The 57,671-nt window shown below is 34.4% G+C and carries 53 protein-coding genes, 3 pseudogenes and 1 riboswitch (1 of these 57 only partly in view); of the genes and pseudogenes, 37 read left to right on the top strand and 19 right to left on the bottom strand.

All coding sequences use genetic code 11. The annotated features are described in order from the left end of the window. Positions 1-138, top strand: the 3' end of a protein-coding gene (locus AC1Q8L_RS07960) for a nuclear transport factor 2 family protein (protein ID WP_001126708.1). It extends 264 nt beyond the left edge of the window; only the last 138 of its 402 coding nucleotides appear in the window; its start codon lies beyond the left edge, outside the window; it ends in the stop codon at positions 136-138. Next, positions 138-623 carry a PRK06770 family protein gene (locus tag AC1Q8L_RS07955; protein ID WP_000897994.1) on the top strand — a complete coding sequence of 162 codons (486 nt, stop codon included), beginning with the start codon at positions 138-140 and terminating at the stop codon, positions 621-623. Before AC1Q8L_RS07960 ends, AC1Q8L_RS07955 begins: the two co-directional genes overlap by 1 nt. Before the next feature lie 34 nt (positions 624-657). Here AC1Q8L_RS07955 and AC1Q8L_RS07950 read toward each other — a convergent pair whose 3' ends face one another. Next, entirely contained in the window at positions 658-1,569 is a 912-nt protein-coding gene (locus tag AC1Q8L_RS07950) for a DMT family transporter (protein WP_098311668.1), read from the bottom strand. 205 nt (positions 1,570-1,774) lie between these two features. Here AC1Q8L_RS07950 and AC1Q8L_RS07945 point away from each other — a divergent pair, with 205 nt between their 5' ends. Then, a complete protein-coding gene (locus tag AC1Q8L_RS07945) occupies positions 1,775-2,269 on the top strand; it encodes an Lrp/AsnC family transcriptional regulator (RefSeq protein WP_000446096.1) in 495 nt (164 codons plus the stop codon). A gap of 128 nt (positions 2,270-2,397) precedes the next feature. Then, the gene (locus AC1Q8L_RS07940) at positions 2,398-2,853 is read left to right on the top strand and encodes an N-acetyltransferase (RefSeq protein ID WP_000686663.1); all 456 of its coding nucleotides are present in this window, start codon (positions 2,398-2,400) and stop codon (positions 2,851-2,853) included. An 80-nt stretch (positions 2,854-2,933) separates the two neighbouring features. On the opposite strand, the gene AC1Q8L_RS07935 is transcribed toward AC1Q8L_RS07940, so the two are convergent. After that, positions 2,934-3,704, bottom strand: coding sequence for an SDR family NAD(P)-dependent oxidoreductase (locus AC1Q8L_RS07935; RefSeq protein ID WP_000878082.1), 771 nt, complete (start codon positions 3,702-3,704; stop codon positions 2,934-2,936). Between the two features lie 134 nt (positions 3,705-3,838). On the opposite strand from AC1Q8L_RS07935, the gene AC1Q8L_RS07930 reads away from it, so the two are divergent. The 5 genes from AC1Q8L_RS07930 to AC1Q8L_RS07910 all read left to right on the top strand — a co-directional run bounded on the left by AC1Q8L_RS07930 (position 3,839) and on the right by AC1Q8L_RS07910 (position 7,417). Continuing rightward, the gene (locus AC1Q8L_RS07930; RefSeq protein ID WP_000288074.1) at positions 3,839-4,198 is read left to right on the top strand and encodes a MerR family transcriptional regulator; all 360 of its coding nucleotides are present in this window, start codon (positions 3,839-3,841) and stop codon (positions 4,196-4,198) included. 411 nt (positions 4,199-4,609) lie between these two features. Beyond that, positions 4,610-4,954: a DMT family transporter gene (locus tag AC1Q8L_RS07925; protein WP_000796020.1), complete on the top strand. Its 345-nt coding sequence runs from the start codon at positions 4,610-4,612 to the stop codon at positions 4,952-4,954. A gap of 2 nt (positions 4,955-4,956) precedes the next feature. Further along, positions 4,957-5,271, top strand: coding sequence for a DMT family transporter (locus AC1Q8L_RS07920; RefSeq protein WP_000539671.1), 315 nt, complete (start codon positions 4,957-4,959; stop codon positions 5,269-5,271). A gap of 151 nt (positions 5,272-5,422) precedes the next feature. After that, positions 5,423-6,001 carry a TetR/AcrR family transcriptional regulator gene (locus AC1Q8L_RS07915; RefSeq protein ID WP_001999151.1) on the top strand — a complete coding sequence of 193 codons (579 nt, stop codon included), beginning with the start codon at positions 5,423-5,425 and terminating at the stop codon, positions 5,999-6,001. 213 nt (positions 6,002-6,214) lie between these two features. Then, positions 6,215-7,417, top strand: a complete 1,203-nt coding sequence (locus AC1Q8L_RS07910) for an MFS transporter (protein ID WP_000742945.1) — start codon at positions 6,215-6,217, stop codon at positions 7,415-7,417. A 108-nt stretch (positions 7,418-7,525) separates the two neighbouring features. Here AC1Q8L_RS07910 and AC1Q8L_RS07905 read toward each other — a convergent pair. After that, a pseudogene (locus tag AC1Q8L_RS07905) lies at positions 7,526-8,019 on the bottom strand (DDE-type integrase/transposase/recombinase); the annotation flags it as partial. 669 nt (positions 8,020-8,688) lie between these two features. Here AC1Q8L_RS07905 and AC1Q8L_RS07900 point away from each other — a divergent pair. From AC1Q8L_RS07900 to AC1Q8L_RS07860, 9 genes are all read left to right on the top strand, one after another. Further along, a complete protein-coding gene (locus AC1Q8L_RS07900; protein WP_000721368.1) occupies positions 8,689-9,069 on the top strand; it encodes a hypothetical protein in 381 nt (126 codons plus the stop codon). A gap of 487 nt (positions 9,070-9,556) precedes the next feature. Next, the gene (locus AC1Q8L_RS07895) at positions 9,557-10,255 is read left to right on the top strand and encodes a response regulator transcription factor (RefSeq protein WP_000802753.1); all 699 of its coding nucleotides are present in this window, start codon (positions 9,557-9,559) and stop codon (positions 10,253-10,255) included. Continuing rightward, a complete protein-coding gene (locus AC1Q8L_RS07890) occupies positions 10,248-11,333 on the top strand; it encodes a HAMP domain-containing sensor histidine kinase (protein ID WP_086387963.1) in 1,086 nt (361 codons plus the stop codon). Before AC1Q8L_RS07895 ends, AC1Q8L_RS07890 begins: the two co-directional genes overlap by 8 nt. Positions 11,334-11,609: 276 nt before the next feature. After that, positions 11,610-12,710, top strand: coding sequence for an efflux RND transporter periplasmic adaptor subunit (locus tag AC1Q8L_RS07885; protein WP_086387962.1), 1,101 nt, complete (start codon positions 11,610-11,612; stop codon positions 12,708-12,710). After that, the gene (locus AC1Q8L_RS07880; protein ID WP_000609180.1) at positions 12,707-13,381 is read left to right on the top strand and encodes an ABC transporter ATP-binding protein; all 675 of its coding nucleotides are present in this window, start codon (positions 12,707-12,709) and stop codon (positions 13,379-13,381) included. The genes AC1Q8L_RS07885 and AC1Q8L_RS07880 overlap by 4 nt, the downstream gene beginning before the upstream one ends. Positions 13,382-13,383: 2 nt before the next feature. Then, the gene (locus tag AC1Q8L_RS07875; RefSeq protein ID WP_001020777.1) at positions 13,384-14,562 is read left to right on the top strand and encodes an ABC transporter permease; all 1,179 of its coding nucleotides are present in this window, start codon (positions 13,384-13,386) and stop codon (positions 14,560-14,562) included. Positions 14,563-14,733: 171 nt separating this feature from the next. After that, positions 14,734-15,504, top strand: coding sequence for an ABC transporter ATP-binding protein (locus AC1Q8L_RS07870; protein ID WP_000859666.1), 771 nt, complete (start codon positions 14,734-14,736; stop codon positions 15,502-15,504). 76 nt (positions 15,505-15,580) lie between these two features. Then, positions 15,581-16,948: an FtsX-like permease family protein gene (locus AC1Q8L_RS07865; RefSeq protein ID WP_000172532.1), complete on the top strand. Its 1,368-nt coding sequence runs from the start codon at positions 15,581-15,583 to the stop codon at positions 16,946-16,948. 312 nt (positions 16,949-17,260) lie between these two features. Further along, on the top strand, positions 17,261-18,268 hold the full coding sequence (locus AC1Q8L_RS07860; RefSeq protein WP_000875674.1) for an MBL fold metallo-hydrolase: 1,008 nt from the start codon (positions 17,261-17,263) through the stop codon (positions 18,266-18,268). Positions 18,269-18,406: 138 nt separating this feature from the next. Here AC1Q8L_RS07860 and AC1Q8L_RS07855 read toward each other — a convergent pair. Both AC1Q8L_RS07855 and AC1Q8L_RS07850 read right to left on the bottom strand, forming a co-directional pair. Further along, positions 18,407-18,851 (bottom strand): annotated as a pseudogene (locus AC1Q8L_RS07855) (IS3-like element ISBt2 family transposase); the annotation flags it as partial. Between the two features lie 48 nt (positions 18,852-18,899). Further along, a complete protein-coding gene (locus tag AC1Q8L_RS07850; protein WP_000997917.1) occupies positions 18,900-19,238 on the bottom strand; it encodes a winged helix-turn-helix transcriptional regulator in 339 nt (112 codons plus the stop codon). Positions 19,239-19,407: 169 nt separating this feature from the next. Here AC1Q8L_RS07850 and AC1Q8L_RS07845 point away from each other — a divergent pair, with 169 nt between their 5' ends. Together AC1Q8L_RS07845 and AC1Q8L_RS07840 are read left to right on the top strand one after the other, a co-directional pair. Further along, positions 19,408-19,947: an ester cyclase gene (locus AC1Q8L_RS07845; protein ID WP_086387960.1), complete on the top strand. Its 540-nt coding sequence runs from the start codon at positions 19,408-19,410 to the stop codon at positions 19,945-19,947. A gap of 23 nt (positions 19,948-19,970) precedes the next feature. Next, complete coding sequence (locus AC1Q8L_RS07840) at positions 19,971-20,519, top strand: NAD(P)H-dependent oxidoreductase (RefSeq protein ID WP_000789185.1); 549 nt, start codon at positions 19,971-19,973, stop codon at positions 20,517-20,519. A gap of 62 nt (positions 20,520-20,581) precedes the next feature. On the opposite strand, the gene AC1Q8L_RS07835 is transcribed toward AC1Q8L_RS07840, so the two are convergent. After that, a complete protein-coding gene (locus AC1Q8L_RS07835; protein WP_000569522.1) occupies positions 20,582-22,342 on the bottom strand; it encodes an SgrR family transcriptional regulator in 1,761 nt (586 codons plus the stop codon). Positions 22,343-22,425: 83 nt separating this feature from the next. On the opposite strand from AC1Q8L_RS07835, the gene AC1Q8L_RS07830 reads away from it, so the two are divergent. Then, positions 22,426-23,682, top strand: a complete 1,257-nt coding sequence (locus AC1Q8L_RS07830; RefSeq protein WP_098311669.1) for an MDR family MFS transporter — start codon at positions 22,426-22,428, stop codon at positions 23,680-23,682. Between the two features lie 44 nt (positions 23,683-23,726). Here the strand turns inward: AC1Q8L_RS07830 and AC1Q8L_RS07825 are convergent, their stop codons facing one another. The 5 genes from AC1Q8L_RS07825 to AC1Q8L_RS07805 all read right to left on the bottom strand — a co-directional run bounded on the left by AC1Q8L_RS07825 (position 23,727) and on the right by AC1Q8L_RS07805 (position 29,751). Further along, positions 23,727-23,930: a hypothetical protein gene (locus tag AC1Q8L_RS07825; RefSeq protein WP_001063872.1), complete on the bottom strand. Its 204-nt coding sequence runs from the start codon at positions 23,928-23,930 to the stop codon at positions 23,727-23,729. A gap of 326 nt (positions 23,931-24,256) precedes the next feature. Continuing rightward, a complete protein-coding gene (locus AC1Q8L_RS07820) occupies positions 24,257-24,772 on the bottom strand; it encodes a type 1 glutamine amidotransferase domain-containing protein (RefSeq protein WP_000037522.1) in 516 nt (171 codons plus the stop codon). 23 nt (positions 24,773-24,795) lie between these two features. Next, positions 24,796-26,793, bottom strand: a complete 1,998-nt coding sequence (locus AC1Q8L_RS07815; protein WP_098311670.1) for a catalase — start codon at positions 26,791-26,793, stop codon at positions 24,796-24,798. Between the two features lie 273 nt (positions 26,794-27,066). Further along, complete coding sequence (locus tag AC1Q8L_RS07810) at positions 27,067-28,266, bottom strand: ABC transporter permease (protein WP_000021390.1); 1,200 nt, start codon at positions 28,264-28,266, stop codon at positions 27,067-27,069. 60 nt (positions 28,267-28,326) lie between these two features. Beyond that, a complete protein-coding gene (locus tag AC1Q8L_RS07805) occupies positions 28,327-29,751 on the bottom strand; it encodes an amino acid permease (RefSeq protein ID WP_001186293.1) in 1,425 nt (474 codons plus the stop codon). 147 nt (positions 29,752-29,898) lie between these two features. Then, positions 29,899-30,080: riboswitch (Lysine riboswitch) on the bottom strand. Between the two features lie 109 nt (positions 30,081-30,189). Here AC1Q8L_RS07805 and AC1Q8L_RS07800 point away from each other — a divergent pair. Further along, positions 30,190-30,429, top strand: a pseudogene (locus tag AC1Q8L_RS07800) (glutamate racemase); the annotation flags it as partial. Positions 30,430-30,541: 112 nt separating this feature from the next. Next, entirely contained in the window at positions 30,542-31,627 is a 1,086-nt protein-coding gene (locus AC1Q8L_RS07795; protein ID WP_098311671.1) for a DUF3626 domain-containing protein, read from the top strand. Between the two features lie 79 nt (positions 31,628-31,706). Here AC1Q8L_RS07795 and gapN read toward each other — a convergent pair whose 3' ends face one another. After that, positions 31,707-33,146 (bottom strand): NADP-dependent glyceraldehyde-3-phosphate dehydrogenase, encoded by a 1,440-nt coding sequence (gene gapN, locus AC1Q8L_RS07790; RefSeq protein WP_000213615.1) that lies wholly within the window; start codon positions 33,144-33,146, stop codon positions 31,707-31,709. Between the two features lie 613 nt (positions 33,147-33,759). On the opposite strand from gapN, the gene AC1Q8L_RS07785 reads away from it, so the two are divergent. From AC1Q8L_RS07785 to AC1Q8L_RS07765, 5 genes are all read left to right on the top strand, one after another. Continuing rightward, complete coding sequence (locus AC1Q8L_RS07785; RefSeq protein ID WP_492339421.1) at positions 33,760-35,532, top strand: ABC transporter ATP-binding protein; 1,773 nt, start codon at positions 33,760-33,762, stop codon at positions 35,530-35,532. Further along, the gene (locus AC1Q8L_RS07780; RefSeq protein WP_065228362.1) at positions 35,529-37,529 is read left to right on the top strand and encodes an ABC transporter ATP-binding protein; all 2,001 of its coding nucleotides are present in this window, start codon (positions 35,529-35,531) and stop codon (positions 37,527-37,529) included. The genes AC1Q8L_RS07785 and AC1Q8L_RS07780 overlap by 4 nt, the downstream gene beginning before the upstream one ends. Positions 37,530-37,808: 279 nt before the next feature. After that, positions 37,809-38,606: an amino acid ABC transporter substrate-binding protein gene (locus AC1Q8L_RS07775; protein WP_000732856.1), complete on the top strand. Its 798-nt coding sequence runs from the start codon at positions 37,809-37,811 to the stop codon at positions 38,604-38,606. Then, positions 38,593-39,291: an amino acid ABC transporter permease gene (locus AC1Q8L_RS07770; RefSeq protein ID WP_000281499.1), complete on the top strand. Its 699-nt coding sequence runs from the start codon at positions 38,593-38,595 to the stop codon at positions 39,289-39,291. The genes AC1Q8L_RS07775 and AC1Q8L_RS07770 overlap by 14 nt, the downstream gene beginning before the upstream one ends. Positions 39,292-39,319: 28 nt before the next feature. Beyond that, positions 39,320-40,054, top strand: coding sequence for an amino acid ABC transporter ATP-binding protein (locus AC1Q8L_RS07765; RefSeq protein WP_000623591.1), 735 nt, complete (start codon positions 39,320-39,322; stop codon positions 40,052-40,054). A gap of 51 nt (positions 40,055-40,105) precedes the next feature. Here the strand turns inward: AC1Q8L_RS07765 and sasP are convergent, their stop codons facing one another. Continuing rightward, positions 40,106-40,309: a small acid-soluble spore protein, SasP family gene (gene sasP / locus AC1Q8L_RS07760; protein WP_000013338.1), complete on the bottom strand. Its 204-nt coding sequence runs from the start codon at positions 40,307-40,309 to the stop codon at positions 40,106-40,108. A 451-nt stretch (positions 40,310-40,760) separates the two neighbouring features. Here sasP and AC1Q8L_RS07755 point away from each other — a divergent pair, with 451 nt between their 5' ends. Next, entirely contained in the window at positions 40,761-41,006 is a 246-nt protein-coding gene (locus tag AC1Q8L_RS07755; protein WP_000510474.1) for a hypothetical protein, read from the top strand. Positions 41,007-41,025: 19 nt separating this feature from the next. On the opposite strand, the gene AC1Q8L_RS07750 is transcribed toward AC1Q8L_RS07755, so the two are convergent. Then, the gene (locus AC1Q8L_RS07750; protein WP_000658097.1) at positions 41,026-42,483 is read right to left on the bottom strand and encodes a YheC/YheD family endospore coat-associated protein; all 1,458 of its coding nucleotides are present in this window, start codon (positions 42,481-42,483) and stop codon (positions 41,026-41,028) included. A 20-nt stretch (positions 42,484-42,503) separates the two neighbouring features. Continuing rightward, positions 42,504-43,556: a YheC/YheD family endospore coat-associated protein gene (locus AC1Q8L_RS07745; RefSeq protein ID WP_016513646.1), complete on the bottom strand. Its 1,053-nt coding sequence runs from the start codon at positions 43,554-43,556 to the stop codon at positions 42,504-42,506. A 129-nt stretch (positions 43,557-43,685) separates the two neighbouring features. Between AC1Q8L_RS07745 and AC1Q8L_RS07740 the strand changes: the two genes are divergently transcribed. From AC1Q8L_RS07740 to AC1Q8L_RS07725, 4 genes are all read left to right on the top strand, one after another. Next, complete coding sequence (locus AC1Q8L_RS07740; RefSeq protein ID WP_029948477.1) at positions 43,686-44,822, top strand: DUF445 domain-containing protein; 1,137 nt, start codon at positions 43,686-43,688, stop codon at positions 44,820-44,822. A gap of 142 nt (positions 44,823-44,964) precedes the next feature. Then, positions 44,965-45,321, top strand: coding sequence for a YlbF/YmcA family competence regulator (locus AC1Q8L_RS07735; RefSeq protein ID WP_492339420.1), 357 nt, complete (start codon positions 44,965-44,967; stop codon positions 45,319-45,321). A 579-nt stretch (positions 45,322-45,900) separates the two neighbouring features. Further along, complete coding sequence (locus AC1Q8L_RS07730) at positions 45,901-48,204, top strand: ATP-binding protein (RefSeq protein ID WP_016513648.1); 2,304 nt, start codon at positions 45,901-45,903, stop codon at positions 48,202-48,204. Positions 48,205-48,239: 35 nt separating this feature from the next. Continuing rightward, positions 48,240-48,896, top strand: a complete 657-nt coding sequence (locus AC1Q8L_RS07725) for a response regulator transcription factor (protein WP_000626498.1) — start codon at positions 48,240-48,242, stop codon at positions 48,894-48,896. Positions 48,897-49,422: 526 nt separating this feature from the next. Here AC1Q8L_RS07725 and AC1Q8L_RS07720 read toward each other — a convergent pair. Together AC1Q8L_RS07720 and AC1Q8L_RS07715 are read right to left on the bottom strand one after the other, a co-directional pair. Further along, positions 49,423-50,019, bottom strand: coding sequence for an NDxxF motif lipoprotein (locus AC1Q8L_RS07720; RefSeq protein ID WP_016513649.1), 597 nt, complete (start codon positions 50,017-50,019; stop codon positions 49,423-49,425). A gap of 21 nt (positions 50,020-50,040) precedes the next feature. Beyond that, entirely contained in the window at positions 50,041-50,601 is a 561-nt protein-coding gene (locus AC1Q8L_RS07715) for an HAAS signaling domain-containing protein (RefSeq protein ID WP_492339419.1), read from the bottom strand. A 436-nt stretch (positions 50,602-51,037) separates the two neighbouring features. Here AC1Q8L_RS07715 and alsS point away from each other — a divergent pair, with 436 nt between their 5' ends. Continuing rightward, positions 51,038-52,726 carry an acetolactate synthase AlsS gene (alsS, locus tag AC1Q8L_RS07710; protein WP_000103523.1) on the top strand — a complete coding sequence of 563 codons (1,689 nt, stop codon included), beginning with the start codon at positions 51,038-51,040 and terminating at the stop codon, positions 52,724-52,726. A gap of 16 nt (positions 52,727-52,742) precedes the next feature. Then, positions 52,743-53,501: an alpha-acetolactate decarboxylase gene (gene alsD / locus AC1Q8L_RS07705; RefSeq protein WP_000215018.1), complete on the top strand. Its 759-nt coding sequence runs from the start codon at positions 52,743-52,745 to the stop codon at positions 53,499-53,501. A gap of 36 nt (positions 53,502-53,537) precedes the next feature. On the opposite strand, the gene AC1Q8L_RS07700 is transcribed toward alsD, so the two are convergent. Next, on the bottom strand, positions 53,538-53,894 hold the full coding sequence (locus AC1Q8L_RS07700) for a hypothetical protein (RefSeq protein WP_001214380.1): 357 nt from the start codon (positions 53,892-53,894) through the stop codon (positions 53,538-53,540). Between the two features lie 21 nt (positions 53,895-53,915). After that, positions 53,916-54,533 carry a DNA-3-methyladenine glycosylase gene (locus AC1Q8L_RS07695; RefSeq protein WP_001148794.1) on the bottom strand — a complete coding sequence of 206 codons (618 nt, stop codon included), beginning with the start codon at positions 54,531-54,533 and terminating at the stop codon, positions 53,916-53,918. Between the two features lie 134 nt (positions 54,534-54,667). On the opposite strand from AC1Q8L_RS07695, the gene AC1Q8L_RS07690 reads away from it, so the two are divergent. Next, entirely contained in the window at positions 54,668-55,540 is an 873-nt protein-coding gene (locus tag AC1Q8L_RS07690) for a Cof-type HAD-IIB family hydrolase (protein WP_000640419.1), read from the top strand. A gap of 394 nt (positions 55,541-55,934) precedes the next feature. After that, positions 55,935-57,671 (top strand): MSCRAMM family protein (locus AC1Q8L_RS07685; protein WP_492339418.1); only part of this gene is annotated, 1,737 nt, incomplete at its 3' end.

Below are 57,671 nucleotides of genomic sequence, written 5' to 3'. Positions count from 1 at the left end.
TATTCTGGAGTTTATAAAGAAACAGGAAAATCATTTGAAGCAGAATTTGTTCATATATGGCAGCTTGAAAATGGAAAAATTGTGAAGTTTAAGCAGTATGTAGATAGTCATATTGTTAGGGAAGCGATGAAGAGCTAATGCTTTTTAAATGGATTGTAGGTATATGTATTACCATTATGGTAATCATCTCTTCTATAGTTGGCGGAAAGAAATTGCTTGCATATGTGGAAAAAGAAAATACAAATATTCAAACCGAGCGAGCGGCAAACGAAAAAGAGAAAAAAGCTGCAGAAGAAGCTCCGCAAATTAGTGAAGGTGAAATTATTTCTACTATGCATAAAATGGTCCACCAAAAGGTAAAATCCTCTGAAAAATGGGGATTTGTAGAGATGACAAAAAAGGAAATTTCTAATGTAAAAAGAGATATTGAAAATAGTACAGGTTTTCAATATAAAATGAAGTTATTTTCTATTATAAATAGATGGGAAAAAGGAGATTTTTCTCAAACCGTTGAGGAACATAACTTTTTATGGAGCCTTCAAGGTGGAGATACTGGTAAGGCGACGGAACGTTTATTGCCAGAAGAGGAAAAGCAGTATATAAAAGAAATGAAGAGTAAATAAAAACATCGCCAACCCAGATGACGATGTTTTTTCATTAAGAATGTTTTCGCATTAAAGGTCTAACAGGCTGAACGGCAACAGTTTTGAAATGAGAAAATAAATAACATCCTGTTACAACGACAATTGTCCCTAAAATTTGTATCCACGTTAATTCTTCTCCGAGGAATATGAATGCTAAAATGGCTGTGAAAATTGGATTGAAGTTTAGAAAAATACCTGATGTAGTTGCACCTAATTTTTGTACACCAATATTCCAAAATACCATACAAAGAACTGTCGAAATAAGCCCGGTATATAAAAGTGATGTGATGAAAGAAGTATTTATATTTGAAACAGTGAAGCTACCTATGTTAAACGGTAGTAATAAAATAACGCCGAAAATACCAGAGTACAACGTTGCCATAAGTGGTGTAGTTGTTTTTGTTGCCCATTTACTACAAACAGAATAGATTCCCCAAATACAGACTGCTGCAATCATCCATAAATCACCGCTATTAAAATGTAGTGAAAATAAAAGCGAGAAATCACCTTTTAATAGGACGAGGATAACCCCGAAGAATGAAAGAATCATGGATAGGATTTGAAGTGTATTTACTTTTTCTTTTAGAAATAATACTGAAAATAATGCGATTGAAATTGCATTCAAAGTAGAGATAAGACCTACATTCGTAGCGGATGTTTTTTCTAATGCTAAAAATTGAAAGATGTTAAAAAGAGCGACCCCTGAAATTCCCATCAATATTAAAGGAAGTATTGCGGTACGTGGTGGAAGGATTTTCTTTTCTTTAAACCATACCATTGGTAATAAACAAACAATCGCAATCATCCATCTTAAATTTGTCAGTGTCATCGGCAATGCATGATCGACGAGTGATTTTCCAACGACAAAATTTCCTCCCCATAATAAGCTCGTTAGTAATAGTAAAAAGACGTAAAAATAAGGCATGCTAAAATCCCCTTTTTTATAATCAATACGAATTGTAAATAATTTTAGCATTTTTCTTTATTGTATAATATATTCTTTTGTATAATGGTAAAAACTCGATAAAATATTTATCTGTGAATGATATTTACGGAATGATATTCAGTTTTGGATAAATTATAAGGTGTTTTTTCGAATAATCATCGGTAAGAAAAAAGGGGGAATTGTAATGGAGTCGTCTGTTATTAAAGTGTTGGATGATTTGGATGTACAAATTTTAGATATATTGCAGAAGGAGTCACAAGTAAGTAATGCAGAGCTGGCACGTCGCGTTAATTTATCACCGGCTGCGATGCATGCAAGAATAAAAAGGTTAGATGGGGAAGGTTTCATCGATAAGCAAGTTGCGATTTTAAATCAAGAAAAGCTTGGGTTTGATTTATTATGTTTTATTTTTATGAGTACGAATATTCATCAATTTGACAAGTTAGAAGTGTTGGAGAAAGAATTAGAATCGATGCCGGAAGTGTTAGAATGTCACTGTTTAACAGGAGAATACGATTATTTATTAAAGGTTGCAAATCGTGATCGTAAAGAACTGGAGCAGTTTATTAGAAAGCTGAATAAGCTTGGTATTACAAGGATACAGACAAGTTTAGCACTTCGTGAAATTAAATATTCGACGGTATTGCCGATACGAGATGAGGAACCGAGCATCAATTAGATTGCTTGGTTTTTTGTTTGCATAAAGTGATTGACGAGGAGAAAAGAGAGCTGTATTATTATATAAAATTATGTATTAAAATTCATTTAAAGTTATAAATATTAATATCGAGGGCAAGGGGATGTAATATGAAAATCTGTAATGCGGTGACGAGTGATGTGAAAGAAATTTATAGTCTTATTGAGGTTTATGCAAAAGAGGGAGTGGTTTTACCACGTTCCCTTTTGTCTCTTTATCAATATTTGCAATGTTTATATGTTATGAAAGAAGACGAGAGAATTGTTGGAGTTGCTGGATTACATGTATTAGGGGAAGATCTTGCAGAAATACGATCGTTAGTAGTTTCGCATACATATGCAGGGAAAGGGATAGGGCGTATGCTCGTAAATCATGTAATGGAGGAAGCTACGAAAATAAATGTAAGAAGAGTAATTTCCTTAACATATGAAACAGTATTTTTTCAAAAGTGTGGATTTGATTTTATAAACAAAGAAGCGTTGCCAGAGAAAGTATGGATTGATTGTAGACATTGTCCAAAGGTGGATTATTGTGATGAAGTGGCGATGGTGCGGTATGTTGGATAAAAAATTTATAGGGAAAAAGTTCCCACTATTATTTACATATATAGTGGGAATATATATTTCCATAAGAAATGGACAGGTTATTAAGAATTTGAATTCTTTTGTCTCACGGCAAAATTATAAAGTGGATCTTTAAGTTCATAGTTATACGTTAAACCGTCGACAATTCCTACAACTTTATCATTATCATAAAGGTCGAGCATAAATTGTGCCATTTGTTTTGCAGTGTGGAATTTTGGTACAACATTATCGTATTGGAATTCATCAATATCAAATGAACGCTTCGCAAATTCTGTTTCAGTTGCAGCAGGAGCTAAAACTTTTGCTTGCAGTTTTGCGCCTTGTTCTTTCAGTTCGTGAGACAGCCCTTCTGTAAATGCACTTACATAGAATTTCGTAGCGCAATACGTAACAGCATCAGCAACAATCGTGTATCCGCCGCCCGATGAAACGTTAATAAGCTGTGTTCCATCAACCATTGAATAATCTCGAACGAAAAGAGAAGAGAGTATTGTTAGTGCTTCTATATTTACATGTAACATCGTTTCGATTTTATTTAAATTTTGTTCAGCAATTGAGGCGAAATTACCAAAACCTGCGTTGTTAATCCACGTTTCAATTTGAAAAGCTTGTAGGCTTTCATAAAGTTTATAAACATCTTCAGTAACAGATAAATCAGTTCTTCGAATGACAACATCCAACTCCGGATGCATTTCGTTAATTTTTAATTTTAATCCGTTTAATTCTTCTTGTCTTCGAGCTACAAGTACTAAATTTTTTCCGCGAGATGCAAATGCTAAAGCTGCTTCATAACCAATTCCGGAACTTGCGCCAGTAATAACAGTGTATTTCATATAAAATCCCCCTAAATTCAAATTCATTTATGGTTAGATTGTATTTGTTAGAGTATACTCTAAGTCAAATGTTTTTTATAAATTTGATACGGTCATAAAATATATGAGGGTAAGCATGTGGAGGGAGCTTTAGTATGTACACAATTAGTGAGGTAGCAAAATTATTAGGCGTGAGCACACATACACTACGTTATTATGAAAAGGAAAATATATTAATTGCAAATCGTGATACAAATGGAAATCGACTTTACGAAGAGTCACATATAAAGTGGTTGCAGTTTGTAATGAAATTAAAACAAACGCAAATGCCAATAGCGAAAATAAGAGAATACGCTAGATTATATACAGAAGGGGTGCATACAACAGAAGCTCGTTTACAGCTCCTAGAAGATCATAGGAAATCTATTCAGATTCAAAGAGAAAACTTAGAGGTTACAGAGAAGATGCTTGAGAATAAAATTCGTACATACAAAAGCTCATTGGAAAATAAATAGATGTTGTTATGTGATGAAAAATGGATTTGATCTATGAGTATTTCATCATAGTGTGCGGATAAATAAAAAAGAGCAGCTAGCAAAAGCTAACTGCTCCATTCAAGGGATCTCTCCAAGGGGGAGTGGAGAAAATATTATGTTACTAGCATTATTGACAGATTATTAGGAAATATACAAATCAGATGAAAGAAATTTTAAATAAACTTTCGGCATTGACAGTTTTTAAAATGTTCATGTACAATATATATGAATGACATTCAGTCATTTTGTATGACAGGATGCAGTTTACTTGGAAACGGAACAAATATAAATGGTAAATGAGGATGATATTTGTTTTTATATAGTATTGATGAAAGAGTATATTTTTTTAAAATAAAAATGACTGATAGTCAGTCATAAGAGGTGAGAGGTATGAAAAATAGAGCTTGGTTATATGTCATATTAACATGTATCTTTGAAATTTTTTGGGTGTTTGGTTTTAATACGGCTAATACTTGGTGGCATTGGATTATTATTTTAGGAGTTATCGCTGTTGATTTTCACTTCCTTTCTAAAGCGTGTGAACATCTTGCAACAGGAACTGTATATGCTGTTTTCGCTGGAGCTGGTACGGTAGGTACTTTCTTAATGGATGTATTTCTTTTCGGTGGAAGTTTCAGCGCAGGCAAACTATTCTTCATTCTTATGGTAGTAGCCGGCGTTATCGGTTTAAAGTTAGCTGACAATAAAGAAGAAACTGTGGAAGGAGCTGCTTAAAAATGGGTTGGTTTTTCGTATTTTGTGCTGCAATTAGTGAAATAGTCGGTGTGATAGGACTTAAAATGTATAGTAAAGATAAGACATTAGCCAATGGTGCGATTTATATAGGTGGGTTTGCTACATCCTTCGCATTTTTGTATACTTCCTTCTTATTTTTACAAGTAAGTGTCGCGTATGCGGTTTGGATTGGTATCGGAACAGCAGGTGCAGTTTTGTTAAACATGTTCTTGTTTGGTGAGTCGAAAAGTAAAGCGCGTATCATTAGTGTGTTTCTTATTGTATGTGGAGTGACAGGATTAAAGGCACTTTCTTAAAGGTATATTGTATTTTTATCTCCTAATTGTTTATTAGGAGATTTTATTATAAAAAAATGATTTCCTCTTAGAGTTCACTATCATTGACAGTACAATCGATTATCTTATAAAATGAGTGACAGTCATTCAATATGCGTGTGAAAGGGTTTAGATGATGAATAAAAAAGAGAAAATTGTCTATGCAGCTATTGAAGTGTTTCAGGAAAAGGGCGTCGAAAAAACGAAGATTTCTGATATCGTGAAATTAGCTGGCATTGCGCAAGGAACTTTCTATTTATATTTTCCTTCTAAGTTATCTGTTATGCCTGCAATAGCAGAAGTGATGGTTGAAAAGATGATACTTGCAGTGAAAGAAAAAGTGCAAAACGATGCGCCTTTCTCAAGTAAAGTGACGCAAGTAATAGATGCGGTGTTTCACTTTATAGCTGAATATCGTGAAATACAAGCTTTAATGTATGCTGGTCTTGCATCTACAGAACATATAAAAGAATGGGAAGCTGTGTATGAGCCCCTTTATATGTGGCTAAGTGAATTTTTAAATGAGGCAAAAGAAGCTGGTGAAATTCGTGATTCGGTTCACGCAGAGCGAACAGCGAAGTTATTTATCGCTCTAGTTGAATCAGCAGCGGAACAAGTGTATCTATATGATCATAAAGATGATGAGCAAGTGGATTTGCAAAAGGCAGAAGTACTAGATTTTTTAACACATGCACTACATATAAAGAAATAGTGAGATGAACCTGTCTGAAAAGGTAGGTTCATTTTTGAGGAAAACTGAATGATAGTCATTCACCTAATGCGTATGTATGTGTGGAAGGATAGTGTGAAATTCTAACGAGTAGGGGGCATCTCTACTCATGACTAGCCCACAAATAGAAGGATAGAGAAAAAGCTTCTTGGGCATTATTTTTTGAGAGGAACTTACGGGAAGAGGTGTTAAAAAGTGAAGAAACCGATAAAAGAACAAAAGATGGTATTGGTCATTCTTTTGAGTAATATATTTATCGCTTTTTTAGGGATTGGATTAATCATTCCGGTTATGCCGTCCTTTATGAATGATATGGGTTTAACAGGGAAGACGATGGGATATCTCGTTGCAGTGTTTGCAATGGCACAGCTCATTACTTCACCTATTACAGGCCGGTGGGTTGATCTTTACGGTAGAAAGAAAATGATAATCATTGGATTATTTATTTTTGGTGTTTCAGAGCTTCTTTTTGGATTAGGAAAAGATGTATGGATGCTTTATGTAGCAAGGGTATTAGGCGGAATTAGTGCTGCTTTTATTATGCCTGGTGTTACGGCATATGTTGCGGATATTACATCTATTCAGGAACGTCCAAAGGCGATGGGATACTTATCTGCGGCTATTAGTACTGGATTCATTATAGGGCCTGGAATCGGCGGATTTATTGCAGAATACGGTATACGTGTGCCGTTTTTCGTTGCAGCAGTAATTGCTTTTATAGCATGTGTGATTTCGATCTTTATTTTAAAAGAACCGTTAACGAAAGAAGAACTTGCAGAGATTTCTTCTAATACGAAAGAATCAAGTTTTATTGGGGATTTAAAGAAATCATTACATCCAATGTATGCAATTGCATTTATTATCGTATTTGTACTCGCATTCGGATTATCAGCGTATGAAACAGTGTTTAGCTTATTCTCTGATCATAAATTTGGTTTCTCGCCGAAAGATATTGCAGCAATTATTACAATTAGTTCAATCTTTGGGGTAGTTGTGCAAGTATTTATGTTTGGCAAATTGGTAGACATGTTCGGTGAGAAAGTGTTAATTCAAATATGTTTAATTGTAGGTGCAGTATTAGCATTCGTCTCAACTGTAGTCTTTAATTATTGGATTGTACTTCTCGTTACTTGCTTCATTTTCTTAGCATTTGATTTACTTCGTCCAGCTTTAACGACATTTTTATCAAAAGCAGCCGGAAAAGAGCAAGGATTCGTCGCTGGTATGAACTCGACTTATACGAGTTTAGGAAATATCGCAGGACCAGCGATGGGCGGAATATTATTTGATATGAATATTCATTATCCATATGCATTTTCAGGCGTTGTTTTAATAGTTGGTCTCGGCATTACATTTATGTGGAGAGAGAAACAGTTGGCTGAAAGTTTTGCGAAGTAATAAAACCCCTTACGACGTGAGGTAAAGTGACCCCCGACAACGGGACACATATCAAAACACCTAAACCATCTGTTCCTTAAATTCTTTAGGGGATAGGTGGTTTGATTTTCATTGAATTTTCACATAATTGTAGTAATGAATGTATTCTAGCACAATCTTTCGCACAGTTTGGATACTTTTGTTATCTTTTGTGAATGGAAAGCTTCACTTTTTAAATGGCCAAAGAAGCTTTCCATGACGGCATTATCATGGCAATTTCTTTTACGGGACATGCTGGTGATGATGCCGTTTTGTTTGGCATACGCTTGAAATTCCTTCGCAGTATAAATACTTCCTTGATATGAGTGAAGGATGACATTTTTTACTTTTCACCCTCTCATTGCTTGTTTCAATGTCTTCGTCGCTAATGTCAGTGTTTGTAATTCGTTGATGACACAACTAATAATTTCGCGATTAAGGGCATCCATGATCGTTGATAAATACAAGGTACGCTCTCCAAATAAGAGATACGTCACATCCGTAAACCTGGATGTATTGAATTGGCACTCCAATCGATGAGGGGCTACCATTGGTTCCGCACCATTGATATATTTCTTTTTTTCGACGTCCTTTACTTTCTCTTCTAAATGGGATACCACCCGCATTTTAACGAAAGTATACGCTAAGCAAATTTTGACATAAAAAAAGCCGATTTTTCTACTCTAAGAAATTTTCGGCTCTAATTCGTTATAGGTTAGTTGTTACTTTGTGTGCTTCATATTCTTTCACTATTTTATAAAATTATTTTTCTTCAGTTTTAATAATTTCATAAACTTAACTCCTGTTATTTCTCTATTTTTCTACCTTGGATAAATTTCTTCTGTAAATATTTTGCATATAAAATTATCTCTTTACATTTGCTACCATAATTATACCGCTACAAACTAATGTTGATTTCCCAATAATCTGTTTTAATATTAAAATCTTAAAAGTAATTAATCTTTTATAGGAAGATATTTTTAAGCACATTTATTTTGCTTAAAGGTATCTTTAAATAGCATAAGTGAACAAGACTTGCTGGAAGTAATGAAATAAGAGCAATATTTAAAATAAGATTGCAAAATGCAGAGAGTTTAAAAATTTAATGAAAAATTTATATTTGCCCTACATTTTATTTAATTAATTTTCTCTATCTTATATATGTTGGAATTCATATAATACCTTTCTGTTAAAGAAGGAATTGTACTAAGTTACGCATTAGATAAAAAGTGATAATGAAAGGTAAATGTATAATGAAAAAAATAAAAAAGTTAATTGTTCCAATTAGCTTCAGTTTATTGCTAATTGGATGTAGCGGTAAAGAATTGAATGGGAATTGGAGATTAGCGGATAATGACACTACTTGTCCGGTTTCTTACCAGTTTGATAAAAAAATCGAAGTTAATCCAGAAAATAAAAAAAAGAAAACTATATGGTTAATAGAGATGCATACTCAAAAAATATCAAATGAATATAAAAATGCAGGGACATACACTTGGCTTGATAATGAATGGATAAATATTGATTACGGCAACAATTTTACTCAAAAACAAAAAATGGTACAAAATAAAGACAAATTGACAATTTATTTTCCATGGGTAGAAAAAGTATGTACGTATAAAAAAACAAATTAAGATGCCTTCAAAATTATAGAAGAAACTATGGATTGATAAAGAAACTTTAGATGGATGGCTAAAAAGTAATCTAGATATTATATATATTTGATATGTATGTAATGGAATACGAGCTGGTTTTGCTTGTTATCTATTCAATGATACTTTATTCCAAACTTGACTGTATGCGATAAGTTCTATTTATAATGGAGCTACATTTTCAATGAAGGAAAATATTAGAATGACGCTAGTAAGGTATTTAAAAATATTCTTTATTAGAGACATTCTGCGCTTTCCTCCTGAAAATGATAAGATTTCAATGTAGAGACGTGGAATTTTATAGCCATTCAAAAAATACTAAAAGAATTTGTCTTTTTAAGGGAATGATAGGAATTCAAACTATTTTCAAAAAGAATGAATTACACATTAGTAATTTTGCAGATGAAATTAATAGAGTGATCAATTTTTTTATTTGAATATAAGGAAGAAAAAGAAGAGGTAGGATAAAATGAAGCCGATTACAATTCTAATAGCTGATGATGACTTGAAGATTGCTGAATTAATTGAAATACATTTAAAAAAAGAAGGATACCAGGTTGTAAAAGCAACTGATGGAGAAGCCGCAATTGAAATTATTCAATCGCAGGCAATTGATTTAGTGGTTTTAGACATCATGATGCCAAAAATGGATGGTTATGAGGTGACGCGTCAAATCCGTACTAAACAAAATATGCCAATTATTTTCTTAAGCGCGAAAACATCTGATTTTGATAAAGTGACGGGTCTTGTACTAGGTGCAGATGATTATATGACGAAACCTTTTACACCAATTGAATTAGTTGCACGTGTGAATGCTCAACTTCGCCGATTTTTTACGTTAAATCAGCCGAAAGTAGAAGAAACATCTGTTTTAGAGGCTGGAGGCATTGTTATTGATTTTGAGAAAAGAACGGTACATGTATACGGAGAACGAATTGATTTGACACCAAAAGAGTTTGATATTTTATGTTTATTGGCAAGTCATCCGAAAAAAGTATATAGCCTTGAAAATATTTTTCAGCAGATATGGACAAATGATTATTATGATGATAACAATAATACAGTTACGGTGCATATTCGTACTTTACGAAAGAAACTTGGAGAAGATAAAAGGAAGAACAAGTTAATAAAAACGATATGGGGAGTAGGTTATACTTTCAATGGCTAAAATAGTAAAAAGTTTTAGGTTTAAAATGATTGCCTTGTTTGCACTAAGTATGATGTTAGCAGCTTTCGGAACATATATAATTTATAAAACATTAGGGTTCTCTTTTAGAATGATGGTTAGTCATGAAGACTATGTAGCAAATAGAGTGGTTGGGGGAAGTATTTATTTCTCTTTCCTTTCCTTCACTTTGCTATCTATTTTATTCTTTTTCTTTTTAACGAAACCTTATTTAAAGTATTTTGATGAAATTTCTAATGGCATTCATCATCTCTCTAAAGGAGATTTCACACATAAAGTTTATATTTCATCAAATGATGAATTCAGCGATATTGCACGCGCAATTAATATTGCAAGTGAAAAATTAAAAGAGGCGGTTGAACGAGGAGACTTTGCAGAAAGTAGTAAAGATCAACTTGTTGTTAACTTAGCTCATGATTTAAGAACACCATTAACATCTGTCCTAGGTTATTTAGATTTAATTCTCAATGAGAAAAACTTAACTGCGGAACAAATTAAATATTATTCTACAATTGCATTCGCAAAATCACAACGACTTGAAAGTTTAATTGATGAGTTATTTGAAATTACACGAATGAACTATGGTGTACAACAAATAGATAAAAAAAACATTAATATAAGTGAATTGCTCGTGCAATTAGATTTGGAATTATATCCATTATTAGAGAAAAATCAATTAGAGGCTAGATTACATGTTGCACCAAATTTAACTATCAACGGTGACGGGAATTTGTTAGCACGAGTATTTGAAAATCTTCTAACAAATGCGGTTCGATATGGAAATAATGGGAAGTTTGTTGATATGAATGGATACATTGAAGATGGAGACGTTGTTGTACAGATTATTAATTATGGAGAAAGTATACCAGAAGAAGAGTTACCTTATCTTTTTGATATGTTTTATACAGGTGATAAAGCAAGAACAGTACAGAAAAATAGTACGGGTCTTGGATTATTTATTGCTAAAAATATTGTTGAGAAACATAATGGGAAGATTTCTGCAGAAAGTAATGTAGTGAGAACAATTTTTGAAGTGAAATTACCAAAAGAAGAGAATTGAAAAATTTAATAAATATTTAATTATTACCCCACTTTTTATTTAATTAATTTCTTCTATCCTATTTATAGGTTAGGCCAAAGAGAAATTACTAATAAAAGGTGGGGCTTTTTATATTGCGAAAAGTATACGCCTAGATTTTTATCACAATTTGATTTTAAAAGAGATATGTTAATACTTTGAAATCTAATTTATATATAATTTCTAAAAATGTTAACTAATTATACAAACGGAAATAATGGTCTCCAAAAATAAAGTACAAGAAATAGTGAGGATAATATGAAGACAGTAAATAAGGTAGTCATTGTTGGTGTATTAACAGTTGGTTTAGGAGCTGGGGCTTATATGAATTTTGCCGGAAGTTCTGAACCAGTTATGACCTATAAAACATCTGAAGTACTAGAAAAACAAATCGAAAATCAGCAAAAGTTTGCTGGTGAAGTGATTCCAAATGGAATGGAGATCATTTCATTTGATCCAACAAAAGGTACGAATGAACTAGCTGTTAAAAAAGGCGATGAAGTAAAGAAAGGACAGCTTCTGTTTAAATACAATGATCCAACTGTTAAACAAGGTGTAACAGAAGTGGAAATGCAAAAGAAAATTGCACAAAAAGAAGTAACATTACAACAAAAACAAATTGATGCAGCAAAACAAAAGCTACAAAAAGATAAAAATGCTGGTCTTCCTGCAGAAGCAGTAAAAGCGTCAGAGATTGAAATTCAACAATTAGAATCACAGCTTGAAATGAAGAAGTTTGAAGTAGAAAAAGCGGATGAAATGATTAAAGTAGCAAAAGAGAAAGTAAACACACTTTCTGTTATGAGTCCTGCTGACGGTGTAATTGATGATATTATTACAGCTTCTAATGAAAGAAACGGTATGAGCGGAATTACACTTCGCCATGCAGGTCCATTTAAAGTAGCAGGTCAAATGTCTGAATTTGAACTTGCTAATGTAAAAATTGGACAAGAAATAACAGTTTCATCAAAAACTGTAGCGGGTAAAACATGGACAGGAAAAGTAACAGAAATTGGTTCTACACCATTAAAAAGTATGGATGAAAACAAAACAGTTTCTAGTTATCCATTTACTGTGACGTTAGACAATAGTGAAGGCTTACAAAATGGTTTCCACGTATACGTAGAAACTAAATCAGGCGAAGCAAAGGGTACAGTCATTCCAAAGACCAGTATTTTAAAAAAAGGTGATAAAAACGTTGTCTTTGTTGTAAAAGACGGAAAAGCAAAAGAACAAGTTGTTACGGTTGAATTTGAAACAAGTAATGAAGCAAAAATTTCCGGAGTGAAAAAAGGAGAAAAAATTATCTCTAGACCTACTGTAAATCTAAAAGATGGTATGGAGGTTGCCACGCAATGATTAATTTACAAGGCATTACAAAATCTTTTCAAAATGGTGAAGAATCCATTCAAATATTGCACGGAATTGATGTAACGCTAAATCAGGGAGATTTCACTTCTATCATGGGGCCTTCTGGTTCTGGTAAATCAACATTAATGAATATTATTGGGTGTTTAGATAAGCCTACGACAGGTTCCTATGAATTAGCTGGACAAAATATTTCAAACATGTCTGAAACCGAGCTTGCGCATGTTCGTAATAAAGAGATTGGATTCGTATTTCAAAACTTCATGTTACTGCCACGACTTACAGCGTTGCAAAACATTGAATTACCACTTATTTATGCGGGAGTCGATAAAAAGGAAAGACAAGAGCGTTCATTAGCAGCCTTAACAAAAGTTGGTTTAGCTGATCGCGCTACCCACTTTCCAAATGAATTGTCAGGTGGACAAAAACAACGCGTTGCAGTTGCACGCGCAATTGTAAATAACCCGAAATTTATTTTGGCAGATGAACCAACAGGTGCACTAGATACGAAAACAAGTGAACAAATTGTAAATCTATTTTATGAATTAAACAAGCAAGGTTCAACGATTATTATGATTACTCACGATCGTGAAATCGGGGAAGCCGCAGCACGTCAAATCGTTATTCGTGACGGAAACATTGTTCAGGATTGGAGAGAATAAAATTGAATATACATGAAAATATACGTATGGCTATCTCTTCTATCTTTGCCCATAAAATGAGATCTATTTTAACGATGCTGGGAATTATTATTGGAATCAGTGCGATTATTACAATTCTCGCAACGGGGGATGGAAATACTGCAAAGATGCAAAAAGAGATTGAAGAGAGCCGCCATATGGATGAAATTAATATAGAGTATATCAACCCAGATTTTCCGCTGGAAATAGCAAAGATTACACCAGATATGGTAAAGCAATTAGAAGTAATACCAGGTGTAAAGGATGTGTACCCACATGTGAATATGGACGTAAAAGCATATGTAGGTTCAAAAGAAGCTTCTCTTAATTTAAATGTGGGAACAGGTAATTTTATGCAGGATCACAAACTACGAATGATACACGGGCGTGAGTTAACAGAGACTGAGCTGGAAAAACCAATTCCTGTTTTGATTATCAGTGAAGCTCTATTTAAAAAACTATATGATACATGGGAAAATGATTTATATATAGATATAAAAGGAAAACCATATAATATTGTCGGGGTGTACAAATATGATAATATATGGCAATCAAATGTGTATGCAGGATATACCTCGGTTGACAATGCACCGTTGATCTCAGGTGTTGAGGAATATAATGCAGTGACCATTAAGTTATCTTCTTCTAGCGAGCGAGAAATTGTAGGGAAACAAGCTGTATCTGTATTAAATGGATTGAAACCACCAGAATTTGAGCATCTATTTACAGTAGAGGATGAGACAAAAAACGATTTGGTCGTAGAAGAATCATTAGATACGATGAAAATGGTATTCACTGGTGTTGCTGGAATCTCTTTAATCGTAGGTGGTATTGGTGTGATGAATATCATGCTTGTATCTGTTACAGAGCGTACACGTGAAATAGGTGTTCGAAAAGCACTTGGTGCAACGAGAAGGGAAATATTAATGCAATTTCTTATTGAAGCTTGTATTTTAACAGCATTAGGTGGAGTAATTGGTTTTGTGTTAGGTATTTTCTTTGCTTGGGTATCGGCAATCGTAGGTGGATGGCCACTTGTTATTTCAGTAAATCTAGGTCTACTATCTGTTGGAATATCTATATTGATTGGCATTGTCTCTGGTATACTTCCAGCAAATAAAGCAGCTAAACTAGACCCAATTGATTGTCTACGATATGAATAATAGTTGTAGGTGAAAGATAAGATATTCTAGAAAAGAGTAAATACCCATATGGGTATTTACTCTTTTTGAAAATAAGGATTTTCATGGTATAAGCAAAAATCTAAACAATCTTAACTCTAATTTTATATAGATTTCTTGGCTGTAAATACTAAGAGGAGAGAGGAATATAAAATGAAAACAGTGCTAGAAGCAAAAAATATTAAAAAAGTATATGACACAGGTGGAAATACATTTGAAGCGTTAAAAGGGATTAACTTACAAGTACAAGAAGGAGAATTTGTTGGGATTATGGGCCCTTCTGGTTCAGGTAAGACAACTCTATTAAATGTTCTTTCGACAATTGATCATGTGACGAGTGGTGAGATTTTAATAGATGGAAAAGATATTGTAAAAATGAGTGATGATACGTTGGCATTATTTCGGCGCAATCATTTAGGTTTTATTTTTCAAGATTATAACTTATTAGATACGTTAACGTTCAAAGAAAATATCGCATTGCCTCTCGCTTTATCAAAGGTGAAGGTTAGTGAAATTGATCGGCTTGTTCTTGAAATCTCTAAGAAGTTTGGCATGGATCATATCTTAAGTCAATACCCATATCAAGTATCTGGGGGACAGAAACAACGCTGCGCAGCATCACGTGCCATGGTTACGAATCCGAGTATGATTTTTGGGGATGAGCCAACTGGGGCGCTTGACTCTAAATCAGCAACGGATTTATTAGAAAGTATGAAGTCATTAAATGAATATGATAACTCAACCATATTAATGGTAACGCATGATGCGTTTGCGGCAAGTTATTGTAAACGAGTGATTATGATTAAAGATGGTGAATTATATAAAGAATTACACCGTGGAGAATTAACACGTAAGCAATTCTTCCAACAAGTCATTGATGTAATGTCTTCCATTTCTGAAGATAAGGCTGATGATCTTATCTAATATGGCCATTTATAACATAATGTGTGATTAAAACAATGTATATTTTGTAGAAATAGTTTTTAGGAGGTTAAAATAAATGACTTTAATTGAAATCGTTCAACGAAATATAAGGCGAAATTTTAAGGAGTATATACTTTATTTTGTATCTTTAGCTTCGAGTATGCTGATTTATTTTATATTTGCGTCACTTCGATATAGTACGCAAATAAAAAAAGAAATGCTTAATAATGTAATGATTAATAGTGTTCTTCAGTCTTCAAAAGTGATACTTATTATTTTTATAGCCATATTTATTATTTACTCTACTAATTTTTTTATAAGAAAACGTAAAAAAGAGATAGGGTTATATTCTTTACTAGGTATTACTAAAAAACAAATTGGTACGATGTTATTTTGTGAAACATTAATAATGGGGGGCGTAGCTTTAATAGTTGGGATATTGATTGGCAGTATAAGTTTTAAGTTATTTTTAGAACTTCTAATGAGTTTGATGAAATTAAATGTGCCAATTACGTTCGAGTTATCTATAAAGGCCATAATAGACACAATTATTGTTTTTTTATCGATTCTATTATATACAGCTTGGAAAAACTCGCGCTTAATTTATCAATTTCCATTAATTGAAATGTTCCAAGCGAATCATAAAGGAGAGAGTATGCCAAAAGGATCTAAATATTTGGCATATATAGGTCTTATTTTAATTGGCTTTGGTTATGTTTTAGCATTCTTTTTTCGCGAAGTCGTAAAATTTGTGCAGAACCCTGAGGACCCTATGCGTCCGCTAATGGATCCTAAAATAATTCCGTTATGTATTTTGATTGCGATTGTTCTTGCAACCTACTGTCTATTCACTTCTTATACAGTTATTGTATTAAAGAAAATTAAAAGTAAGAGCAATATCTATTTTAACGGTATGAATATACTAAATATTTCACAGTTGTTATATCGAGTAAAAGGAAATGCCAAATTACTTGCGACTATTGCTATCTTAAGTGCCACAGCTTTAACGGCAGTTAGTACAGTTGTATCAGGATATTATGTAGGGCAATCTGAAACAAATGAAGATTTTATGCAACTGTATGGAGTTACATTATTTATTGGAAGCTTTTTGGGAATTATATTTGTACTAGCAACTGGTTCTATTATTTATTATAAACAACTATCTGAAGCACATGCTAATCAGAAATACTATGAGGTTCTTCGTAAGATAGGTGTTACGAAAAAAGAAGTAAGAACGTCAATTTCGAAACAAGTTAGCTTTAGTTTTATTTCACCTATAATAGTCGGACTTACTCATAGCTTATTTGCTTTACCAATAATAAACAACATGCCTATATACAGTATTATGATTCCTATTTCCATTAGTTCTATTGCATATTGCATAATCTATTTTGGATATTATATATTAACTGTTAATTCGTATTTTAGAATTGTGTATAAATAATAAATTCTTTTGATATTGCGTAATAAAATTAGGAAATACAACCTATCAAGTTCTAAAGAATAATGAAATGAACAAAAGCCGATACCCTTAACGTGTAGGGAATCGGTTTTTTCTATATGGGGTACCGCCACATCGCTATCAAGCTAAGAAAACAAAATTCCTCCTAAAATGAAAAAATAAGCTATTCTTTCTGTAGAATCGTAGGAAAGGATGGCGTTTTTTAATTTTTATAGATACTTTGTGGTAACCTCAAGTAGGAGGATTTAGCACAGTCAAATAATAATATCTTTTGTCTAGAAAGGAGAATGTTTTTTGAAATATAAATTAAGAAAAAAATTAAGCGTGTTTTTTATAGGATTACTAGTACTAGTACTAATCGCTTCTATTTTCGTTTATTATAAGTTTCTAACACCTTCAGCAGATATTCAACAATACAAGGCATATTATGCTCCAAAAACAACACAAAAAGTATTGAATCACGGTGAGGTAAAGGTCACATTCTTAGGAACATCATCTTTACTATTTGATGATGGAAATACGCAATTAATGATTGATGGTTTTATTTCTAGGCCATCCTTACCAAAAATATTGTTCAGCAATATAAAAACAGATGAAGATACTGTGGATAAAATTTTTAATCAAATAGGGGCTGATAATAATAAACTTAAGGGATTATTTATTGCACATACACATTATGATCATGCGTTTGATTTAGCTTACATAGCTAAACGAACTGGAACACATGTATATGGTTCAGAGTCAGCAATTAACATAGGTATTGGTGGTGATATAAATAAGAACCAGATGTCTGTATATGAAGTAAATAAGGCTATGAAGTTTGGTGATTTTACTGTTACTGTCCTTCCATCGAAACATTCACCAACCTTTGATGAAGGAGAAAAAATAAAAAAGCCACTTAAACAACCAACTAAAGCACTAGATTATCATGAAGACTCTTCATATGATTACTTGATTACGTATAATAATAAAACTTTCCTTGTTAAACCAAGTGCTAACTATATAGAAGGTGTATTAGATGATATTCGAGCTGATGTCCTGTTTTTAGGAATAGGGGGATTAGGAAAGCAGGAAAGTAATTTCCAAAATATGTATTACGAGCAAGCTGTACGAAAAGTACAACCGAAGCTTGTTATTCCAATACACTGGGACGATTTCACCAAACCATTGACAGATACACTTGAAGCAATGCCTAAATATGCGGACAATACTAAAAATGGATTAGATTTTATAATTCAAAGGACAAAAGCAGATAAAATTGATCTTCAAATACTACAAGGTGTTAGAAGTATTTACTTCTAAAAAAGGGATCCACCACACCTCTATCAAGTTAAGAAACATAAAAAACGATAATAATGAACTTCCGTGCTAAAAAAGCTACAAAATTTTCGTTTAGGGACAATCTGTTCTGTTAGCTTGATGGCGATGTGTCTGTACCCCTATATCATCTTTCAGATCTTCCGTTCATTGTAATCAACGATAAAATGTGGAAGGGGTAATTCTAATACGTTACGCAATTCTTTTACCGTTATTTTTGTTTTTAAATTTTTCCATAAAGTAACTACAGTTTCTGATTTCAGCCCCTTTCGATTTCCAGATAATTTCTCCATACAAGTAATTTTGTTTTTAGGTGTTTATTTTCTATACGTAGCTATTCTAATTCACTGAGCTCTTTTGGTCTTTTTCCATAAGAATACTGTTTTCCTACAGGTTGTTGAAACTGATACGTTCGATCTGTACGATACCATTTCATCTATATCTTAATTTGGGAAACATTTTTAATCCCGAGTTTCTCCATAATGGTCCAATTGGAATACCCATCCTTTTTCATTTCAATCACTTTCCACTTTACTTCTTCTGGGTAATGAACTCTTATTTTTTTCATGTACCACTATTCGGGTTCACTTCACTTTAACGGTAAGGCTTTTTTGTTTTATAAGCTTAATCCAAACCGTTTTAATTCAATAAAAATCCCCTCTAATTGCTTTCCTTTATCCGTTAATGTGTACTCTACACGAGGCGGAACTTCTGGATATACTTTTCTCGTTATAATGCCTTGAGACTCTAATTCTTTTAGTCGAAGCGATAATGTTTTTGGACTAATACCATCCATTGATTTTTGTAAATCACTAAAGCGTAATGTTCCTTCGATAAGAAGATCACGAATGATTAAAAACGTCCATTTTGTACTAATTACATCAAGCGTTTTAGCGATGGGACAAGGTATGCCAGGTAAACCTTTCGTTAATTCAACTGGATTTATATCGTTCATGGAACTAGCCTCCATAAAATTTTTTTGGATGAATTTGCTTTATAGTATCACAAAACTATACTTTTGGTAACTATATGAAAAAAATATCACTACTTCCATAAAGGAAGTTAGTGCATATACAATAGCAATACGAAACAAAAAGGATTTATATAAGGAGGTGGTGATTTCCATGGGGATAAAAAAGTTATTTAGATTTCTTAGTTTGTTTGTTATTTGTATTGTGCTTGTAGCATGTGGTGTGGAACAAAAAACTGAAGTTCAGTTATTAAAAGAAATGCCAAAGCCAAAAGCAATGACAATTGATCCCTCACTAAGTAAAAAAGAAGCGACAGAAATGGTTCATGCGGCGCAGCGTTTTTATGCATTTTGGGATACAGGTAAGGAGGAACTTATTCCGCAGACTGTTACTAAAGATTTCTTCGATAATACATTGCCGAAAGGGCGACCACAAGGCATTGAAGGATTAAAGTTTGCAGCGCAAAATTTTCGTAAAGTTGTGCCTGATATACATTGCGAGATTGAAGACTTATTAGTTGTTGGTGATAAAGTAACGGCCCGTCTTTCTTTTACAGGAACGCATAATGGTAAGAAAATTAATTTTTTTGCAATTGATATTTTACATGTGAAAGACGGAAAGATAACAGAAGATTGGCATTTAGAAGATAATCTTACACTACAGCAGCAACTCGGCTTAATAGCTGAAGAGTAGATCATATAAGGGAGAGGAAAGCGATGAAAAATATATTTATTATAAATGGACATGAAAAATACGGTACAAAGGAAGGACGATTAAATAAAACGTTAGTAGATTATATGGTAACTGTATTAGGCGAGAATCATTATGTGAAAACAACAACGATTCAAGATGGTTACAATATTAAAGAAGAACAGGATAAATTTTTATGGGCCGATGTTGTTATTTATCAAACACCAATTTACTGGTTTAGTGTTCCAGGCTTATTTAAAACGTATATGGATGAAGTATATGAATACGGTTTGTTCTTTAAAGGTGCAGATGAATATGGAACAGGTGGTTTATTAAAAGAGAAAGAGTATATGTTCTCTACAACTTGGAATGCACCTGAAAAAGCATTTGGAGATAAGACGAAGTTCTTTGAAGGAGAAAGTTTAGAATCAGCGCTTAGTCATTTACACCGCGTGCAAAAGTTTCTCGGTATGAGTCCGTTAAAGAGTTTTGCTTGTTATGATGTGGTGAAGAATCCGGATATAGAGAAGTTTTTAGTGAACTTGAAAGATCACTTAGATGGAGTAATTAAATAATAGTATGTGAAGAAGGTACTGCTAAGGATGTAGTACCTTCTCCTTTTATAATGACTCACATTTTAAGACATGGATGGCTGTATCCATAACTTCGCAAAATTTGCCCAACCGAATGAATCAATTGTTACGTTTTTTAAAGAAGAAGGGTATGTTTTTCTTTTTAGAACGTGATAGTTAAATAAAATGATGTGTTCTGCTTGTAAAAACTCTTCAATCTCATACATGAGTTCATAGCGCTTTTCTTTATTTTCTTCTAGTAAAAATGTATCTAGTAAACAGTTAATTTGTTTTTCGTAGTGCGGGTCCATGAACCGATTTACGAAGCAACTTTTATTTTTAAATACATTTAAGAATGCAATTTCATGATTGGCAGCAAATACTTCTCCCATGAAAATAATATCAGCATGTTTATCAATAGAGCGATTCATATAATCTGAAACGGGAAATGGGTGAAGCTCTACTTGTATACCTAAACTTTCACATCGTTCTTTTAAGAAATATGCATCATTTGCACTATCTTTAAATGCGAAGAAGTAAATATGTATCGTTTCTCCATTATATGTACTCTTTTTCAAATACTCTTTTGCCTTTTCTAAAGAGTAGGATCTTCTTGTTGCAAGGCGGCTTCTATCAGGGAAAAAGCTTGATGCAGCAATTGTCCGTCTACCCTCTATGTTACGAAGTATCATTTCAACATCATATAGTTCTCTCCAAGCTTTTCGAAAGTAAATGTCGTGATGAGGACCAGGTTTTTTAAAGTTGAAGCTAGCATAAATACAACCTATTTCTTCTATTTGTATATCATGCCTTTCATTTTCCTCTTCGTTTGGTAGTTCATAATCAGCATCTATTTGCACATGGTCAGGAATACCCCAAAATTCAATACGGTCTAATAACGCGCGCTCTTTAAAATAATGGGTGAACGCTTCGAGTATGATATTATCTTCAGAGTAATGAGCAAGTTTGAAAGGTCCAGTACCTATATAATGATGATTTTGAATACTCGTATCACGCGGTAAAATTGCGAGCTGCATTGAACTTACATAGTGTAAGAAAAATAAATTTGGTTTCGCTAAATGGAATCGAATTTGTAGTGGTGATGGCGTTTCAATTTGAACGATTTCTTCTGTTAACCATTCGAAAGGAGAGTAAACTTCTTTTAGTCTTTCAAATGAAAATTGTACATCTTTAGAAGTTAAAACTGTTTCGTTATGAAAATATACATCCTTTCGTAAATAAAAAGTCCACGTAAGCCCGTCTTCACTTAATTCCCACGTATGCGCAATGTGAGGCTCCATTTTTTCAGTAACATCGTTATAGACGACTAATGTATCAAAAATTTGACTCGTAAGATGGCTCTCTGTAGTTACAGCCACAAAAGCCGGATCTAATGGGAATATCTTTCTCGATATAGGAATCTTTAATACGTCGTACATATCATTTGAAGGTTCGTATCCAAAATGATGATGTAGTTTATTTTCTATCTTTTTTTGAAGTGCGAGGGGGAGGGGTTCTTTTAAAAGAAGAAAGATATCTTTTAATTTTTCTTGCGCTAACAGTTCATCTGTATAGGACTCAATCGCTTCTACGAAATTATGTATAAATAGAATTTCCGTTTTATTTCCGCGGCCTCGCCCTGGAGTCCAGCTAATTAATTGCTCCTCGCTCATTTTCTTTAATAAAATCTTTACGTTTTTCGTACTGCAATATAAAACATCCGCTAATTCTTGTAAGCTATTTCGCATATGTTGTTGATCTTGTGCATGTAGTCTTAGTCTAATGTAATAGTCCATAATTTTCATATATACACTTCCTTCTATCATAAAAGGGGAAACTCTTTAGAATATTCTAACCTTTTTCTTCCTTTTTTTCAAAGTAAAATAAGTAAGCATAAGGAGGGGAAACAATGGGATTTTGGAGTATGCATCGAAATATAAAAATTAGAATTATAACATCGTTTTTAACACGTACTGTGTCCACGATGATTTTTCCATTTATGGCGATTTATTTTTCCGTAAAGTTAGGTAGCGCGATTGCTGGTGCGTTACTACTTATTAATGTCATAGCTTCATTAGTAATTGGTTTATACGGTGGATATGTTGGAGACCGGCTTGGGCGTAAAAAGGTTATGATTATCGGTCAAAGTATACAAGTCATTTCCATTGCTTGTATGGGAGTTGCGAATTCGGATTACGTTGACTCACCGTGGTTAACATTTATCTTTATGCTAGTGAATAGTTTAGGATCGGGACTTATGAATCCTGCGACAGAAGCGATGTTAATTGATGTGAGTACACCTGAAAATCGAAAAGTGATGTACAGCATTAATTACTGGGCTATTAACTTATCCATTGCGATTGGAGCGATATTTGGAGGATTACTATTTGAAAACTATAGACTACAATTGTTTATCGTATTAACGCTTGTTGCCATTATGACTTTATATGTGATGGCTGTGTATATGGAAGAAGTGTATGTAGCACGAAAAACGATGGAGAAGAAAAATGTATTAAAAGATATGGCAGATAGTTATAAAGTCGTGATGAAAGATAAAGCATTTTTAATTTTTTGTGCAGCGAGTATATGTACATTATCGTTAGAGTTTCAAATTAATAATTATTTAGGGGTACGTTTGCAGAAGGAATTTGAAACGGTGCACTTTTTATTCGGGAATGGTTTTACGTTTGATTTAACAGGTATTCGCATGCTGAGCTGGATTTCTGCAGAGAATACAATTTTAGTTGTGTTATGTTCAGCACTTCTTATTAAAATGCTGAAAAGCTTCAACGATTTGAAGATCTTATATGTAGGCTTATTTATTTACACGATTGGATTTACAATACTCGGAACGAGCAATGGCTTATGGATTTTATTAATTGCAGGGCTTTTCCAAACAGTAGGCGAGATGATGTATGTGCCAGTGCGTCAATCTATTATGGCAGATATGGTGCCAAATGAGGCAAGAGGTTCTTATATGGCGATTAACGGAATGGTCTTTCAAGTGGCAAAAATGAACGGGGCATTAGGTGTTATGCTAGGTTCATTTATTGCATCTTGGGGTATGAGTGCTCTGTACTTTATCGTTGGTATGAGCAGTATTTTATTATTTATGAAGGCGATAGGGAAAGAGAAGTATGAGGGGGAGGTTTCTCAGATTGGATAAAACGATATAAAAAGCGATGCTAGAAATCGCTTTTCATATGGCTTTTAAAACGGATCAACTTCAGCTAAATCAGGATTGCTATTTGGGTTTGTTAATAAGACTTTCAGCTCACCTACTTCAGAGAGCGCAACGAGGATATAACCACTAATAAGGACGACGAGTCCGATGACCCTTAATGTTTGCAGTGTAATATCACGGCTATTGTTTTCGGAGTTGTCTTGGGGCGTTGAAGGTGGATTGTTATTCATAAATAAGGCTCCCATCTTTTGTATTTATATATGTGCGAAATCATTATTTAACTTATGGATAGGAATTATATAGTCATTTTCACTATATGAGAACTGCCTATGAAAAGTGATAAGGAATTTTGGGGCGAGAAAAGGGGGGAATCCAAAAGATTATTAAAACTGAACTTTTGGATTCCCCCCCTTTTTTATTTATCCTGCTATTTGTGGTGGTCGGATTTCCTGCAAACGACCAGTTGGTGAGGGATAATTAATCAGTGGTGGATGAATAAAACCCCACTGATTAATTATTTTCATGTAAATAAAAGGAGGTTAGTTAACCGAAGTAGTTATCCTAATATACGCAACGATTCTTCAATAAACGCTGGGATGTCCTCTGGCTGTCTACTTGTTACTAGCTGATTTTGACATACGACAACCTCTTTGTCATGAAAGTTCCCGCCGGCATTTTTCAAATCGACTTCAATAGATTTATATCCAGTTACATCGCGTCCTTCAAGTGTTTGTGCAGTGATGAGTAGCTGAGGTCCGTGACAAATAGCGAAAACAGGTTTTTCCGCATCCATAAATGCTTTACTAAAGCGAACAAAACGTTCATCGGCACGAAGTATATCTGGAGAAAATCCACCCGGTATGAAGAGGGCATCAAAGTTCTCTGGAGAAACATCATCAATACTTTTATCAATCACGACTTCACTTTTTCCTTGCTTACCGTGTACCGTTTTACCTTTTTCTGCTTCAATAGTTGTTAATTCATATCCCTTTTGTTTAAAAGCTTCTGCTGGCTCTGTGTATTCTGTGTCCTCGAAATAATCCGTTATTAAAATAGCAATTTTTTTACTCATTCTAATCCGCTCCTTATATTATATTATCGGCTCCAGAATCTTCCTTGGGCAATGCCTTCTATAAATGATTCAATTGAAGTATTTGTTAAGTTGTAAACTCCTGCTCCATCCAGTTTAATCTTACTATGGTCCAAAGCATGAGGATTACTAAGGACATGAGCTATCGGTTTAAAATGTTTAAAAGTAGTTTCTGCAAATTCTAAAACAGGGGGTTGAATGACAGACTCACTACTAAACACTAATACTGCATCAAAAAGGGAGGAGTCTGTTGTTGTATAAGTATCAGTTACTTTAATGGAATCATTGAACTGATAAATTTTATTATCTATGATGCTATAGTTAATTCGGTGTTGTACAAAAGCTTGAATCCATTCGGACAGAAGTGAGACGCTTGGGTCACCATTTAATAGAATTGCAACATTTTTGGAATCAGATTTAAAAATAGTATTGGACATACTTAGTGCAGGTGATTTTGCATCTGAATTTACTTCGTGATTTACCTTAGGTAAAGGAGCTCCAATAATGTTAGCGACTTCTTGTGCTAATTGACGATCGACGTGGTTTAGAAGAGCAATTACATTTGCCTTCACCATGTCTGATTTACACTTCCCAACTTCAAAGCAAAAAGCTTCTTTTATGTGCTGCTTTTCAATAGGGCTCATACTATTGTAGAAAAGTTTAGCCTGAGAATAGAAGTTAAGAAAGCTTTTACTGCGACCTCTAATTTTATGCCCATCAATCTTTTCTTGATAATGTTCATATCCTCCTTGTTCGGCTTGGACGGTTGCAGGTTGATTGTTATTTAATCCATTAGGATGATAGCTTGTTTGACCGCGATGAATCTGCATTTGATGCATACCATCACGTTGATTATTATGAAAAGGACATACAGGCGGATTAATAGGAATTTGATGGAAATTAGGGCCCCCTAAACGAGATAATTGTGTATCTGTATAGGAGAATAATCTTCCTTGCAGAAGAGGGTCATTTGAAAAATCAATACCTGGTACGACATGACCAGGGTGAAAAGCTACCTGCTCTGTTTCAGCAAAGAAGTTATCAACATTTTTGTTCAGTGTCATTTTACCAACTAATTTTACGGGAACTTCTTCTTCTGGCCATAATTTCGTTGGATCTAAAATATCAAAATCAAATTTATGTTCATCTTCTTCTGGAATTAGCTGTAATCCAAGCTCCCATTCAGGATAATCCCCTTTTTCAATTGCTTCGTATAAATCTTGACGATGAAAATCAGGATTTTTCCCGGCAATCTTTTGAGCTTCATCCCATACTAATGAATGAACCCCGAGGGTAGGTTTCCAGTGAAACTTTACGAAATGGGCTTTTCCTTCTGCGTTAATGAGTCGAAATGTGTGAACTCCAAAACCTTCCATCATTCGTAAACTACGCGGAATAGCTCGGTCGCTCATTTGCCACATGACCATATGAGTGGACTCAGGATTATGCGCAACAAAGTCCCAAAAGGTATCATGAGCGCTAGCTCCTTGAGGAATATCATTATGTGGTTCTGGTTTAACTGCATGGACAAAATCAGGAAATTTAATAGCATCTTGGATAAAGAATACTGGCATATTATTACCCACTAAATCATAGTTTCCTTCATCTGTATAAAATTTTGTGGCGAATCCGCGTACATCTCTTACTGTGTCATTGGATCCTTTAGAACCTTGAACGGTTGAGAACCGTACAAATACAGGTGTTTTCTTTGAAGGATTAGTAAGAAAATCTGCTTTCGTATATGCTTCTAACGATTCATAAAGCTGAAAATAACCATGAGCACCAACTCCGCGTGCATGAACAATCCTTTCGGGAATTCGTTCGTGATCAAAATGGGTCATTTTCTCGCGAAAGTGGAAATCCTCCATTAAGGTTGGGCCTCTTAAGCCCATCTTTAAAGAAAATTCATCTTCAGCTATTTTTACCCCTTGATTTGTTGTTAAAGCATGTTTGCATTGATTGTCAGTAACGTGATGCTTCAATTGTTCCGTTTTTTTATTCACAATATAGGCCCCTCCTTTACTCTGTTAATTAATAGATACCCTTTTTATTAGTATGTAAACATGTATTATGATTTTTGTATGTAAAAATCATAATTAAACCCTAAAACATCAAGGGGAAGACAGGGAGTTTGTATAGCACTCTATGCTTAAGAAAAACAGGAGTAACATACCTAAAGTTTTTAATTAAGTATGAACGATAGGTTTAAAATTAAAAAATAAAAAAGCCAAGGAGATAATTTATTTGCTCCTTGGCTTTTAAGATATTTCTTTTCGTTAAAACGAAGAAACGCGTTGCTTTGTTTTTGGTACAATAATAAATTTGATCCAGAGTAACCCGACAATCATAATGATAAGGCTATGTAAAAATTGACCTGTAGCAATGAGTATAACAATTGAAAATACAATGAGTTGAATACTTAGCAATATAAAGATTAAGCGAAGAAATTGCTTCATTCTTTCTTCAGTACCAATCGGATATAATGCTACAATAATATTTCCTGAAAAATATTTCCACAGTGAACGGAGCTGCATAGAAATCATATATAGAACGATGTAAGCGATAGCGCCTTTTACGTATATATTTGGTATGAAATATAAGGCGAAAGCACCGATCAATCCTAAGCGAATATATATGCCGAAATAATCATTTCCACGTAAAAATGCTAGTGTATACAAGTAGAAGAAAGTTTCTCGTTTTTTATGTAATAAAGGTTCAATCCAATTTGTAAGCCATTTTCTTTTATTTACTTGTTTATTCAGTTGCGGAACATCTGTAAAAATGCTAGCAAATTGATAAAAACGAACGTTCATTTTTTCTTCTTGCTCGATTATGTAATCCCAAGGTATTCGTTTTGTAGGCTGTTTTTTCGTATATAGAAGTAGGAAAGCAAGTAGTAAAAGTAGTCCGCCTAATATGAGAACATTTGCGGAATAAAACAGCATGTAAATGATTAAGGCATTACAAGTAATACGGATGATCAGCCATATGTTTTTGTCGTGACTATCACGCCACATCCAATGTATGTACATGTTCCAAGCTTTCGTAATCATTAATACGATAAAGATTGTACACAAAAAAGGTACAGTTAATTGCAATGATTGCATAGCAAGTGGAACGAGAATAAGGAACGTAAATAACAATGGGAAAAGCTGAATGATGTAATTGTATAGAAGAGATTTTTTGAAATAAGATGTTAATTTCTCTTCTAGTGCTAGTAAATAGACAGCATCAGGTTTTTGAATAAATGTACGGATAGGGCATCTCGTTATAATGAATGTAAGTACAATCGTGATGAGTAGTAAAGATATTCCTTTAGAAGGAGATGTTTTTAGAAACTGAGCATAGTAGTATGCGCCAACGCATGAAATAAAGATAAAGCTATATAGTAAACCGTTAATCATACGTGCAAAGTATGTAATGATATTTTGAATATGTTGTTGGAAGCGACTGCTCCATAGCGATTCGATTGACATGTTTTTCACCTCTTTGTTCTATTATATATGTTTTACAAAAGAAAAAACGAGCAAATTGCGTTATGCAACTTGCCCGTTTTTCTTTTCGTTATTTTTTTTCTGATCACGATTCATTAATGGATAGAAAGCAAATCCGATTACGAATAAACCAATTCCGAGAAGGAACGTTTTTATATCGGATGCGCCGGTTTTAATAACCCACAGTGCGTAGCAAAGTGCGATAACTGCGACTATGCCATCTGTAATTCTTGCCCGCATTTCATTTTTATATGTTTCACCAGTTGCGACTAGTTTTAACTGGAAGATTGGTGAAACGAGATATGGAATGAGGTAGGCCAGTGTCGATACGGTAATAACGAATGTATAAGCTTCCGCAATGGTTCCTGATAATGTTGAGAATAGGAATACTTGCGACATAATGTTTGTTAATCGTAATGAGTAAATTGGACTTCCTTTTTTATTTGTTTTCGTGAAGAAGGAAGGGAAGAAACCTTCTTTTGCTGCTTGATAAGGTACTTCTGAGCTTAATAAAATCCAGCCTAAGATAGAACCGAACAGGGAAGTAAGAGCAAGTAATGCCATCAGTTTCCCGCCGCCATGACCCATTGCAGCGTTTAGTGCATCTGCTAATGGACGTTCAGAAGTTTGTAATTTATCAACGTGAAGTACACCCATTGTTAAAATTGTAATTCCTAAGTAAATCGCAACTGTAATAAGTAATCCCGCAACTGTTGCACGTTTTACCGTTTTTGGAGAAACAGCACGGTTTGATAAAAGAACGGCTGATTCAATTCCGATAAACGCCCAAAGCGTTGTAAGAGCAGCTAAATTTACTTGTGAAAGAAGACCATGTGATACACCTGATTTATCAATCATCGGCGTGTACCATTGTCCAAACTTAGAAGCTTCGAATGCAAATAACGTAACGACGATGAATAAAAGGAATCCAGTTACTTTCGTTGTTGTTGCTAAGAAGTTTAGTTTTCCAGCTCCGCTTACACCATTTGTTAATATAATATGAGTTCCCCAAAGTAAGATGGAACAAATCGTAAATGTAATTAGTTTTCCGACTTCTATGTTAAAAGAACCGATTGAAAATAGTAGTCGCGTATCTTTCATAATTGGGAAGAAGAGTGATAAATATCCCGCAAATGATGTAATGATGGCAACGTTACTTGCCCAGTTTGCAACCCAATATCCCCATACCATACTGAATCCAGCCATTTTTTTCTTTTTTGGTGTTGAGAATAAAGCATATGCATGACTTTGTGGTCCTGTCGTTAAATCAGGACGACGAATTGCTAAATTACCGAAAACAAGAGCTAGCATTAAAACACCAAACCCTGTTGTTAACCAAGCTAAAGTGACACCGAGTGGGCTTGCTGTTTGTGCCAACGTACTTGGCACCATGAAAATACCAGCGCCAACCATGTTACCGACAACGAAAGCTGTTAGTACCCAAAAGCCCCATTTTTTTTGTTGCATAGAAAATACCTCCAAAGTTAGTATAACCAAGTCAAGCGAGGAGATATGTATGTCTTCCTGAGTCAGGAAGAGAAGTCCCAAACAAAACAAAAAAAGCACGTAATCTGCCGCTACATGCTTTCTATCTTATAAGAAACCCACGACATACCTCTCGATAGCTCTCCACAAACGAAACGTTTGTGACAGTTCTGCACTTATTAAATGCAGACCCAGCAAGCGTGCATGGTGGACACGACTTACTTCGGCAACCATTCCTTTCTCATTCCTTCATCAATGCCACTACATCTCCTGAAATGATACTCTTAATGATTGCAACCTCTACCTCACCGAGATACGAATGAGGATTTAAATATTAAATTAACGTCTTTAAGAGTAACAAATGTATTTTTATACGTCAATGGATATAGTAATAATCAGATTATAGGGAAGAGTTTGTGATTAAAAAGGGGGTTAGGAGAAGATGTAACGATTATTAGTTCTGCAGAAGAAACAGCGATAGAGTTAAGTACCATTTTACAGCACAAAGGAATTTTGTCTGACAATCTGAATCCGAAGCATCGTTTTTTTACAACGGGATCTGTTTTATCATTTGAACATATTGCTGAGCGATGGCTAGGATATCACATTTCTGTAGAATGTGTGGATTTACCCGTAAAGAATGCTCGTATCTGTAATTAGACTGTATTAAAGTACTTTTTGTTCAATAAATTAGGTTAGTTGCATAAGAAGGAAAAAATGCATTTTTAATTGAAAGGATTAAGGTCATTTCAATTAAAGGGGAGATTGGATTATGGAATTATCAAGATCTCAATTATTTGCTTTAGAGTATATTTCAAAATATGCAGAGAACGAAAAACGTGAGGCTAAAGCAACGATTAATCATATACTTAAAATGTCTAATATTACAGATGAAATATTTGAAGAAGCTGTCGCTAATTTAAAATCTCATGCAAGGATTGCTTTACACTTTCATCCAGACAGACTTGATTCCAGTATAAAAAGTGTTGCTGAAGCACTGTTTGAGCAAGGAGTATATAAAAGTCAATTTGAAACATTACTATCTAATGGAAGTGTATCTGCTTACCCTGGTGGTGAACGTGACCTTTGGGAAAAGAGAATATTTGGAGGGGCATATCAATTAGAAGGCGTAACGAATGAGCAACGGCCAAAATACGGAGCGCTAAATTTAATGTTACATCCAGATGGGCCGGCTCCGCGTTTTGGTTCATGTTATTTTCTTTTATCTCCAAAAGTTTCTTCGCGCTCTACATATACGTATTTAGATTCGCATCAAGATCCGAAAGAAAAGGGGACTTATGAGGAGTTTGATATGATTTTAGCTGCTCTTTTGGAAGAGACATTTGTCAGAGATTTTGCAATTGGTGAAGGAAATTTGACTCCAACAATATTAATTAATCATTTACTGGCTAATCTGAAAAGGCCGTTTATAGATTTAGTAAGCAAAGAGCCAGCCCGTAATCTTAATCATTATATTGAAGCGCAGATTCATGGAGAGATTTCTCTTAAAGAAGACGTGGAGGTACTTGTTGCAGATCCTTCATTTAAGGGTACGGATATAGGAAGAGTTTTAGAAGAAATTTGCCTGAAGTATGCTATTGATTTGTATTGGCACATCGGTTTTGTACTTATGGTAGACGAAGTTCCGATGGATTTTAGAGGTTCAAAAATGCCATCTTTAGCAAGACGCATTGCAAGTAATCATTGTATCGATGCAAATATAATTGGCTCTGCTGTAGTGGATTTGAAACGCAATCCATTATCTTGGAGTGATCGTGGCACTTATGAAGAAGTGCTTCAGGAATTAAAATTATTATGGCATGTTTTAGTTCGATTTGGAAAACCAAATCGGAAGTAGAATGAAATACTCCGTTTTTCGGAAGTATTTATATAGAAAAGAAGCTGATTTAAAAATAAACCAGCTTCTTTTTATAAGATTAAACTAAGTTTAATACAGTTACTTTTTCACGTGTCATAGACTCAAGGCTCTTACGAATACCTTGTGCGCCCATACCTGAACCTTTTACACCGATGAATGGGAAGTGATCAGGGCCGCGCTCTGTACGTCCGTTAATTTGAACAGAACCAGTTTCGATTTTGTTAGCAATTGCAAATGCTTTGTTAATGTCTTTTGTGAAGACACTTGCTTGTAAGCCGAACTCTGATTTGTTAGCAATTTCAATTGCTTGCTCGTCTGAAGAAACACGGATGATTGGAAGGATTGGGCCAAATGGCTCTTCCCAAGCAACTTTCATTTCTTCTGTTACGTGGTCGATTAATGTTGGGTAAATTAAGTTACGCTCACGTTTGTTACCGATAACGATTGTAGCACCTTTTTCAACAGCATCGTCAACTAAGCCTTGAACGAAGTCAGCAGACTTGTCGTCGATTAATGGAACGATTGTGCTGTCTTGTTCTGGAGATCCAACTGATAGTTCAGCTACTTGCGCTTTTAATAAGCTAACAAGCTCGTCCGCTACGTTTTCGTGTACAAGTACACGTTTAATAGCTGTACAACGTTGACCAGAGTAAGAGAATGCACCGCTTACGATATGGTTTGCAGCATCTTGTAAGTCAGCATCTTCACGAACGATACCAGGATCTTTACCACCAAGTTCTAATACAAGTGGAATCATTGAAGCTTTTTTCGCTAAATGTTTACCTGTGTTTGTACCACCTGTGAACGATACCATATTGATACCTTCGTGTTCTACTAAGTAGTCACCAATTACAGAACCGCGTCCTGTAGCTACGTTTACAAGACCTTTTGGAAGGCCAGCTTTGTGAAGTGCTTCAACCATTTTAATACCACTAATTGCACCTTGAGTTGCTGGTTTGAAAATAACAGCGTTACCCATAATTAATGCTGGTGCAAGTTTTGCAGCAGATAAGTTTACTGGGTAGTTAAATGGTGCGATTGCTAATACAACACCAAGTGGTGCGCGTTGGATGATCGCAAGTTTCGATTTCGTTCCGCCAGGGAAGCTATCGCCCATCATGCTTTCTCCGTGCATATGTAAAGCTTCTTCGATCGTGTAACGAATGAAGTCAGCTGTACGAACAACTTCTTTCTTCGCATCTTTATAGCCTTTACCGACTTCTTTCATAATGATATCGGCAATTTCATCCTGCATATTTACGAGCTCATCAGCCCATTTATATAAGTATTTTGCGCGATCTTGTAGGGAAGCTTCAGCCCATGATTTTTGAGCTTCTTTTGCAGATGCAATTGCTTCATCTACTTCTCCGCGAGTAATTGCTTGTACTTGTCCAATTACTTCGTGTAAGTATGGAGATGGAATTTCGATTGTTTCTCCTGAAGAGCTTTCTCTCCATTCTCCGTCTAAATAAAATTTGTACGTATTGCTAGTTGTCATGATTAGTCCTCCTAAAATAGCAACTTGTAAGAGTGAGTATAAGGTGATTGTAGGGGGTTTGATAACATTTTTCAAATGAAATGTTTGTGAAAACGATTTCTTATTCTTTTTTTATTTTGTATGCCCTTTCTTACAGAACATTCTTTTATTTCAAACTGGTTTATTATGTCATGAACCATTTGCATTTTCGTGCATTTTACTTTATGTGTAAAAAAACAATTGACAGAATACTCAATAAAGTTGTAAGATTATAAATGGAAAATAAATGAAGGGGGTGTGCGTAATGATTGTAATCGTAAATGTAATGAGCTTAGCTCTGTTAAATGGCAGAAAACATTTATATCATTACGCAACCCGTGCGGATATATAGGGCATCTTTGTCTTATAAAAAGCGTACGTTGCGTATATCGTAACGTACGCTTTTTATGCATTCCTGTGCATATCGTCAAGCGGCGGTATGCTTTTTTTTGTTTATTTTCCATGTTACTATATAAAATTTTGGAAGGTGGAAAAATGTGATGAGATTGTATGGGTTACGAAATGTAAATGTGATGGGTTTGGATAGCGGATAAAGAAATGAGAGTTAAACGAGAACGAGAAGGGAGAGGTTACATTGTTATCAGTATTACTAAAGTTAAAGTGGTTTTTTAAAGAGCACTGGAAGAGATATAGTATCGCCATTGGAGCTCTTTTAATTGTAAATATAGTTGAAGTTATTCCCCCGAAAGTGTTAGGGGTTACGATAGATAACATAAAAACAGGAACGTTATCGAACGAAGCAATTATGCAATCTATTCTTATTTTAATAGGGGTTACGATTGTTGGATATGGTCTTACTTTCGTTTGGCAACATCAGTTGTTTGGGGGAGCATTCGTACTTGAGAAAACGATGCGGTCTAAATTTATGGGGCATTTACTTAAAATGACACCGACGTTTTATCAAAAAAATCGTACTGGTGATTTAATGGCGAGAGCGACAAATGATTTAAAAGCAATCGCTATGACAGCTGGTTTCGGTATATTAACGCTCGTGGATTCGAGTTTATATATGCTTACGATCGTTTTTATGATGGGATTTACAATTAGTTGGGAGCTTACACTTGCGGCACTTATACCGCTTCCGATTATGGCGTATGCGATGAATATATATGGAAAGAAATTGCATGAAAGATTTACAGTTGCGCAAGATGCATTCGGTGATATGAACGATAAAGTGCTTGAATCAATCGCTGGTGTGCGCGTTATTCGTGCATACGTACAAGAGAATGCAGATCAGGAAAGATTTCATCATTTAGGAGATGGCGTCTACGAAAAAAATATGAAGGTAGCAAGAATTGATGCATTATTCCAACCAACTGTGAAAATGCTTGTCGGTCTTAGTTATTTAATCGGCTTAGTGTACGGTGCATACCTTGTGTTCCAGTCAAAGGTGACGCTTGGTGAACTCGTTTCTTTTAACGTGTATTTAGGGATGATGATTTGGCCGATGTTTGCAATTGGTGAATTAATTAATGTTATGCAAAGAGGAAACGCTTCGCTTGACCGTGTGAATGAAACGTTAGCGTATGAGCCAGATGTAAAGAGTCCAAAACATCCAAAGCTTGTGCAAGAGCCGGATTATATTCAGTTTGATGATGTGTCTTTCTCATATCCTTCATCAACTGAAGAAAATTTAAAAAAGGTTTCTTTCACATTAAAGCAAGGAGAAACGCTAGGGGTTGTCGGAAAAACAGGAAGTGGGAAAACGACGCTTGTACGTCAGCTTCTTCGCCAATATCCGCTTGGAGATGGAGATATTGCAGTTTCTGATGTGACATTAGATAAAATGACGAATGAAAATGTACTCGGCTGGATTGGTTATGTACCGCAGGAGCATATTTTGTTCTCAAAAACAGCGCGAGAAAATATTTTATTCGGAAATAGGGAAGCGACTGAAGAAGAACTAGAGAAAGCAATTGAAATTGCTGCGTTTAAAAAGGATTTAGAGTTTTTACCAGAAGGGTTAGAAACGCTCGTTGGAGAGAAAGGTGTTTCTTTATCAGGAGGGCAAAAACAAAGGATCTCGATTGCACGAGCTGTTATTCAAAATCCAGAAATTTTAATTTTGGACGATTCTTTATCAGCTGTAGATGCTCGTACGGAAGCAGCGATCATTGAAAATATAAGAACGGAAAGAAGCGGAAAGACGACGATTATTACGACGCATCGTTTATCTGCAGTGCAACATGCGGATTGGATTCTCGTTATGGATGAAGGTGCAGTTATAGAAGAAGGTACGCATGCTCAGCTTATCCAGAGCGGAGGCTGGTATGCTGAACAGTTTGAAAGACAACAAGGTGAAAGTGAAAGTGAAAGTGAAAGTGCGGATAGTGGGGTGAAAATATGAGCGTTTCAAAACGATTGTTTCAATACGCTATGAAAGTGAAAGGGACGATTTTTGCTGCGATGTTAATGTTATTTATTTTCGTCATCGCAGAGCTTGCTGGTCCTTTCGTCGCTAAAACGATGATTGACGATCATATCGTCGGGATAGAGAAACCTTGGTATGAAACAGAACAGAGTGAAGATGCTGTTTCGTATAATGGGGCTTTTTATAAGCGAAGTGATCGCTTTGAACAAGGCGAGAAAAAAGGAAAAGAAGTACGCGTGATGCAAGTCGGTTTTCAATATTATTTTGTACCGAATAAAGTAAATGCGGAAGGATCACGTACTGTAAAAGGGGATATGATTACCGTTCAAAATGGTAAGGCGGTGCAAGTGTATAAAGCGAAAGCATTAACAAAGGAAGAAGTATTTGCATTTTATAAGCCAGAAATAAACCGTCTATTATTACTTGGTGGTGGCTATTTCGCTTTATTAGTAGTCGTATCATTATTTGCATACGGAAAGCAGTTCTTTTTGCAGAAGGCAGCGAACAAAATTATTCAAATTATGAGGGAAGATGTTTTTTCTCATATTCAAACGTTGCCGATTCGGTACTTTGATCATTTACCGGCGGGGAAAATTGTTTCGCGCGTGACGAATGATACAGAGGCCATTCGTGATTTATATGTAACGGTGCTGGCAACATTCGTTTCTAGTATCATCTATATTATTGGGATATTCGCTGCGCTATTTTTACTAGATGTGAAGCTCGCTTCATTATGTTTATTAATTATCCCAATTTTAATTGTTTGGGCGATTCTTTATAGAAAATATGCGTCTGTATATAATCATAAAATGCGCTCTCGTTTATCTGATATTAATGGAACGGTGAATGAATCCATTCAAGGGATGCCGATTATTCAAGCGTTCCGTCAAGAGCGTGAAACGAAAAAAGAGTTTGAAGAATTAAATGGCGATTATTTTAAGTATCAAAATAAAATTTTAAATTTAAATGCAGCAACTTCACACAATTTGGTATCCGTATTAAGAAATATCGCTTTCACAGGAGTGATTTGGTATTTTGGCGGTGCGTCATTAAGTGCTACAGGTATTATTTCACTTGGGGTACTGTATGCGTTCGTCGATTATTTAACACGATTATTCTCGCCAATTACGAATATGGTGAACCAGCTTGCCAATTTAGAGCAAGCGCGCGTTGCATCAGAACGTGTCTTTGAATTGTTAGAGGAAAAAGGGGAAGCGGTAGAAGAAGAACGTATGCCTCGTTTAAAAGGAAATGTAAAATTTGATAATGTATCATTTTCTTATAATGGAAAAGATGAGGTGTTAAAAAATATTTCTTTTGAAGCGAAACAAGGCGAGACAGTGGCACTTGTCGGTCATACTGGATCAGGAAAAAGTTCTATCATGAATGTACTCTTTCAATTTTATGAGTTTGAAAAAGGAAGGCTTACGATTGATGGTCACGATGTAAGAGAAATGCCGAAACAAGCAACTCGTGAGCATATGGGAATCGTATTGCAAGACCCGTTTTTATTTAGCGGGACGGTCGCTTCCAATGTAAGCTTAGAGAACGAAAAAATTTCAAAAGAGCGTATCATAAAAGCATTGCATGATGTTGGTGCTGAAAGATTTGCAAACAATATAAATGAAGAAATTACAGAAAAGGGAAGTACGCTTTCCACTGGAGAACGTCAGCTTATTTCGTTTGCTAGGGCGCTTGCTTTTGATCCAGCTATCTTAATACTAGATGAAGCAACGTCTAGTATTGATACAGAAACAGAGGCGATGATTCAACAAGCACTAGAAGTTGTGAAAAAAGGAAGAACGACATTTATTATTGCTCATCGTCTTTCAACGATTAAAAGCGCAGACCAAATTATTGTGCTCGATAGAGGAACCATTTTAGAAAAAGGCTCTCATGATGAACTCATGAAAAAGCGCGGGCGTTATTATGATATGTATAAAACGCAAATGGAAGGAAACCAGAGCGCTTAATGCGGGGAAGAACTTGCGATTGTTGCAAGTTCTTTTTTGTTGGCAAAATGTCGGCGATAAAGGTACATAATAAGAAGTATTATTTTACCTTTCCTACAATTGATGCTATATTAAAAAATGTTACTTATTTTTTGTATGTGGCGTTATTTTTCCCTTTTGTTTGATTATGAAGAAAAAGGATAAACTAAATAAGAACATTTTCATTGAAAAATTGTTCAAGATTGCATACAATCAATATAGTTTTTAAATTCCTATCAGAATACTTGGAGGATTACAATCATGAAGAAATTATTTTCAGTGCTTGCAGTAACTACATTAGCGATCGGGATTGTAGCCGGCTGCGGTAAAGAAGAGAAAAAAGATACAGCTAGTCAAGATGCGTTACAAAAGATTAAACAAAGCGGTGAACTTGTAATTGGTACAGAAGGTACATACCCACCATTTACGTTCCACGATTCAAGCAATAAATTAACTGGATTCGATGTTGAACTATCAGAAGAAGTTGCAAAACGTTTAGGTGTAAAGCCTGTATTTAAAGAAACACAATGGGATAGCTTACTTGCTGGTCTTGATGCAAAACGTTTCGATATGGTTGCAAACGAAGTTGGTATTCGTGAAGATCGTCAAAAGAAATACGATTTCTCTAAGCCATACGTTTCATCTTCAGCGGCATTAGTTATTGCAAAAGATAAAGATAAGCCTGCTACATTTGCTGATGTAAAAGGATTAAAAGGAGCACAATCTTTAACGAGTAACTATGCAGATATCGCTAAGAAAAATGGTGCGGAAATTATTGGTGTAGAAGGATTTAGCCAAGCAGCAGAATTATTAGCTTCAGGACGCGTTGATTTTACAATTAATGATAAGTTATCAGTATTAAATTATTTAGAAACGAAAAAAGATGCGAAAATTAAAATTGTAGATACTGAAAAAGAAGCTTCAGAAAGTGGATTCTTATTCCGTAAAGGTAGCGATAAGCTTGTACAAGAAGTAGATAAAGCGTTAGAAGATATGAAAAAAGACGGTACGTATGACAAAATAACGAAAAAATGGTTCGGTGAAAATGTATCTAAGTAGTGCATTGGTTTCAGATCGATTGTCTACTTGGATAGATATTATGCAGACTTCCTTCATGCCTATGCTGAAGGAAGCTGTTTTTACAACAATTCCATTAACGCTTATTACATTTATTATCGGGATTATACTGGCAACGTTAACAGCGCTCGCACGTATTTCTGGTAGTCGTATTTTACAATGGATTGCTCGTATCTATGTATCTATCATTCGCGGAACGCCACTTCTTGTACAATTATTTATTATTTTCTATGGACTTCCAACTCTTAATATTGAAGTTGAGCCATATACAGCAGCAGTTGTTGGATTTTCATTAAATGTCGGTGCATATGCATCGGAAATTATTCGTGCTTCTATCCTTTCCATTCCGAAAGGGCAGTGGGAAGCAGCTTACACAATTGGGATGACATACCCGCAAGCGTTAAAACGTGTTATTTTACCACAAGCAACGCGTGTATCAATCCCGCCGCTTTCGAATACATTTATTAGCTTAGTGAAGGATACTTCATTAGCATCGTTAATTTTAGTAACAGAAATGTTCCGAAAAGCGCAGGAAATTGCGGCAATGAACTATGAGTTTTTAATTGTTTATTTCGAAGCAGGTCTTATTTATTGGGTTATTTGTTTCTTATTATCAATCGTACAACAGATGTTAGAAAAGCGTTCAGAACGCTATACGTTAAAATAATCCTTTTACAAAAGGAGTTTTTGTTTTTATGATTTCAATTCAGCACTTACAAAAAAGTTTCGGAGATAATACCGTACTAAAGCATATAGATTTATCAGTTGAGAAGGGCGAGGTTGTTGTTATTATTGGGCCGTCTGGATCTGGTAAAACGACATTCTTGCGTTGTCTCAACGTACTAGAAACACCGGATGCTGGTAATATTAGCATCGGTAATAAAGAGCTTAATTTCGCTCAAAAAGTATCGAAGAAAGATATTGTAAATCTTCGTACACAAACAGGTATGGTCTTCCAGCACCATAACTTATTCCCTCATTTAACAGCACTTCAGAATGTAATGGAAGGGCTCATTACAGTGAAAAAAGTAGGGAAAGAAGAAGCAAAGAAAAAAGCAAACTATTTCCTTGAAAAAGTTGGTTTAGCAGATAAAGTGGATTTATATCCATTCCAATTATCAGGTGGACAACAACAGCGCGTTGGAATTGCGCGTGCGCTTGCGATGGAGCCAGAAGTGTTACTATTTGATGAGCCGACTTCAGCGCTTGATCCTGAACTCGTTCAAGAAGTTTTGAAAGTAATGAAAGAACTTGCTAAAGAAGGCATGACGATGGTTATTGTAACGCACGAAATGCGTTTTGCACATCAAATTGCCAACCGTGTTATTTTCATGGATGGTGGTGTCGTTGTCGAACAAGGTACACCAGAAGAAGTATTTACAAATCCAAAAGAAGAACGTACGAAGAAGTTTTTACAAATGTTGCAATAAATTAAGGAAGGTCTCAAGGCATATGCCTTGAGACCTTTTTGCCATATATATTTATTTGTGGAATCCGCCAAGGCTTTGCTCAGCCATTGCAACTAGACGTTTTGTAATTTCTCCACCAACTGAACCGTTAGCGCGAGCCGTAGAATCTGCTCCTAATTGTACACCAAATTCTTGAGCGATTTCGTACTTCATTTGATCGATTGCAGCTGTTGCACCTGGTACTACTAATTGATTTGAAGAATTTTGGTTTGCCATAGGAATATATCCTCCTTAGAGTTATAAAAATTTTTTTTGGTTGGACTAGCTGGAGTTGAACCAGATTATCGCCCCGGTTGGCGCTAATCCATCGGTAATTAAGTTTGTACTCATAGTATGGATGTTACCTAGAAAGATATACAAAATAATAATTTGTAAATTTTGTCAAAAAAACGTATTGATTTCGTAAATTATGAAATAAGAGTAATCGTTGTATTTTTAAGAAAACAGGCCAAACTAAGGAGGATATTAAATATAATTTTCTCATTGTAGCCTGCTACTTGTAGGCTAATTATTAGCTTCTTATTTATGATTTATTGAAATGAAATCGGTAGCGACTTCATAGTTCTATTTTTAAGTAGGGATGGAGTGACCGCTCCTATGCATGGGTAGGTGCTCTCTTCAATCTAAAAAAGAGAGGCTTTAAACGATAACGTATGGAGGAATCATGATGGGGATTTGCCCGCTTTGCAACGCATTAGAATCACAAACATATTCTTGTCAAAATTGCCAAAGTATACTCCAAGATTATGGGAAGTCTGTAGATTACATAGACGATTATAGTGCCTATATGGATCAAGAATTATTAAGTGCAGTAGATGGTTTAACGCATAATAATTCAAATGAATATTGCAATCATATTTTTTATTGCGGAGTATGTAACGTGGAAACTGAGGTTGTAGTGAAACTTGTGTAAATAGAAAACTTCCACCTTATTATCTAGGTGGAAGTTTTTGTTTTTGTATTTGTGAGTGAATCATAGGAGAAGGGATATGTTCGGTGTTTGATGAAGTCCCTGATTTTATTTGAGACATTTTTTCTTTTGTATCACGTAAAGAATGTTCAGTTAAGTAGACGGCATATTCGTAAAATAATTGGCGCGTCATTTCACTTTGTTCTTTTAATTTTTCATCTTGGAATACAGTTCGCCCAGGTTTAGAGTTAGCTTCAAAGAGCCACGGATTTTCCTTTGTGTCTAAACCGATATCAAAACCGATTTCTCCAATATTTCCGGTTACTTGTTCATCGAGCGCGTAACTTATTTGTAAGGCAGTATGTTTTAATTTATTTTCAATTTGAACTTGTTTCGTTGAATCTGGAAAAAGCTCTTGTAGCAATTTTGTATCACCGCCGCTATTTACGTGCGTTGTTAAACTGCCTTTGCCGGCGATTTTGGCGACGATTGCACTAACTATCCAATTACCGAAATGGTTTTTATTTGTATGAATGCGGAAATCAACAGGTTGCCCATCGAAGCGAAGTAATGAAATACCTTGCTGTACGATAAACTTTTTTAAATCATGTCCTTTTAATACGTGGTTTAGAAGAGTTTCTAATGATTGATACTTTCTCAGTTTATTTTTTTCATTTTCGCGATAACGACAGTAGTAGCAATTCTCTGTTTGAGAATAAAATATTTGATGAATATTTCTACCAAAGCTCCCGTGTATTGGTTTCATGTACACAGATTTATACGTGCCAAGAAACCGTTCTACTTGTTCAAAATGCTGAAATGCTTCTGTGTTTGGTAATAAGTGTCTAATTGATTCGTCTTTTATAAGAAGTTGATGAACGTCCCATTTATTGAAAAATCCTGGGTTAAACCATGGAATGGAGTAGTCATGTTCTAACTTTCTTTTTGCTCTGACGATCGGTTTGTAATTTTCTGCTTGTCGATTCGGTAATCGATCGTAAATAACATTTGGTAAAGGGACCTTTTTCTTTATCCATTGTTTCTCTTGAAAGAAATATCCTTCAATCGTTTCTTCTTCCCAGTTTATATGCTGAACGCCAAAGACGAATACGAACGGTCGTAATGAGAATGGTGGTGTTAACAACTCACTGAGAGCAATTGAACGATTTCCTAAAGGGTTAGAAGAATCATCGTTAAAGCCAGTTGTAAAAATGCCGATTAATGGTCCGAAAATAATTGTTTGGTTTTGTGTGAATGCATGAATAGTAGTGGATTGAGGTAGTAAAAGTTTTTCGGCAATATGTTTTCCGATAATAATTTCGCGAGTAAAGGAATAATGAATTTTCACCTCTTCACTTGCAATGTGACGTATACCGAAGGAGAGGGATGTAATAGGTGGCGTAATAGAAAAAACGTAAGGTAAAGTAATACTATTTGGATGTTCATCTGAAATGTTTAATGTATATATATGTTCTTTCAAAATAGGTTTACCTCCTTTCATTATGGTGTAAAGCGACTGAATTTAAGTGGTCCGTGAAATATCTTTTCAGCTAATGAATCACTATGACGAATGTATTGTTCGTAAGGGGGAATTGTGTTGACATACATAAGCCAAATTGCGCCTTTTTGATCCATAATTGTGGAAAGTTCTAGTTCAAATAACGAAGAATAAGACTGATCTAGTGTTTGGAATACTTCATTTACAATGTCGTGTAAAGCATCTTGCAATAGTTGCACACCCGTACTAGATAGTACGTATTTAATTTTTGAAAATGAATGTAATGAATCATCGTCCGTTGTTGAGGGTAAAAGTTGATTAGGAAATGAGCTTTTTTGTATAAATTGACCTATAACATTCCAGGTTTGTTCTTTGTTTTTTTGCAAAATGGTTCGAATGTGGAGTGGATATGTTAATTGGTTTGGTGGTTGTAGCATAGTGTGTGCTATGTAACGGGATGAACGTATGTTAGATTTACACCAAGATATAAATTCGTCTGTCCGTTTGTTTGTAATAGAAGTATGGTATTTTTCATTTACTGTATCGATATGAAACGTTTTATTTTTGTAAGCAATTCGATATAAGTTATCCTTAGAATGTATATTAGTGGGGCGTATAATAATATCTTTAGTTTTTAACAACAGTTTGAAAATGTTTTGTATCGTTGCAATTTCAAATTTTGGTATATAAGGAGACAGTTTTTTATTAGTGAGAAATAAATCATGTAGTTCACTTAAATTAATAAGTGTGTTATTTAAAAAGGTAGTGGAAGGACGATTGTGCAAAGAGTGAATAATTGATTTTGCTTTTTCAAAGTCTGTTTCCTCGTGAAAAGAATAACGATCATATATATAAGAAGGAATAGGGAATGTTTGCTCTTTCCATTTTCCTGTATCTGTATCGTAAATAAGACCAGAAATAAGGTCTGTTTTAGAATCAATACAAAATGGCGTAAACTGGGCAACGACATTATGATAAAGCCGAGCGCGTTTAGCGATTTCGGTGTAATACGTTTGTTCGTAATGAAGTTTAGAAGCTAAAAGACCGAGAACCAACGAAATCACTCCTTTACTACTATTTGCATAATAGGCGAAGCTATATATTGCAAATACGTTTTTATACCATTATACTTTTGTCCGTATGATGATATGCTATAGTTTTGGAGAAGTGAAAGGTTGATTGTAATGAATATATGGTTAAATATGTTAACGACGACAGGACTCGGAGCAATTATTGGGGGATATACGAATCATTTAGCGATAAAAATGTTATTTCGTCCTCATCGTCCTATTTATATCGGAAAGTTTCAAGTTCCATTTACACCAGGGTTAATTCCGAAGCGTCGTGATGAACTTGCTGTTCAATTAGGAAATATGGTTGTAGAACATTTGTTAACACCAGAAGGAATTGGAAAAAAGCTAACAAATGAAGAGTTTCAAAAAGGTTTAATTCACTGGGCGCAAGTGGAAGTGGATAAAGTAATTACGAATGAACAATCACTGCGACATATGTTAGAAAAATGGAATGTAGCGCATGTAGAAGAAGAAGCGACTCGAAAAATCGAACATGTTATTACAGAAAAAATTCATGCATTTTTAGCAGAGTATTATACATATACATGGGAACAGGCTTTACCTCATTCTGTAAATGAAAAAGTAGAGAATGCGATTCCGAATGTCTCGGCGTTTATTTTAGAGCGAGGAATTAGCTTTTTTGAAAGTGAAGAAGGGAAAGCACGTCTTTCAAAAATGATTGATGATTTCTTTGCTTCTCGCGGAACGCTACTTAACTTAGTCGGAATGTTTTTAGGAAATGTAAGTGTAGTGGATCGTGTGCAGCCAGAAGTTATTAAGTTTTTAGGTCAAGATGGTACAAAGCAGCTTTTAACTGACGTACTGCAAAAAGAGTGGGAAAAGTTAAAAGGAAGAGATGTAAAAGAATTAGAAGCATTTGTAGAGAAAGAAATGATTGTAAGCTCCGTGCTGTCAGCAGTTAAAGTAGAGGAAACAGTGAGTAAGTTTTTAAATCAATCTGTTCAGCAAGTATGTGAGCCGGTTCGAGAAACAATTATTGAAAAAGTGGTTCCGAGTGCAGTAAAGAAAGGCTTGAAGTGGGGAACAGAAAACGTAGAGAGTATACTAAATAATCTACACCTTGCGGAAATTGTTCAGCAAGAAGTGTCTACATTCTCAACAGAAAGATTAGAAGACTTAGTTCTGTCTATTACGAAAAACGAATTGAAAATGATTACGTATTTAGGAGCATTATTAGGTGGAATGATCGGTCTCATGCAAGGATTGTTACTATTGTTTCTTAGATAATAAGGTGAGTACATAGAAATAAAAGTGAAATTTCTTCACATCTCTTGCATAGTTTGATATGGTAAGAAGAGGTGCGTATGTAAATGCACTGAAAAGGCAGTGCGTATGAAAAGCGCTAGCCTTCTAAAGGAGGAAAAATAAAATGACAAAGAACATTCATGATGTTGCATATGAATTACAAAAAGCAATCGCTGAAAACGAAGACTTCAAAACTTTAAAAGAGAGCTACACAGCAGTTCAAGCTGACACAGCTTCAAAGAATTTATTCGATGAGTTCCGTACAATGCAACTTAGCCTACAACAAAAAATGATGCAAGGCCAAGAAATCACTGAAGAAGACAACCAACAAGCACAAGAAGTTGTAGCTCGCATTCAACAAGATGCTAAAATTACAAAATTAATGGAAACTGAGCAACGCCTAAACGTTGTAATCGGTGACGTTAACAAAATTATCATGAAGCCACTTGAAGAATTATATAGCGCGCAACAACAAGCTTAATAGTGGAAGACGCTCCTAGTTTAGGAGCGTCTTTTTTGTTGTAGAAAAAGGCTTATATTTGGAATAAGGGGAACTGTACGTTTTATATTATATATCCGAATAATTCATGTTCGGTAAAGCGTAATCAATTTTTGATGAAATATGAATAAACTTTCATTAGTATTAACTAAGGTTTTTCTTTAAAATTACATATTAGGACAAGGAGGAAGGTGAACTGTGAGGCGTTGTATCGAGTTATATCACTTTAAATATGAAATATCATTAAAAAAGTTGGTACATGTGATGATGGAAAGTGATTTTTTATCAAAATTCTCAGCTATTAGGAATTTTACTTATAAATGAGTCTGAAATTAGGATAAATAATATTAGTATTACAACTAACAAAGTAGAGATTTATTGAATGAATGATAAATTCTATCTAACAAATGTGAATGATAATGTGAAAGTTATTCTATATTAGAGGATAACTATATTTTTTGTGCTTATAACCGTTAAATGAAATGTGTATGCTTTAATTTATGATGACAAAATGTGGAAAATGGAGTTATTGCTGTAGTTAAAAAGGAGTTTTGTACAAAAGTGATTCGAGTATTTAAGTATGAATATCAATTGATTGTAACGTTACTATCGCTTAGTTTATTTAGTTATTTTGCAATCGAAATTATGTTATATCCTAGGATAGGGATTGAGATAGAGCATCAAGAAAATCATTTGGTGATTAATAATATTGTGAAAAATAGCTGGGCAGCAGAACAAGATCTAGCAGTCGGGGATATTATTGAAAAAATAGATGGGATTCTCCCTGATGATAACTCTAATATTTCATTATATGGTGCTACTGAAAGGGTAAAGAAAATTACAATGAAGAAAGGGGGAACAATAGAAGAATATAAAGTAGAGTATAATCCGTACGATAAGCAATTGGTTTATCATCTTTTTTTACCAACTGTGTTTTATCTAACGTGTTTTTTTGTGGCTACATATATTTTAATACGTGCTCCATACTTGAATGCAGGAACGAAAGATTTAATCTATTTTCTGCATTGTTTAGGAATGAGTTACATTAGTATTATGGCGGGGTTACGAAAAGATTCAATAGCGTATATTGTAGTTGCTATTTCTTTAACGTACTCAGTTGTCTTTTTTATAAAATTTATGGACATGTTTACGAAAAACTTGAAGATAAGGTTTATAACAAAAACAAAATTAATCTACATAAATATAATAGCGTTTATTTTAGTTTGTTTAACCATTTTTATTTATTTAAAATATAATGATTTATCGACGAGTTATATTATATTGTTAAGTTCTGTTTTGTTTTTATTAACAGTATATGTATTGTTTAGATTTTATTTTAAAAGTAGAAAAAGTTATTATTTTAAGTTTATAAGAGTTATTATTATGAGCACAATCATATCAGCCATGCCATTTATATTCTTATTTTTAATTCCTAATTTGATAAATTACAAAGAAATAATAAGTGTCGAGACGACAGCGATCTTTTTTTTATTGGTTCCAATTTGTATTTTTTATATGATTATTGAAGGGAAAATATTTGATTATAATTTTGTTATTCATAGAGTTCAATATTATGCTTTACTGTCGATATGTCTAACGGGTTTCATCGTTATACTAGGGATTTTAATTTTCCACAATACTAGCGATAACATATTAGATGTTATTCGATTTGCTGGTATCTTGTTTGTTTCGTTAATGCTTTCTTGCTTTATAAAGGATTATTTGGATTTTAAATTAAGGAAAAAATTATATCATTCTCAGAAAAATTATCAGTTTAGTTTACATAGATTTTTACATCAGGCAAAAAATGAATATAAGTTTTCAAACTTAATTGTTAGCATAAAGAGAGAAATCAATGATGTATTAAGAATAGAAGAAATATGCTGTATTGAAGTGAGTAAAGGGGATAATTCGCTCCAAATTATTGGGGATGGATATGTTTCTGAAGATGTGCTAAAGCAATTGAATGGATATCAGTTAGAGACATATACTGTTGGTTCCATTATACAATTAGAAGATCATTTCGTGTTTGTTTTGTCCATTTCAGCAAAAACAATGATTATATTGTTATGTAAATCTAATAATAGGAGAGGTTTGAACATTCAAGAAATTGGATGGTTAGAGACATTGTGTAGTTATGCTGATTTATTATTAGAATGCTCATATCAAGTGGAAGAATTAGTGAATCAGTTGCAAACGATAAATGAACCGAAACAGCCTCCAATTTGGCTTTCAAAGTTACTATTTAATTTGTCTGAAAAAGAGCGGACAAATTTGGCGAGTGATATTCATGATGGTGTATTACAAGACCAAATACGCTTGTCTAGGAAATTAGAGGAATATCATAAAGATATTCCAGATGTCGATATGAAAAAAATAATTAACGAAGTGTATGAAGATGTCTTAGATCATATTTATGTCATTCGTGAAACATGTAATAACTTACGTCCTCCATTTTTATATGAATTAGGTTTGAAAAAAGCATTATTAGATTTATTTAAACAAGTAAATCTTAAAGCTACATTTTTCTTCTATTATGAAATTCAAGATAATATTATTCTACCTAATGTAGAATATGAACAAGCAATTTATAGAATTATTCAGGAGTTATTAAATAATGCACTAAAGCATTCAAAAGCTTCTAAAGTTACAATTCGATTATATGAGCAAAATGGATATTTGAATTTAACTTATGATGATGATGGGATAGGAATGGGGATAGATTTAGACGAGTTAAATCATTCTTATAGTAGTTTAGGTTTATCCGGGATTGTAGCTAGAATTCATAGTTTAGGTGGAGAAATGTCAATAGATTCAAAGGTGAATAATGGATTAAAGATTAAAGTTAGTATGAAAATTGATTAATTGATTCAATCTTTAGATGTGGAAGGGATGAAAAAATGATTTCTGTTCTTGTTGTAGATGATCACGTTGCAGTTGGCCTAGGGACTAAAGCATTAATTGAAAGATATGATGATATAGAGGCTGATGTTTTCCATGATAGTGAAGAAATAAGAGAAGTTATGCATAATAAACAGTATGATGTATATTTAATAGATTTACAAATGCCAAAAATAAATGGTTTAGAGCTTTCTAAATATATACTTAGTGTGCAACCAGAAGCAGCTATTCTTATTTTTACAGGATTTGATGTGCTTGCACATTATAATTTATTAATAGATAACGGAGTACTTGGTGTATTAAGTAAAACTTCTTCTGAGAAAGAAGTGGTAAACGCAATCCGCCATGCAGTGAAAAAAGAAGTAGTTCTTTCTCATCAACTTGTAAGACAGTTAAGGATAGTAGAAAATGCATCTAATATAAATGTAGAAGGCGAAATGAAAAATATAATTTCTTTAAATGATGAAGAGAAGATGATTCTAGTTGAAGTTGGTAAAGGAAAAACAAATAGAGAGCTTGCCGAAATATTAAACTTAAGTCAAAGATCGGTAGAATATAAATTGACCGACATATTTCATAAGTTACAAGTTTCATCAAGAATGGAAGCAGTACAAAAGGCGAAAGAACTATGGTTTATTCCAACTATAAATTTTTAATGTAGCTCTTTATTAAGTTGCGGTATTCACGCAAGAAAAATGCGTGAATACGAGAGGAATGTTCGGTGATATAAATGGAAGAATATAGTATAGTTACATTAAAGGCAAAATAAACTCGCGAGGACTAACAGCTTAATATATTGCCTTTTATTAGGATGTATAGTCGTATTCAAGTATATACTAATTAATAACAATCAATATAAATAGAATTATTTGAAAGACAGTCAATTATTTAAGACACGGTAAAAAATTGCTGTAATAAGTTATTAGTATTGCATTGTTAAAAGAGTAATTTAGGGTTGAGTTACTCCAATTGATAAAAATCCTATACTTTGTCAATATAGTGATTTTATCGTCCATTATTTGTTGTTATTTTGCGTTTGTTGTTTTTGCTTGGGCCTCCTTTAAGGAGGCCTTTTTTTATAGGAAACGGATGAAGTGCATCCTTACACATAATAAAGTCTCTTTGAAATTTCCATATGTTGGTGAATGTTTTAAAGAGGAATGTATGATCTAACATGTATTATCACTTACTGAAATACTCAGTTTTAATGTTTTTTTCCTTCAAAAACTCTTCAATTTCTTTTTGCTTCCTGCCATTAACTTTCTCAAAGCGCTTTGTAAAAGAGAAATCAGTTTTGAATAAGTTACCATCTTGAGCGAGTTTGTCTAACTCTTGCTCTAGTTCTACTGAAAGTGCTGTAGATGATGAAATAAATTCATATATTTCTTTTGAAGGCTTTTTGTAATCATCGGGGATCGTATTGTTGCTAATAAAATTATGGAAGTTCGCGTCGTTTTGTTGTGCTAAATCTACTAGTTGTTTTAATTTCTCTCGGTCAGATTTCGTGGCATTCTCATCAGACATGGCTGATGAAAGTGGAACGATATTTTCGTCTAACTCTCCGCTATAATTTAAATAACTTTTTATATTTTGTTTCATTTCGTCTTCACTAATATTTTCATTTTTCTTTGAGGAACTAAATATATTTTCTGGAACTTTAATAGCAACATCTTTAATAGATTGTACATCGTTTTCTTCCTTAGGTTGTACACTGTTTGAACAAGCTGATAGAAATAAAAGAGTAAGTAGCATGAGTGAATATAAAGTATATTTCTTCATTTTAATCTCCTTTTACATTCATTAGTGTCTTTGTAAAATAGCAATATTCCATTTCAAATACTTTACTAAAAGTGCATATAGATGTTTTACCATTTGATAAGATATGACGGATATGAGTAAACCGACGCAAAAAGCGATGAACACATTATAAACATCGGAATAACTAATTTGATGAAACCCTTTAAAGAATCCTAATCCTATTAATAAAATAGACGAAATAATTAATACTGGCGTGGCAATGATAAGTGCTAGAAGAATCGGTAATAAAAAGAGTAGTACGAAAAAGGCGATAATGATACATATAAAGTTTAAAATACTTAAGCTCATAACAGAAAACAGTGCTGTCATAATATTTTTTAGGCTACGCCTATTGTCAGCGTTACTTATTACATATGAAATATTAAGTTCTTTAGCGATAGTTTTAGGATTTCCTAGCTTTTTAGAAATTTCCTCTTCAGATATTCCATCTTGTTTACCACTAATAAAATGAGTTTCGTACTCCGAGATAATATCCTCCTTTTCTGAATTAGGCATATTCCGTAGGGAAGAACTAAGTTGTTCTAAAAATTCACTTTTGTTCATAACGATCACTTTCCTTTATAAAATGATGAATTATGGCTGAAAATCCTATCTTTTTTCTAAACAGCACACACAATCTATATCTACTTTTTGAAAGGAGATATACTAATTGCGAATAACATTCCAAATAATGGGTATTCCATTATTTACAAATATATCACTTACTATTATTCTTTGCAAGGTACTATAAATTTGTTAATAATGTGAATAGGTGGAAGTATTTTTGTACATTTTTAGAAGAGATATAAAAATGTTATTTTAAGATAAACAAAAGGTTGTAAGCGTATTCTTTAAATCTTGTCAAAATAATGTCGAATTCATATTGTTGGAAAAATAATGCATTTGTAATATAATGATAAATGATACTTCACCAGCTTAATTAACTAGGTGAAATTAAAATCTTTATTACACACATTATGAAATAAAGGGATGATTAGTTTTGAGTACAGGTGTAAAAGCAAACGACGTGAAGACAAAAACAAAAGGAGCAGATCTTGTTGTTGATTGTTTAATTAAACAAGGTGTTACACATGTTTTCGGTATTCCAGGAGCAAAGATTGACTCTGTATTTGATGTATTGCAAGAAAGAGGACCAGAGTTAATCGTTTGTCGTCATGAACAAAATGCAGCATTTATGGCAGCTGCTATTGGTAGATTAACAGGGAAACCGGGCGTATGTCTTGTAACTTCAGGACCAGGGACATCAAATTTAGCGACAGGTCTTGTTACTGCGAATGCGGAGAGTGATCCCGTTGTTGCTTTAGCTGGTGCAGTACCGCGTACGGATCGATTAAAACGTACGCATCAATCTATGGATAATGCTGCACTATTCGAACCAATCACAAAATATAGCGTAGAAGTAGAGCATCCTGATAATGTGCCAGAAGCACTTAGTAATGCATTTCGAAGTGCGACTTCCACAAATCCGGGAGCTACTTTAGTAAGTCTTCCGCAAGACGTTATGACTGCGGAAACAACTGTAGAGTCTATCGGTGCGCTTTCTAAGCCACAGCTTGGAATCGCTCCCACACATGATATTACATATGTAGTAGAAAAAATAAAATCAGCGAAATTACCAGTTATTCTACTTGGTATGAGAGCGAGCACAAATGAAGTGACGAAAGCTGTTCGTAAATTAATTGCGGATACAGAACTTCCTGTTGTTGAAACATATCAAGCAGCTGGTGCGATTTCACGTGAGTTAGAAGATCATTTCTTCGGCCGCGTTGGATTATTCCGTAACCAACCAGGTGATATTTTACTAGAAGAAGCAGACCTTGTTATTTCTATCGGTTATGATCCAATCGAGTATGATCCAAAATTCTGGAATAAACTTGGCGACAGAACGATTATTCATCTTGACGACCATCAAGCAGATATCGACCATGATTACCAACCAGAGCGTGAATTAATTGGTGATATTGCCTTAACGGTAAATAGCATCGCGGAGAAATTACCGAAACTTGTATTAAGTACGAAATCAGAAGCGGTATTAGAACGATTACGCGCGAAATTATCAGAACAAGCAGAAGTTCCGAACCGTGCTTCGGAGGGTGTTACGCATCCACTTCAAGTGATTCGTACACTTCGTTCTTTAATTAGTGACGATACAACTGTTACATGTGACATCGGTTCCCATTCTATTTGGATGGCGAGATGTTTCCGTTCTTATGAACCACGTAGATTATTATTTAGTAACGGTATGCAAACGTTAGGTGTTGCACTTCCTTGGGCAATCGCAGCTACTTTAGTAGAACCAGGTAAAAAAGTAGTTTCCGTATCAGGTGACGGTGGTTTCTTATTCTCAGCGATGGAGTTAGAAACGGCGGTACGTTTAAATTCTCCAATCGTCCATCTTGTTTGGAGAGACGGCACATATGATATGGTTGCATTCCAACAAATGATGAAATACGGTAGAACATCAGCTACAGAGTTTGGTGATGTTGATCTTGTGAAATATGCGGAAAGTTTCGGAGCGTTAGGTCTTCGTGTTAACACGCCTGATGAATTAGAAGGGGTATTAAAAGAAGCATTAGCAGCAGATGGTCCTGTCATTATTGATATTCCAATTGACTATCGTGACAATATTAAATTAAGCGAAAAATTATTACCAAACCAATTAAACTAATGGAGGCAGATTTGAGATGACTGTTGCGCAATTAATTGATATTGATGCAAAAAAAACGAAAACGAGTAATGAAGTATATCAAACATCTACAATGCTTGCGCTATTAGATGGTATATATGATGGTGTGATTAGCTTTGAAGATTTGAAAAAACATGGTGATTTTGGCATCGGCACATTTGATCAATTAGATGGTGAAATGATTGCATTTGATAATGAATTTTATCATTTACGTTCAGACGGTTCAGCGGAAAAAGTAGAGCCAGAAGAAACAACGCCATTTGCGACTGTAACGTTTTTTGAAAAAGAAATGAGTTATACGGTAGAGCATCCGATGAATCGTGAAGAAGTTGAAGCGTTATTACATGAATTAATGCCAAGTAAAAACTTATTTTACGGTATTCGAATGGACGGTACGTTCCGTGAAGTAAGAACGAGAACTGTTCCAAGACAAGAAAAACCGTATACACCGCTCGTTGAAGTGACGAAATCACAACCAATCTTTTCATTTGAAAATACAGAAGGTACGCTTGCTGGATTTTGGACACCAGATTATGCGCAAGGTATTGGTGTAGCTGGATTCCACTTACATTATATTGATGATGAAAGAAGCGGAGGTGGACATGTTTTCGACTATGTTATAGAAAACTGTACGATCCAAATTTGTCAAAAAGCTCATATGCATTTAGCACTTCCAGAAACAGCTGATTTTATGGCGGCTGAATTATCAAGAGAAAACTTAGAGGATAATATTGCAACTGCGGAAGGTGCAGAGTAAAAAGGGAAGCCAATTCGGCTTCTCTTTTATTTTGAGTTACTCCCGATATGCGGAATAATGCTCATCAGAAATAGAATAGTTCTCTTTACCAGTTAAGGCTGATACTTCTACTAATTGATGTCCAAGCCCATCCCATACTGTAACAGTATATAAGGATGACCATTTAATATTCCCACGAGCGAGTCGGAAAGAATAATAGTCGTTATCTGTTGTTACTAAAACTTTGTTATAAATAATATTTTTCGTTTTTTTATTTTGTAAAATAATGACAAAGTCTAGTTTATCTTCTTGTTTCGGAATTTGTAGTATTCTTGCTATAAACATTCCATTTGGATTTTTCTTCGTTTTATATACTTTTTCTGATTCTATTTTTAGTTCAGGTTTGCCTCTCATAGTCTCTCCCTTTACATATGTTTATTTCTTTGAAACAAACGGATGCCCGTCATAATAAAAACGCCACGGATAATGTACAGCTTCTTCTGCATAGTCGATATTAATACGAGGTCCTGCTGCTGTTTTATATTGTGATGATATATGTTCATCTTTTGGGACCAGTTCAATATGCAATGTGTCACTTTGTAATGATAAGCCTCGTTCTTTTAAAGTAATTCCGAGTGCACGGCATAGTTTGCCAGGACCGCTTGTTAAGTTTTTATATTGCGCTTTTGTAATGTCTGTTTTGTTGTAGCGCGCTAGTTTTATTTCTTCAATACCGTCTACTGGCTCAAGGGCTCGAATGAGAACACCTTGCGGGGTGCCAACTGGTGCTGTAATAACGTTAAAACAATGGTACATACCGTAAATTAAATATACGTAAGCATGCCCTGGTGCGCCAAACATAACTTCTGTGCGATCTGTCCGTCTGCCGCCGTAACTATGTGCGGCCTTATCATCTGGGCCTTTATATGCTTCTACTTCTACAATGATTCCGCTTCGCTTTATTCCGTCTACAATATGAACAAGTTTTTGCCCGAGTAATTTTTTTGCGACTTCTAACGTATCGCCTTCATAAAAAGAAGGAGGTGCCTGCATTGTACTATCTCCTTTACTAAGTGTATATGTATATAGTAAACCAAATTTTCAGTAGTAATTCTAACTCGTTCTATTTGCTACATTTATTTCATAAATTATGGATAGAGTACAACAGCGAAGAGGGGGAGTGCGACATGATTTATCGCTTACTAGCTCTTAATATAGATGGGACACTACTATACAACAATGGAAAAATTGCAAAAGGATTAAGAGAAACAATTGAATTTGTGAAAAGAAAAGATGTATACGTTACGTTATTTACGAGCCGTAATTTTCAATCCGCTCATAAAGTAGCAAAGGCGTTAAAATTAGATTCTATATTAGTGACACATGGTGGTGCTTTCGTTTCAGCAACGTTAGATAAGCCGTACGTTCAAAGAAGATTGTCCGAAGAGAAGACTTTTAACATTGTGCAAGTGTTAGAGCACTTTGATTGTAACGTACGTATTTCTCATGAACGGTTTTCGATAGGAAATCGTGAGAGAAATACACCAAACTTAATTGCGCGCACTGTATTATCAAGCGCAGATCCGTTATTTTATCCAGTTCAATTTGTAGATTCGTTAGGTGACGCGCTTCGTGACCATCCGGTAGCGGCGCCAAAAATTGATGTTCTTTTCCAAAGTAAAGGTGAAAAAGAACGCGGGCTAAACACATTAAGAAAAGCATTCCAAGATGTAGAGTATGTTGAATGTGATTCAAAACGAATAGAAATCTTGCCGCAAAATGTATCAAAGTTACGCGGATTACAATTGCTTGGAGAGCATTTAAATATTTCGCTAAATGAAATGGTTGCGATTGGAGATAGTATGGAAGATTTAGAGGTTATTGAAAACGTGGGACTTGGTGTAGCGATGGGGAACGCACCTGTAGAGTTAAAGCAAGCAGCAGATTGGATTACACGTTCAAATAGTGAGAACGGTGTAGAGTACATGATTAAAGAGCATTTCCGTAAGCAATTCCCGCTTCCGTTTTTGAAGAATCATAAAAATACACCGAAACGATGACAGAAAAACGTAGCTTTTTGGCTACGTTTTTTTGTTTATCTTATTAAAAATAGTGAAAGCGTTTTAAAATATGAATTGTGTATGAAATCTATACAATTCACTTGAATCCTTTAGAAAACTAATGTAAAGTGGATGATGTTGCCAAAACAGTTACACCACATGAAATATTCTTCAGATTAATTTTATTGGGCTCCCATACGTAAAAGTATTTCCGCATGACAGTTTAGTTCACGTATTATTTCAAAAATGAATTGTAGCAATCTTATTAAGTAGTTGTAGTGTTTCTTTGTTTTATTTAAATGGATTATTTTAAGTTAATGTGAGTAAGGTTTGGTACATATGATATGTACTTCTTTTTGTGGTTTTAGGAAGTTTAAAAGGGGGAATGAATTTCTTGAGGAAATCATTTAATCAAAAAATTAAAAAGTTAAGTAGTAGTTTAATAGTTGTATTACTAATATGTATGAATTTTTTAATCCATTTACCATTAAAAGCAGAGGCAGCTACAACAGAATTAAAAGGTTTAGGTGATGTATCTTATTACAACGCCATCATTTTTGGAGATCATAGTGCAACGAGTGCGGATATTGAAGGTGCGATGGCTGTTCAGAAAAATATGAACGCATCAAGTTATACAGTCGTAGCGGCTGCAACTGGAGCAAATAACTTAGCTGGAGCAACTTGGGTAGATGAAGGATATCCATCATTATTACTAGGCGGTCAATTTACGAAAGCGGGAGCAGGACAGGTAATTATTCAAGATGGAACAGTGGCGATGACAAAAGACGGTGACCCAGATGGAGCAATGAAAACGTCATATGACCGTATCTCTTATAAAGAGCAAGCGGAGATTGATGCTAAGTTTAAAGAATTTAGAAAAGACGTTGATGGTGTAATTGGGGATGCAAGTAAACTATACACTGATAAGCCAAAACCTAATATGAGCTTTGGAATCGGTGAAGATGTAAACAACCCTAATATTTATGTCTCTTCAGGCCAGACGGGAAAGAAAGCATTTGATGTAAAAGACGTTTTTCTTCCGAATGTAGAGAATAAAGACTTTATTGTTATTTATTCAGATGCAGAAGAAGTGAGTTTTGGTGGCGGTGCAATTTTGTATGATACAAGAAATACTGGGATGGCGACGGATTTAATTAATACATCTCAAGCATACGATCCTAATTCATCTTTTACTGAGTTAGCTAGTAAGGTAATTTGGGTATTTCCTAATGCTACAAAGATAACAACTAAAGGTTATGGTGTAGTAGGTAGTGTGTTTGCACCTAATGCAGTTGTAGAAACAAAAGGTGGTTCTATTAATGGACAAGCCTATGTTGGAGGATTACACCAAAGAGATGGTTTTGAGGTTCATAACTTTAAATTTAACTGGCCAAAGTGGAATAAACCAGCAGTTGAAAAAGGACATTTACAAATTAAAAAAGTTGATGAAAACGATGAAAACATTGTTTTAAAAGACGCAAAATTTGATGTTATAGACAAAGATAATAACGTTGTGGCTACTGTTACAACAAACGAAAAGGGTATTGCGGAAGTTAAAGATTTACCACTTGGTGACTATTTTGTAAAAGAAATAAATGCACCAGAAGGATATATAAAAGTTGATACACCAGTCAAAGTAACAATTGATAATACAAACGTAATTGAACTTGTTATGAAGAATACGAAAAAAGTAGAGAATGGCCAATTTAAATTATTGAAAAAAGATAGTGAATCTGGTCAACTTCTACCAGGTGCAAAATTTGATGTTCTCGATAAAGATGGGAAAGTTGTGGAAAAAATTGTTACAGATGATAAAGGTGAAGCCTTATCGAAACGACTTCCAGTTGGAAGCTATACATTAAAAGAAGTAGAAGCACCGAAAGGATATGAATTATCATCTAGTTCAGTTTCTGTTGATGTAGAGGCTAATAAAGTATTGACTGTAGATGTGGTGAATAAAAAGATCCCCGAAAAAGTAACAGGTCAATTTGAAATTGTGAAAGTAGATGCGGAAGATAAAACGAAAGTATTATCAGATGCAGAATTCGAAGTATATAAAGATGGTAAAAAAGTAGATACGTTACGAACAGATAAAACTGGTAAAGTAATTTCTCAGAAATTAGAACCAGGA

The sequence above is a fragment of the Bacillus sp. GW823-FHT06A11 genome (assembly GCF_058795355.1).
This window is presented reverse-complemented; position numbering and strand designations above follow the sequence as displayed.

What these genes read in the sequence shown, in the direction of transcription:
- AC1Q8L_RS07955 (WP_000897994.1), top strand. Translation starts at nt 138, where the DNA reads ATGCTTTTTAAATGGATTGTAGGTATATGTATTACCATTATGGTAATC.
- AC1Q8L_RS07950 (WP_098311668.1), bottom strand. Translation starts at nt 1,569, where the DNA reads ATGCCTTATTTTTACGTCTTTTTACTATTACTAACGAGCTTATTATGG.
- AC1Q8L_RS07945 (WP_000446096.1), top strand. Translation starts at nt 1,775, where the DNA reads ATGGAGTCGTCTGTTATTAAAGTGTTGGATGATTTGGATGTACAAATT.
- AC1Q8L_RS07940 (WP_000686663.1), top strand. Translation starts at nt 2,398, where the DNA reads ATGAAAATCTGTAATGCGGTGACGAGTGATGTGAAAGAAATTTATAGT.
- AC1Q8L_RS07935 (WP_000878082.1), bottom strand. Translation starts at nt 3,704, where the DNA reads ATGAAATACACTGTTATTACTGGCGCAAGTTCCGGAATTGGTTATGAA.
- AC1Q8L_RS07930 (WP_000288074.1), top strand. Translation starts at nt 3,839, where the DNA reads ATGTACACAATTAGTGAGGTAGCAAAATTATTAGGCGTGAGCACACAT.
- AC1Q8L_RS07925 (WP_000796020.1), top strand. Translation starts at nt 4,610, where the DNA reads ATGAAAAATAGAGCTTGGTTATATGTCATATTAACATGTATCTTTGAA.
- AC1Q8L_RS07920 (WP_000539671.1), top strand. Translation starts at nt 4,957, where the DNA reads ATGGGTTGGTTTTTCGTATTTTGTGCTGCAATTAGTGAAATAGTCGGT.
- AC1Q8L_RS07915 (WP_001999151.1), top strand. Translation starts at nt 5,423, where the DNA reads ATGATGAATAAAAAAGAGAAAATTGTCTATGCAGCTATTGAAGTGTTT.
- AC1Q8L_RS07900 (WP_000721368.1), top strand. Translation starts at nt 8,689, where the DNA reads ATGAAAAAAATAAAAAAGTTAATTGTTCCAATTAGCTTCAGTTTATTG.
- AC1Q8L_RS07895 (WP_000802753.1), top strand. Translation starts at nt 9,557, where the DNA reads ATGAAGCCGATTACAATTCTAATAGCTGATGATGACTTGAAGATTGCT.
- AC1Q8L_RS07890 (WP_086387963.1), top strand. Translation starts at nt 10,248, where the DNA reads ATGGCTAAAATAGTAAAAAGTTTTAGGTTTAAAATGATTGCCTTGTTT.
- AC1Q8L_RS07885 (WP_086387962.1), top strand. Translation starts at nt 11,610, where the DNA reads ATGAAGACAGTAAATAAGGTAGTCATTGTTGGTGTATTAACAGTTGGT.
- AC1Q8L_RS07880 (WP_000609180.1), top strand. Translation starts at nt 12,707, where the DNA reads ATGATTAATTTACAAGGCATTACAAAATCTTTTCAAAATGGTGAAGAA.
- AC1Q8L_RS07870 (WP_000859666.1), top strand. Translation starts at nt 14,734, where the DNA reads ATGAAAACAGTGCTAGAAGCAAAAAATATTAAAAAAGTATATGACACA.
- AC1Q8L_RS07865 (WP_000172532.1), top strand. Translation starts at nt 15,581, where the DNA reads ATGACTTTAATTGAAATCGTTCAACGAAATATAAGGCGAAATTTTAAG.
- AC1Q8L_RS07850 (WP_000997917.1), bottom strand. Translation starts at nt 19,238, where the DNA reads ATGAACGATATAAATCCAGTTGAATTAACGAAAGGTTTACCTGGCATA.
- AC1Q8L_RS07845 (WP_086387960.1), top strand. Translation starts at nt 19,408, where the DNA reads ATGGGGATAAAAAAGTTATTTAGATTTCTTAGTTTGTTTGTTATTTGT.
- AC1Q8L_RS07840 (WP_000789185.1), top strand. Translation starts at nt 19,971, where the DNA reads ATGAAAAATATATTTATTATAAATGGACATGAAAAATACGGTACAAAG.
- AC1Q8L_RS07835 (WP_000569522.1), bottom strand. Translation starts at nt 22,342, where the DNA reads ATGATAGAAGGAAGTGTATATATGAAAATTATGGACTATTACATTAGA.
- AC1Q8L_RS07830 (WP_098311669.1), top strand. Translation starts at nt 22,426, where the DNA reads ATGGGATTTTGGAGTATGCATCGAAATATAAAAATTAGAATTATAACA.
- AC1Q8L_RS07825 (WP_001063872.1), bottom strand. Translation starts at nt 23,930, where the DNA reads ATGAATAACAATCCACCTTCAACGCCCCAAGACAACTCCGAAAACAAT.
- AC1Q8L_RS07820 (WP_000037522.1), bottom strand. Translation starts at nt 24,772, where the DNA reads ATGAGTAAAAAAATTGCTATTTTAATAACGGATTATTTCGAGGACACA.
- AC1Q8L_RS07810 (WP_000021390.1), bottom strand. Translation starts at nt 28,266, where the DNA reads ATGTCAATCGAATCGCTATGGAGCAGTCGCTTCCAACAACATATTCAA.
- AC1Q8L_RS07805 (WP_001186293.1), bottom strand. Translation starts at nt 29,751, where the DNA reads ATGCAACAAAAAAAATGGGGCTTTTGGGTACTAACAGCTTTCGTTGTC.
- AC1Q8L_RS07795 (WP_098311671.1), top strand. Translation starts at nt 30,542, where the DNA reads ATGGAATTATCAAGATCTCAATTATTTGCTTTAGAGTATATTTCAAAA.
- gapN (WP_000213615.1), bottom strand. Translation starts at nt 33,146, where the DNA reads ATGACAACTAGCAATACGTACAAATTTTATTTAGACGGAGAATGGAGA.
- AC1Q8L_RS07780 (WP_065228362.1), top strand. Translation starts at nt 35,529, where the DNA reads ATGAGCGTTTCAAAACGATTGTTTCAATACGCTATGAAAGTGAAAGGG.
- AC1Q8L_RS07775 (WP_000732856.1), top strand. Translation starts at nt 37,809, where the DNA reads ATGAAGAAATTATTTTCAGTGCTTGCAGTAACTACATTAGCGATCGGG.
- AC1Q8L_RS07770 (WP_000281499.1), top strand. Translation starts at nt 38,593, where the DNA reads ATGTATCTAAGTAGTGCATTGGTTTCAGATCGATTGTCTACTTGGATA.
- AC1Q8L_RS07765 (WP_000623591.1), top strand. Translation starts at nt 39,320, where the DNA reads ATGATTTCAATTCAGCACTTACAAAAAAGTTTCGGAGATAATACCGTA.
- sasP (WP_000013338.1), bottom strand. Translation starts at nt 40,309, where the DNA reads ATGGCAAACCAAAATTCTTCAAATCAATTAGTAGTACCAGGTGCAACA.
- AC1Q8L_RS07755 (WP_000510474.1), top strand. Translation starts at nt 40,761, where the DNA reads ATGGGGATTTGCCCGCTTTGCAACGCATTAGAATCACAAACATATTCT.
- AC1Q8L_RS07740 (WP_029948477.1), top strand. Translation starts at nt 43,686, where the DNA reads ATGAATATATGGTTAAATATGTTAACGACGACAGGACTCGGAGCAATT.
- AC1Q8L_RS07735 (WP_492339420.1), top strand. Translation starts at nt 44,965, where the DNA reads ATGACAAAGAACATTCATGATGTTGCATATGAATTACAAAAAGCAATC.
- AC1Q8L_RS07725 (WP_000626498.1), top strand. Translation starts at nt 48,240, where the DNA reads ATGATTTCTGTTCTTGTTGTAGATGATCACGTTGCAGTTGGCCTAGGG.
- AC1Q8L_RS07720 (WP_016513649.1), bottom strand. Translation starts at nt 50,019, where the DNA reads ATGAAGAAATATACTTTATATTCACTCATGCTACTTACTCTTTTATTT.
- AC1Q8L_RS07715 (WP_492339419.1), bottom strand. Translation starts at nt 50,601, where the DNA reads ATGAACAAAAGTGAATTTTTAGAACAACTTAGTTCTTCCCTACGGAAT.
- alsD (WP_000215018.1), top strand. Translation starts at nt 52,743, where the DNA reads ATGACTGTTGCGCAATTAATTGATATTGATGCAAAAAAAACGAAAACG.
- AC1Q8L_RS07700 (WP_001214380.1), bottom strand. Translation starts at nt 53,894, where the DNA reads ATGAGAGGCAAACCTGAACTAAAAATAGAATCAGAAAAAGTATATAAA.
- AC1Q8L_RS07695 (WP_001148794.1), bottom strand. Translation starts at nt 54,533, where the DNA reads ATGCAGGCACCTCCTTCTTTTTATGAAGGCGATACGTTAGAAGTCGCA.
- AC1Q8L_RS07690 (WP_000640419.1), top strand. Translation starts at nt 54,668, where the DNA reads ATGATTTATCGCTTACTAGCTCTTAATATAGATGGGACACTACTATAC.